Origin of the sequence: Curtobacterium sp. NPDC089991 (assembly GCF_044748425.1) — a bacterium.
GTDB lineage: Bacteria > Actinomycetota > Actinomycetes > Actinomycetales > Microbacteriaceae > Curtobacterium.
Window position 1 is genome coordinate 1 of record NZ_JBIVGB010000007.1, and the last position, 55,059, is coordinate 55,059.

At 71.6% G+C, this 55,059-nt stretch carries 56 protein-coding genes and 1 pseudogene (1 of these 57 only partly in view); 28 read left to right on the forward strand and 29 right to left on the reverse strand.

Annotation, left to right across the window (positions count from 1 at the left end):
* Positions 1-133: 133 nt before the first annotated feature.
* On the reverse strand, positions 134-2,344 hold the full coding sequence (locus ACIPV1_RS17035) for an NADP-dependent isocitrate dehydrogenase (protein WP_123937051.1): 2,211 nt from the start codon (positions 2,342-2,344) through the stop codon (positions 134-136).
* 193 nt (positions 2,345-2,537) lie between these two features.
* Here ACIPV1_RS17035 and ACIPV1_RS17040 point away from each other — a divergent pair, with 193 nt between their 5' ends.
* Entirely contained in the window at positions 2,538-2,903 is a 366-nt protein-coding gene (locus ACIPV1_RS17040; RefSeq protein ID WP_123937052.1) for a hypothetical protein, read from the forward strand.
* 318 nt (positions 2,904-3,221) lie between these two features.
* On the forward strand, positions 3,222-4,913 hold the full coding sequence (locus tag ACIPV1_RS17045; RefSeq protein WP_402726885.1) for a cation:proton antiporter: 1,692 nt from the start codon (positions 3,222-3,224) through the stop codon (positions 4,911-4,913).
* Positions 4,914-4,928: 15 nt separating this feature from the next.
* On the opposite strand, the gene ACIPV1_RS17050 is transcribed toward ACIPV1_RS17045, so the two are convergent.
* Positions 4,929-5,423, reverse strand: coding sequence for a hypothetical protein (locus ACIPV1_RS17050; RefSeq protein WP_111083592.1), 495 nt, complete (start codon positions 5,421-5,423; stop codon positions 4,929-4,931).
* 161 nt (positions 5,424-5,584) lie between these two features.
* Here ACIPV1_RS17050 and ACIPV1_RS17055 point away from each other — a divergent pair, with 161 nt between their 5' ends.
* The 7 genes from ACIPV1_RS17055 to pucL all read left to right on the forward strand — a co-directional run bounded on the left by ACIPV1_RS17055 (position 5,585) and on the right by pucL (position 12,412).
* Positions 5,585-6,592, forward strand: a complete 1,008-nt coding sequence (locus ACIPV1_RS17055; protein WP_402726886.1) for a M23 family metallopeptidase — start codon at positions 5,585-5,587, stop codon at positions 6,590-6,592.
* A 142-nt stretch (positions 6,593-6,734) separates the two neighbouring features.
* Positions 6,735-7,994 carry a hemolysin family protein gene (locus ACIPV1_RS17060; protein WP_123339379.1) on the forward strand — a complete coding sequence of 420 codons (1,260 nt, stop codon included), beginning with the start codon at positions 6,735-6,737 and terminating at the stop codon, positions 7,992-7,994.
* Between the two features lie 114 nt (positions 7,995-8,108).
* On the forward strand, positions 8,109-9,020 hold the full coding sequence (locus tag ACIPV1_RS17065; protein WP_111083595.1) for a helix-turn-helix transcriptional regulator: 912 nt from the start codon (positions 8,109-8,111) through the stop codon (positions 9,018-9,020).
* Positions 9,021-9,060: 40 nt separating this feature from the next.
* Positions 9,061-9,855 (forward strand): class I SAM-dependent methyltransferase, encoded by a 795-nt coding sequence (locus ACIPV1_RS17070; RefSeq protein ID WP_123937055.1) that lies wholly within the window; start codon positions 9,061-9,063, stop codon positions 9,853-9,855.
* Between the two features lie 169 nt (positions 9,856-10,024).
* Positions 10,025-10,507: an FBP domain-containing protein gene (locus tag ACIPV1_RS17075; RefSeq protein WP_402726887.1), complete on the forward strand. Its 483-nt coding sequence runs from the start codon at positions 10,025-10,027 to the stop codon at positions 10,505-10,507.
* A gap of 184 nt (positions 10,508-10,691) precedes the next feature.
* Complete coding sequence (gene uraD, locus ACIPV1_RS17080) at positions 10,692-11,489, forward strand: 2-oxo-4-hydroxy-4-carboxy-5-ureidoimidazoline decarboxylase (RefSeq protein WP_402726888.1); 798 nt, start codon at positions 10,692-10,694, stop codon at positions 11,487-11,489.
* 5 nt (positions 11,490-11,494) lie between these two features.
* On the forward strand, positions 11,495-12,412 hold the full coding sequence (gene pucL, locus ACIPV1_RS17085) for a factor-independent urate hydroxylase (RefSeq protein WP_134194472.1): 918 nt from the start codon (positions 11,495-11,497) through the stop codon (positions 12,410-12,412).
* Here pucL and ACIPV1_RS17090 read toward each other — a convergent pair.
* Together ACIPV1_RS17090 and ACIPV1_RS17095 are read right to left on the reverse strand one after the other, a co-directional pair.
* Positions 12,409-13,839: a nucleobase:cation symporter-2 family protein gene (locus tag ACIPV1_RS17090; RefSeq protein WP_402726889.1), complete on the reverse strand. Its 1,431-nt coding sequence runs from the start codon at positions 13,837-13,839 to the stop codon at positions 12,409-12,411. The genes pucL and ACIPV1_RS17090 overlap by 4 nt on opposite strands.
* A gap of 178 nt (positions 13,840-14,017) precedes the next feature.
* Complete coding sequence (locus ACIPV1_RS17095) at positions 14,018-15,004, reverse strand: aldo/keto reductase (RefSeq protein WP_132099189.1); 987 nt, start codon at positions 15,002-15,004, stop codon at positions 14,018-14,020.
* 128 nt (positions 15,005-15,132) lie between these two features.
* Between ACIPV1_RS17095 and ACIPV1_RS17100 the strand changes: the two genes are divergently transcribed.
* From ACIPV1_RS17100 to ACIPV1_RS17135, 8 genes are all read left to right on the forward strand, one after another.
* Entirely contained in the window at positions 15,133-15,672 is a 540-nt protein-coding gene (locus ACIPV1_RS17100; protein WP_131920901.1) for an acyl-CoA thioesterase, read from the forward strand.
* A 103-nt stretch (positions 15,673-15,775) separates the two neighbouring features.
* Positions 15,776-16,012 carry a hypothetical protein gene (locus ACIPV1_RS17105; protein ID WP_402726890.1) on the forward strand — a complete coding sequence of 79 codons (237 nt, stop codon included), beginning with the start codon at positions 15,776-15,778 and terminating at the stop codon, positions 16,010-16,012.
* Positions 16,009-17,559 (forward strand): FAD-binding oxidoreductase, encoded by a 1,551-nt coding sequence (locus ACIPV1_RS17110; RefSeq protein ID WP_402726891.1) that lies wholly within the window; start codon positions 16,009-16,011, stop codon positions 17,557-17,559. The genes ACIPV1_RS17105 and ACIPV1_RS17110 overlap by 4 nt, the downstream gene beginning before the upstream one ends.
* Positions 17,560-17,703: 144 nt before the next feature.
* Entirely contained in the window at positions 17,704-18,336 is a 633-nt protein-coding gene (locus ACIPV1_RS17115) for a YdeI family protein (RefSeq protein WP_402726892.1), read from the forward strand.
* Positions 18,337-18,345: 9 nt separating this feature from the next.
* Entirely contained in the window at positions 18,346-19,227 is an 882-nt protein-coding gene (locus tag ACIPV1_RS17120) for an aldo/keto reductase (protein WP_402726893.1), read from the forward strand.
* 165 nt (positions 19,228-19,392) lie between these two features.
* Positions 19,393-19,977, forward strand: coding sequence for a PadR family transcriptional regulator (locus tag ACIPV1_RS17125; protein ID WP_402726894.1), 585 nt, complete (start codon positions 19,393-19,395; stop codon positions 19,975-19,977).
* The gene (locus tag ACIPV1_RS17130) at positions 19,974-20,702 is read left to right on the forward strand and encodes an ABC transporter ATP-binding protein (RefSeq protein ID WP_402726895.1); all 729 of its coding nucleotides are present in this window, start codon (positions 19,974-19,976) and stop codon (positions 20,700-20,702) included. Before ACIPV1_RS17125 ends, ACIPV1_RS17130 begins: the two co-directional genes overlap by 4 nt.
* Complete coding sequence (locus ACIPV1_RS17135; RefSeq protein ID WP_402726896.1) at positions 20,699-23,518, forward strand: FtsX-like permease family protein; 2,820 nt, start codon at positions 20,699-20,701, stop codon at positions 23,516-23,518. Before ACIPV1_RS17130 ends, ACIPV1_RS17135 begins: the two co-directional genes overlap by 4 nt.
* A 45-nt stretch (positions 23,519-23,563) precedes the next feature.
* Here ACIPV1_RS17135 and ACIPV1_RS17140 read toward each other — a convergent pair whose 3' ends face one another.
* Complete coding sequence (locus tag ACIPV1_RS17140) at positions 23,564-24,001, reverse strand: hypothetical protein (protein ID WP_402726897.1); 438 nt, start codon at positions 23,999-24,001, stop codon at positions 23,564-23,566.
* 86 nt (positions 24,002-24,087) lie between these two features.
* Positions 24,088-24,411: a hypothetical protein gene (locus ACIPV1_RS17145; RefSeq protein WP_402726898.1), complete on the reverse strand. Its 324-nt coding sequence runs from the start codon at positions 24,409-24,411 to the stop codon at positions 24,088-24,090.
* A gap of 53 nt (positions 24,412-24,464) precedes the next feature.
* On the opposite strand from ACIPV1_RS17145, the gene ACIPV1_RS17150 reads away from it, so the two are divergent.
* Entirely contained in the window at positions 24,465-25,007 is a 543-nt protein-coding gene (locus tag ACIPV1_RS17150; RefSeq protein ID WP_402726899.1) for a TetR/AcrR family transcriptional regulator, read from the forward strand.
* 200 nt (positions 25,008-25,207) lie between these two features.
* Here the strand turns inward: ACIPV1_RS17150 and ACIPV1_RS17155 are convergent, their stop codons facing one another.
* Positions 25,208-25,879 carry an SDR family NAD(P)-dependent oxidoreductase gene (locus tag ACIPV1_RS17155; protein ID WP_402726900.1) on the reverse strand — a complete coding sequence of 224 codons (672 nt, stop codon included), beginning with the start codon at positions 25,877-25,879 and terminating at the stop codon, positions 25,208-25,210.
* Positions 25,876-26,274, reverse strand: coding sequence for a cupin domain-containing protein (locus tag ACIPV1_RS17160; protein ID WP_123292986.1), 399 nt, complete (start codon positions 26,272-26,274; stop codon positions 25,876-25,878). Before ACIPV1_RS17160 ends, ACIPV1_RS17155 begins: the two co-directional genes overlap by 4 nt.
* A 109-nt stretch (positions 26,275-26,383) precedes the next feature.
* Between ACIPV1_RS17160 and ACIPV1_RS17165 the strand changes: the two genes are divergently transcribed.
* Complete coding sequence (locus ACIPV1_RS17165; protein ID WP_402726901.1) at positions 26,384-27,547, forward strand: PQQ-dependent sugar dehydrogenase; 1,164 nt, start codon at positions 26,384-26,386, stop codon at positions 27,545-27,547.
* 63 nt (positions 27,548-27,610) lie between these two features.
* On the forward strand, positions 27,611-28,498 hold the full coding sequence (locus ACIPV1_RS17170) for a helix-turn-helix transcriptional regulator (RefSeq protein ID WP_133938155.1): 888 nt from the start codon (positions 27,611-27,613) through the stop codon (positions 28,496-28,498).
* An 18-nt stretch (positions 28,499-28,516) separates the two neighbouring features.
* Here the strand turns inward: ACIPV1_RS17170 and ACIPV1_RS17175 are convergent, their stop codons facing one another.
* Genes ACIPV1_RS17175 through ACIPV1_RS17190 form a run of 4 tightly spaced genes read right to left on the reverse strand, consistent with a single transcriptional unit; the run spans position 28,517 to position 32,511 of the window.
* Positions 28,517-29,491, reverse strand: a complete 975-nt coding sequence (locus tag ACIPV1_RS17175; RefSeq protein ID WP_402726902.1) for a S1C family serine protease — start codon at positions 29,489-29,491, stop codon at positions 28,517-28,519.
* 16 nt (positions 29,492-29,507) lie between these two features.
* Complete coding sequence (locus ACIPV1_RS17180) at positions 29,508-30,503, reverse strand: VWA domain-containing protein (RefSeq protein ID WP_402726903.1); 996 nt, start codon at positions 30,501-30,503, stop codon at positions 29,508-29,510.
* Entirely contained in the window at positions 30,500-31,414 is a 915-nt protein-coding gene (locus ACIPV1_RS17185; RefSeq protein ID WP_248704150.1) for a DUF58 domain-containing protein, read from the reverse strand. Before ACIPV1_RS17185 ends, ACIPV1_RS17180 begins: the two co-directional genes overlap by 4 nt.
* On the reverse strand, positions 31,411-32,511 hold the full coding sequence (locus tag ACIPV1_RS17190; protein ID WP_132099202.1) for a MoxR family ATPase: 1,101 nt from the start codon (positions 32,509-32,511) through the stop codon (positions 31,411-31,413). The genes ACIPV1_RS17185 and ACIPV1_RS17190 overlap by 4 nt, the downstream gene beginning before the upstream one ends.
* Before the next feature lie 138 nt (positions 32,512-32,649).
* Between ACIPV1_RS17190 and ACIPV1_RS17195 the strand changes: the two are divergent.
* Positions 32,650-33,330 (forward strand): annotated as a pseudogene (locus tag ACIPV1_RS17195) (response regulator transcription factor); the annotation flags it as partial.
* A 101-nt stretch (positions 33,331-33,431) separates the two neighbouring features.
* Positions 33,432-34,697 carry a sensor histidine kinase gene (locus tag ACIPV1_RS17200; RefSeq protein ID WP_402726904.1) on the forward strand — a complete coding sequence of 422 codons (1,266 nt, stop codon included), beginning with the start codon at positions 33,432-33,434 and terminating at the stop codon, positions 34,695-34,697.
* A 72-nt stretch (positions 34,698-34,769) separates the two neighbouring features.
* Here the strand turns inward: ACIPV1_RS17200 and ACIPV1_RS17205 are convergent, their stop codons facing one another.
* Positions 34,770-35,654 (reverse strand): aldo/keto reductase, encoded by an 885-nt coding sequence (locus tag ACIPV1_RS17205; protein ID WP_131920877.1) that lies wholly within the window; start codon positions 35,652-35,654, stop codon positions 34,770-34,772.
* A gap of 86 nt (positions 35,655-35,740) precedes the next feature.
* Between ACIPV1_RS17205 and ACIPV1_RS17210 the strand changes: the two genes are divergently transcribed.
* Together ACIPV1_RS17210 and ACIPV1_RS17215 are read left to right on the forward strand one after the other, a co-directional pair.
* Positions 35,741-36,613 (forward strand): helix-turn-helix domain-containing protein, encoded by an 873-nt coding sequence (locus ACIPV1_RS17210; protein ID WP_402726905.1) that lies wholly within the window; start codon positions 35,741-35,743, stop codon positions 36,611-36,613.
* Complete coding sequence (locus tag ACIPV1_RS17215; RefSeq protein WP_123671333.1) at positions 36,610-36,813, forward strand: hypothetical protein; 204 nt, start codon at positions 36,610-36,612, stop codon at positions 36,811-36,813. Before ACIPV1_RS17210 ends, ACIPV1_RS17215 begins: the two co-directional genes overlap by 4 nt.
* 80 nt (positions 36,814-36,893) lie before the next feature.
* Here the strand turns inward: ACIPV1_RS17215 and ACIPV1_RS17220 are convergent, their stop codons facing one another.
* On the reverse strand, positions 36,894-37,910 hold the full coding sequence (locus ACIPV1_RS17220) for an aldo/keto reductase (protein WP_132099730.1): 1,017 nt from the start codon (positions 37,908-37,910) through the stop codon (positions 36,894-36,896).
* A 123-nt stretch (positions 37,911-38,033) separates the two neighbouring features.
* On the opposite strand from ACIPV1_RS17220, the gene ACIPV1_RS17225 reads away from it, so the two are divergent.
* On the forward strand, positions 38,034-38,732 hold the full coding sequence (locus tag ACIPV1_RS17225; RefSeq protein ID WP_402726906.1) for a carboxymuconolactone decarboxylase family protein: 699 nt from the start codon (positions 38,034-38,036) through the stop codon (positions 38,730-38,732).
* 16 nt (positions 38,733-38,748) lie between these two features.
* Here the strand turns inward: ACIPV1_RS17225 and ACIPV1_RS17230 are convergent, their stop codons facing one another.
* Complete coding sequence (locus ACIPV1_RS17230; protein ID WP_402726907.1) at positions 38,749-39,720, reverse strand: NAD-dependent epimerase/dehydratase family protein; 972 nt, start codon at positions 39,718-39,720, stop codon at positions 38,749-38,751.
* On the reverse strand, positions 39,720-40,208 hold the full coding sequence (locus ACIPV1_RS17235) for a DUF4126 family protein (protein WP_402726908.1): 489 nt from the start codon (positions 40,206-40,208) through the stop codon (positions 39,720-39,722). The genes ACIPV1_RS17230 and ACIPV1_RS17235 overlap by 1 nt, the downstream gene beginning before the upstream one ends.
* A 107-nt stretch (positions 40,209-40,315) precedes the next feature.
* Between ACIPV1_RS17235 and ACIPV1_RS17240 the strand changes: the two genes are divergently transcribed.
* Positions 40,316-40,966: an SDR family oxidoreductase gene (locus ACIPV1_RS17240; RefSeq protein ID WP_402726909.1), complete on the forward strand. Its 651-nt coding sequence runs from the start codon at positions 40,316-40,318 to the stop codon at positions 40,964-40,966.
* Positions 40,967-41,011: 45 nt separating this feature from the next.
* On the opposite strand, the gene ACIPV1_RS17245 is transcribed toward ACIPV1_RS17240, so the two are convergent.
* The 6 genes from ACIPV1_RS17245 to ACIPV1_RS17270 form a co-directional block, all read right to left on the reverse strand.
* Positions 41,012-42,025 carry a matrixin family metalloprotease gene (locus tag ACIPV1_RS17245; protein WP_402726910.1) on the reverse strand — a complete coding sequence of 338 codons (1,014 nt, stop codon included), beginning with the start codon at positions 42,023-42,025 and terminating at the stop codon, positions 41,012-41,014.
* A gap of 124 nt (positions 42,026-42,149) precedes the next feature.
* Positions 42,150-43,241 carry an acyl-CoA desaturase gene (locus ACIPV1_RS17250; protein ID WP_123937079.1) on the reverse strand — a complete coding sequence of 364 codons (1,092 nt, stop codon included), beginning with the start codon at positions 43,239-43,241 and terminating at the stop codon, positions 42,150-42,152.
* A 96-nt stretch (positions 43,242-43,337) separates the two neighbouring features.
* Positions 43,338-44,054, reverse strand: coding sequence for an ANTAR domain-containing protein (locus ACIPV1_RS17255; RefSeq protein WP_402726911.1), 717 nt, complete (start codon positions 44,052-44,054; stop codon positions 43,338-43,340).
* A 12-nt stretch (positions 44,055-44,066) separates the two neighbouring features.
* Positions 44,067-44,765, reverse strand: a complete 699-nt coding sequence (locus tag ACIPV1_RS17260; RefSeq protein WP_131845127.1) for a GAF and ANTAR domain-containing protein — start codon at positions 44,763-44,765, stop codon at positions 44,067-44,069.
* 118 nt (positions 44,766-44,883) lie between these two features.
* Positions 44,884-45,342, reverse strand: coding sequence for a hypothetical protein (locus ACIPV1_RS17265; protein WP_123339352.1), 459 nt, complete (start codon positions 45,340-45,342; stop codon positions 44,884-44,886).
* 150 nt (positions 45,343-45,492) lie between these two features.
* Positions 45,493-46,194: an SDR family oxidoreductase gene (locus tag ACIPV1_RS17270; RefSeq protein ID WP_123292971.1), complete on the reverse strand. Its 702-nt coding sequence runs from the start codon at positions 46,192-46,194 to the stop codon at positions 45,493-45,495.
* A gap of 96 nt (positions 46,195-46,290) precedes the next feature.
* Between ACIPV1_RS17270 and ACIPV1_RS17275 the strand changes: the two genes are divergently transcribed.
* Positions 46,291-46,686, forward strand: coding sequence for a MerR family transcriptional regulator (locus tag ACIPV1_RS17275; RefSeq protein WP_131877865.1), 396 nt, complete (start codon positions 46,291-46,293; stop codon positions 46,684-46,686).
* Positions 46,687-46,744: 58 nt separating this feature from the next.
* Here the strand turns inward: ACIPV1_RS17275 and ACIPV1_RS17280 are convergent, their stop codons facing one another.
* From ACIPV1_RS17280 to ACIPV1_RS17305, 6 genes are all read right to left on the reverse strand, one after another.
* A complete protein-coding gene (locus ACIPV1_RS17280) occupies positions 46,745-48,022 on the reverse strand; it encodes a family 1 glycosylhydrolase (protein WP_402726912.1) in 1,278 nt (425 codons plus the stop codon).
* 53 nt (positions 48,023-48,075) lie between these two features.
* Positions 48,076-48,948 carry a carbohydrate ABC transporter permease gene (locus ACIPV1_RS17285; protein WP_123937084.1) on the reverse strand — a complete coding sequence of 291 codons (873 nt, stop codon included), beginning with the start codon at positions 48,946-48,948 and terminating at the stop codon, positions 48,076-48,078.
* On the reverse strand, positions 48,945-49,898 hold the full coding sequence (locus tag ACIPV1_RS17290) for a carbohydrate ABC transporter permease (RefSeq protein ID WP_111083634.1): 954 nt from the start codon (positions 49,896-49,898) through the stop codon (positions 48,945-48,947). Before ACIPV1_RS17290 ends, ACIPV1_RS17285 begins: the two co-directional genes overlap by 4 nt.
* Positions 49,899-49,907: 9 nt before the next feature.
* Positions 49,908-51,170 carry an ABC transporter substrate-binding protein gene (locus ACIPV1_RS17295; RefSeq protein WP_123937085.1) on the reverse strand — a complete coding sequence of 421 codons (1,263 nt, stop codon included), beginning with the start codon at positions 51,168-51,170 and terminating at the stop codon, positions 49,908-49,910.
* A gap of 110 nt (positions 51,171-51,280) precedes the next feature.
* Positions 51,281-52,300 (reverse strand): LacI family DNA-binding transcriptional regulator, encoded by a 1,020-nt coding sequence (locus ACIPV1_RS17300; RefSeq protein ID WP_185094119.1) that lies wholly within the window; start codon positions 52,298-52,300, stop codon positions 51,281-51,283.
* A gap of 113 nt (positions 52,301-52,413) precedes the next feature.
* On the reverse strand, positions 52,414-52,914 hold the full coding sequence (locus ACIPV1_RS17305) for a MarR family transcriptional regulator (protein ID WP_333924900.1): 501 nt from the start codon (positions 52,912-52,914) through the stop codon (positions 52,414-52,416).
* 107 nt (positions 52,915-53,021) lie between these two features.
* On the opposite strand from ACIPV1_RS17305, the gene ACIPV1_RS17310 reads away from it, so the two are divergent.
* Positions 53,022-53,813: an SDR family NAD(P)-dependent oxidoreductase gene (locus tag ACIPV1_RS17310; protein WP_131845123.1), complete on the forward strand. Its 792-nt coding sequence runs from the start codon at positions 53,022-53,024 to the stop codon at positions 53,811-53,813.
* Between the two features lie 8 nt (positions 53,814-53,821).
* Here ACIPV1_RS17310 and ACIPV1_RS17315 read toward each other — a convergent pair whose 3' ends face one another.
* A protein-coding gene (locus tag ACIPV1_RS17315) for an FAD-dependent monooxygenase (RefSeq protein ID WP_402726913.1) crosses the window boundary here: on the reverse strand, positions 53,822-55,059 show its 3' portion. 1 nt of this gene lie beyond the right edge of the window; 1,238 of the gene's 1,239 nt are visible here — the last part of the coding sequence; the start codon is cut by the window's right edge — 2 of its three bases fall inside, at positions 55,058-55,059; its stop codon occupies positions 53,822-53,824.

The window sequence follows — 55,059 nt, forward strand, 5'->3', positions numbered from 1 at the left end:
GGCACGACTCGAGGGCATGAGCCCGGTTCAATACCGAGCTCACGCCCTCGCGGCCTAATCTGACTTCACGGTCCAATAAACCGGGACCAGTTCACAGCTGGCACCGGGCCTCCCGTCCGTCAGGTGCGTGCGTCTAGAGCGCGGCGAGCGTCGCGTTCAACGTGGCGGACGGGCGCATGACCGCGCTCGTCTTGGCGTCATCCGGGCGGTAGTAGCCGCCGATGTCGGCCGGGTGGCCCTGCACGCCGTTCAGCTCCTCGACGATCTGCTGCTCCTGCGCGTCGAGCTTGCCCGCGATCTCGGCGAACGACGCTGCGAGCTCGGTGTCCGTCGTCTGCGCTGCGAGCTCTTCCGCCCAGTACTTGGCCAGGTAGAAGTGGCTGCCGCGGTTGTCGATCGAGCCGAGCTTGCGGCCCGGGGACTTGTCCTGCTCGAGGAAGGTCCCGGTGGCACGGTCGAGCGTCTCACCGAGGATCTTCGCCCGCTCGTTGCCCGTCACACCGGCGAGGTGCTCGAGGCTGACCGCCAGGGCGAGGAACTCGCCGAGGCTGTCCCAGCGCAGGTAGTTCTGCTGCACGAGCTGCTGGACGTGCTTCGGGGCGGAGCCGCCGGCACCGGTCTCGAACAGGCCGCCGCCACCGAGCAGCGGGACGACGGAGAGCATCTTCGCCGAGGTGCCGAGCTCCATGATCGGGAACAGGTCGGTCAGGTAGTCGCGCAGGACGTTGCCCGTGACGGAGATGGTGTCCTCGCCGCGGCGGATGCGCTCGAGCGAGAAACGCATGGCGTCCTCCGGCGAGAGGATCTCGATCTGCAGGCCCTCGGTGTCGAGCTCGCCCAGGTACTGGCGGACCAGACCGATCAGGTTCGCGTCGTGCGCCCGGGTCTCGTCGAGCCAGAACACGGCCGGGGTCTCCGAGGCGCGGGCACGGGTGACGGCGAGCTTGACCCAGTCGCGGATGGCGATGTCCTTGGTCTGGCAGGCGCGCCAGATGTCACCGGGCTCGACGTCGTGCTCGATGACGACGTCACCGGCGGCGTTCGTCACGCGGACGGCGCCGGCGCCCGGGACCTCGAAGGTCTTGTCGTGCGAGCCGTACTCCTCGGCCTTCAGCGCCATGAGCCCGACGTTGGGCACGGAGCCCATCGTCGCCGGGTCGAAGGCACCGTTGACGCGGCAGTCGTCGATCACGGTCTGGTAGATGCCGGCGTAGCTCGAGTCCGGGATCACGGCGAGGGTGTCGTGCTCGTCGCCGTCCGGACCCCACATGTGGCCGGAGGTGCGGATCATCGCGGGCATCGAGGCGTCCACGATGACGTCGCTCGGGACGTGCAGGTTCGTGATCCCCTTGTCCGAGTCGACCATCGCCAGCTCGGGGCCCGCGGCGATGCCGTCGGTGAAGGCCTGCTTGATCTCCGCGCCGTTCGGCAGGGCGTCGAGCCCCGCGAGGATCGAACCGAGGCCGTCGTTCGGGGTGAGTCCGGCGGCGGCCAGGTCGGCACCGAAGCGCTCGAACACCGACGGGAAGAACGCCTTGATGACGTGGCCGAAGATGATCGGGTCGGAGACCTTCATCATCGTCGCCTTGAGGTGCACGGAGAACAGGATGTCCTCGGCGGCGGCGCGCTGGATCTGGTCCTGCAGGAACGCCTCGAGCGCGGCGACGTGCAGCACGGTGCCGTCGACGACCTCGCCCTGCACGACGGGGATCGACTGCTTGAGGACCTGGGTCTCGCCGCCCTCGGCGACGAACGTGATCGTCAGGACGTCGTCGGCGGGGGCGATCCAGGACTTCTCGTTCGAGCGGAAGTCGTCGACGCCCATCGTGACGACGTTCGTCTTCGAGTCGCCGCTCCACGCACCCATGCGGTGCGGGTGCTTCCGGGCGTAGTTCTTGACGGACAGGGGAGCGCGGCGGTCGGAGTTGCCCTCGCGCAGCACGGGGTTGACGGCGCTGCCCTGGACGCGGCCGTAGCGGGCGCGGGCGTCGCGCTGCTCGTCCGTCGTGGGCTCGTCCGGGTAGTCCGGCAGGTCGTATCCCTGCGACTGCAGTTCCTTGATCGCGACCTTGAGCTGCGGGATCGACGCCGAGATGTTCGGCAGCTTGATGATGTTCGCTTCGGGGGTCTTCGCGAGCTCGCCGAGCTCGGCCAGGGCATCGTCCACGCGCTGCTCGTCGGTGAGCCGCTCCGGGAACTGGGCGATGATCCGGCCGGCGAGCGAGATGTCGCGGGTCTCGACGTCGACACCAGCGGTGCCGGCGAAGGCCTGGATGACCGGGAGGAAGGAGTGGGTGGCGAGGAACGGCGCCTCGTCCGTGAGGGTGTAGATGATCTTGGCCATGCTGGCGGGTACTCCCTTGTTCGACCGTCGGTACGTCCACGCTACTCGTGGTGCGGGATGTCTCGACATCAAGATACATGGTCCGGCCTGCGTCCGGCAGGTACTCGGCAGACGTCCTGGAGGCGCACTGTCGGCTCATAGGAACGCTCGGTGGACTGGTCTTCCGCAGTTCCAGAGCCGCAGGAGGGCGATCATGGCGACGACACGAGCGACACCGGAGGACTTCGGGTGGACCGCGGAGGACCTCCGCTCGGCCTACGCCTCGGACGGCAGCGGCCCGTACCGGTACGCGCCGGACGGCAGCGGGCCGTTCTCGTACGACGTCGACGGTTCCGGACCGTGGCTCGTCGGGCCGGAGCCCCGCCGCGGACTGGCCCGTTTCGCCCCGCGTGACCGCGGTGGACGCTCCCGACTCCGCCGCATCGGCACAGCGGTGAGCGCCGGGGCGCTGGCGCTCGTGCTCGCCGTCGGCAGCGTCGCGGTCGTCGCCCACACGGTCCCGCCACACCCGTCCGTGCAGGCGGGCGTCCTCCACAGCCCGGACACCGACGGGACCTGATCGCCCGGACGGCCCCCACCGCACCGCACCGTGCCGGTTCCTTCGTTCGGTGCGAGGATGACCGCCGCGTGCGCGCCTACTGCGCCGCACCGCGCGGCCAACCGCGCACGGGATGACGACGCACGCACCGTGCGGACAGGAGGCACGCGGCCACGCCGCCACGAGCCTCCCGTCCGTCCGGCGGTCGCGCCCACCGCACCGTGCCGGTTCCGCCGTTCGGTGCGAGGATGACCGCCGCGTGCGCGCCTACTGCGCCGCACCGCGCGGCCAACCGCGCACGGGATGACGACGCACGCACGGTGGTGCCACGCTGGACCGGTGACCGAACTCCTCGTCGTGGGCGTCATCGCCCTGATCGCCATCGCCGGTGCCGCCGTGCTCGGGCCCCGCATCGGGGTCGCGGCACCGCTCGTGCTCGTCGTCGTCGGGATCATCGCGAGCCTGCTGCCGTTCATCCCGGACGCGGAGATCGAGCCCGAGTGGATCCTCGCCGGAGTCCTGCCGCCGCTGTTGTACTCGTCGGCGGTGTCGATGCCGTCGATGAACTTCCGGCGCGAGTTCGGTGCCATCAGTGGGCTGTCGGTGCTGCTCGTCGTCGCGAGCAGCCTCGTGCTCGGGCTCTTCTTCGCCTGGGTGGTCCCGGGCCTCGGCTTCTGGTGGGGGATCGCCCTCGGTGCGATCGTGAGTCCCACCGACGCCGTCGCGACGTCGATCGTCAAGCAGACCTCGGTGTCGCGCCGGGCGATCTCGATCCTCGACGGTGAATCGCTCCTCAACGACGCCACCGCACTGGTGCTCCTGCGGACGGCCATCGTGGCCGCTGCCGCGTCGTTCTCGTTCTGGGGAGCGCTCGGCGACTTCGCGGGCGCCGTGGCCATCGCGGTGGTCATCGGCTGGTTCGTCGGCTGGCTGAACGTGTTCGTGCGCTCCCGGGTGCCGAGCGCAGCGGTGAACACGGCGCTGTCCTTCGCGGTGCCGTTCGTCGCCGCGGTACCGACCGAGCACTTCGGCGGGTCAGGACTCGTCGCCGCTGTCGTCGCGGGGCTGTTCACCGGCATCGTCGGACCGCGCAAGCTCCCGCCGGGGCACCGACTGTCCGACGCGCAGAACTGGCAGACCATCGAGCTCGTGCTCGAGGGCGCGGTGTTCCTGACGATGGGGCTCGAACTCGCGACGATCCTCCGCGACGTGCAGGAGGACCACTCCGGCATCGGCCCGGCGCTGCTCATCGCCGTCGGCGCCCTCGTGCTCACCGTGCTCGTCCGGACCGCGTACGTCGTGCCGCTCCTGTTCGCGCTGTCGGCGGCCGCCAAGCGCGGTGAGCGGATGCAGGACCGCTTCGCCGAGATGCACGCCGGCGACCGCGACGCGATGAGCGAGGTGATCCGCGAGCACCGACCGGGCAACCGGGCGCCGTCGGAGCGCGAACTCGACCGGTTCACGACACGCGTCCGGCGAACCCTGGCGGACATCGCGTACTACACGACGGCACCGCTGGGCTGGCGCGAGGGCACGGCGGTGGTCTGGGCGGGCATGCGCGGCGCGGTGACCGTCGCGGCGGCGCAGACCCTGCCGACGGACACTCCGGAACGGTCGCTCCTGGTGTTCGTCGCGTTCGCGGTGGCCCTGCTCTCGCTCGTCGTGCAGGGCAGCACGATCGGCCCGCTGCTCCGTCGGATCGCCGCACCGGTGCCGGACACCGCCGCGAAGGACACCGAGGAACGCGGGCGGTTGCTGGAACTCATGCGGACCGCGGCGGAGCAGGTCCCCGGTACCAGCGAAGCCGGCCCCCGGACGCGCGAGGAACTGGAGGCAGCCGATCCGGCGGAACTCCGCGCGTGGATGGGCCGCGAGAAGGCGCGGCGGCTCGCCGTGCTCGAGGCACAACGCGCCGCGATCCTCGACGCCCGCGACGACGGCACCTTCGACGCCGAGGTGCTCGAGTCGATGCTGCAGAACCTCGACGCCGAGCAGATCGCCCTCGAACTCCGCGGGGCGCCTGCCCGCTGACGACGGCCAGGCCGGTCAGGTGCCGATCGAGACGCGGAACACCCGGACGCCGGCCGCCCGGAGTGCTGCGAGCCCGAGCCGCATCCGCATGCTGCGGAACGGCCGCTCGAACCCCGACGGCGCCGATGCGGCGTCGATCTGGTGGAGCACCTCGGACGTCAGGGTGCGCTCGACCTTGGGCGCGAGCCGTGTCAGTCCCGAGACCGTCACCACGATCCGGACGGCGTGCGGCACGAGCAGCGGGTCGATGAGCTCAGCGGCCGCCTGCGCACGGTGGAACGCGGGGTCGTCACCGGGGCGCCGGATCGCGATGACCGCGAGTTCGGCGTCCCAGGTCTCCTCGGGGTCCGGCAGGTCGTCGACCCCGATGACCCGCATGCGTGCGGCGTCGATGCCCGCGCGCACCGCGGCAGCGCGGAGCACGGGCAGGAGTTCCTGAGTGCCGGCGAGCACGACGTCGGCGGTGCCGAGGTCGACCTGCGCGGGCCGCTCTCGCGGCGATCGGGCCATGGTGCGGGTCCTTCCGTCGCTTTCCCACGACGCTACCGATGTCGGACGGTCGGGGGACGTCGGGGCCCCCGGTGATCAGGTGCCTCCCAGCCCCGCGGTAACGAAAAGATCACGGTGGGGCCTGTACAAAGCGACAGAGTCGTGCAGAATGGTGGGCGGCCATGACGACTGCACCCGAACTCGACCAGCACCCGGAGACCCCGGTGGTGCACCTGTCCCGTCGCGCTGCCCTCGAGGCGGAGCGCGCCGCAGCCCGGAAGCCCCAGCGCCGAGCGGACAAGCCGGAGAAGCCCGCCAAGGTCGCGAAGCCCGCCAAGGTCGCGAAGCCCGTCGGCCGCCGCGCCACCGCAGCCCGCGCGACGACCGAGCACGTCGACACCCGCATCACGCGCGTGGTCCGCCGCCCCGCTGCCACCGTGACGAGCGTCGCGAAGGCCCCACGGGCCTCCCGGTCCGGTCGTGCCGGACGGATCACCCTGACCAGCGCGGCTGCGGCGATCGCGATGTTCGCCGCCTCGGCGATGCCCGCCCACGCCAGCGCCGGCACCTCGATGGCGACCTCGACCATCGCGCCGATCGTGCGCACTCAGGACTACGCGGTCACCCAGGCGGTCACCGCGACCGGGCTCGACCGCGACGGGTTCACCGTCGGCGGCGGTACGACGCGCCGGATCGTCACCACCGGCGGCACGGCCGACACGAGTGGCATCGCGGGCGAAGCCGTCTCGTACGGCGGCGCGGTCCGCTCCCCGTTCCCCGGCCCGGTGCAGATGAGCTCGGGCTTCGGCTACCGCTCGGCACCGTGCGGCGCGTGCTCCTCGCTGCACCAGGGCCTCGACTTCACGCCCGGCATGGGCACGGCCATCGGTGCCGTCGCCGCGGGCACCGTCCGGATCTCGGGCACGTACTTCTCGTACGGCAACGCCGTGATCATCGACCACGAGATCGACGGCCGCCAGGTGTCGACGCTCTACGGGCACATGATCCCGGGGTCGTCGCCGCTCAAGGTCGGCGACCAGGTCGAGGCCGGCGAGTTCATCGGACTCGTCGGGTCCTCCGGCGTCTCGACCGGTGCGCACCTGCACCTCGAGGTCCTGATGGACGGCGTGACCCCGATCGACCCCGAAGCGTGGCTCGAAGCCCGCATCGGCCGCTCGCTGACGACGTAGCCCTCGACACCACCCACCCCGGACGCACAGCAGACGTCGAGCGCTGGTGGGGTGACGTCCCAGCTGCCCTGTGCAGACTCACAGGCATGGACGATCACCACAGACCGCCCGCCCGTCGTCGATCCGAGGAAGCTGCCCGCTGATGGGCGCCGACACCTGGATCGCCTTCGGGCTCGTCATCCTCTTCGTGCTCGTCGGCGGGGTCTTCGCCGCCGCCGAGATCGCACTCGTCTCGCTCCGTGAGTCGCAGCTGCAGCAACTCGAGCGCCGGGGCTCCCGTGGCCTGCGGGTCGCCGAACTCGGGCGTGACCCGAACCGGTTCCTCGCGGCCGTGCAGATCGGTGTGACCGTCGCCGGGTTCTTCTCCGCCGCGTACGGCGCCTCGTCGATCGCGCCCGACGTCGCACCCGTGTTCACCGGGCTCGGACTCGGCCAGGGAGCCGCCGAGACGGTCGCCCTCGTGCTGATGACCCTCGTCATCGCCTACCTGTCGCTCGTGTTCGGCGAGCTCGTGCCGAAGCGACTCGCCCTGCAGCGGGCCGAGGGCTTCTCGATGCTCGTCGCACCGACCCTCGACCGCTTCGCGACCCTGATGCGCCCGGTGATCTGGGTGCTGTCGGCCTCGACGAACCTGGTCGTCCGCGCACTCGGTGGCGACCCGAACGCCCGCAGTGAGTCGATGAGCACCGAGGAGCTCCGCGGCCTCGTCGACGAGCACACCGGCGTCGACGAGCAGGGCCGCCGGATCGCCCGGAGCGCGCTGGACGCCGGTGACCGGATCCTGCGCGAGTCGATGCGCCCCTGGTACGACGTGTCCACGATCGACGCCGCGCTGACCATCGCCGAGGCCACCGACCACGCGATCGAGGTCGGGCACACCCGGTACCTCGTGACCTCCGGCGGACGCGACGAGGTCGACGGCTTCGTGCACCTCCGCGACCTGCTCCGTCCGAGCGACCCGTCCGCACCGGTGTCGACCCTGGTACGCCCGGTGCTCGCGCTGCCGGAGACGAAGTCGCTGTCGAGCGCGATCGCGGACATGCGGACCGACGGGCACCAGATCGCCCTGGTCGTGGACGAGTACGGCGGCAGCGCGGGCATGGTCACGCTCGAGGCGCTGCTCGAAGACCTCGTCGGCCGTATCCGCGACGAGTACGACGAACCCACGGCCGAGCACGACGGCGTGGACGGGTCCACGGTGCTCGAGGACCTCGTCGCCGACGGCGGTCCGGCGCTGCCCGACGGTGACTACGAGACCGTCGGCGGCCTCGTCCAGGTCCACCTGGACCGCGTGCCGGAGGTCGGCGACGTCGTCGCCGCCGGCGGACACCGCCTCGAGGTGACCGCCATGGACGGTCACCGCGTGGCGCGCGTCCGGATCACGGCCGACGTCACGCTCTGAACTCCGCACAGCTGACCTGGAGGCCCGTGGCGGCGCCGCCACGGGCCTCCCGTCCGCCCGGCGGGTACCGCCAGTGCCTGCCGGACGGACAGCGCCGCCACGTACGCTCTCCCCATGGGTATCGACGTGCGCAACGAGATCCGCGACTTCCTGTCCTCCCGGCGAGCGCGGCTCACCCCCGAGCAGGTCGGCATGCCGTCGTTCGGCGGCGGGGTCCGACGCGTCCCCGGGCTGCGGCGGCACGAGGTCGCGATGCTCGCCGGCGTGAGCGTCGACTACTACACGCGGCTCGAGCGCGGATCGCTCAAGGGGGTCTCGGACAGCGTGCTCGAGGGCCTCGCGAGCGCCCTGCAGCTCGACGAGGACGAGCGCGTCCACCTGTGGGACCTCACCCGACTGGCGAACTCCGGCGTCAAGACGATGCACCGCACCGTCCCCACGCGGGTCCGCCCCGGCGTCCAGCGCCTGCTCGACGCCATCACCGGCGCGCCTGCCTGGGTGCGGAACGAACGCGGTGACGTCGTCGCGACGAACGAGCTCGGTCGCGCGCTGTACTCGCCCATGTTCGCCGGCCCGGGGCGCCCCGTGAACACCGCACGCTTCACGTTCCTCGACCCCGCGGCCCGTGACTTCTTCCCGGACTGGGCGCAGACCGCGAAGGACGCCGTCGCCGTGCTCCGGGCAGCCGCGGTGTCGAACCCGTGCGAGCCCGGACTCATCACCCTGGTCGGGGAGCTCTCCACGCGCAGCGAGGAGTTCCGCGGCTGGTGGGCCGCGCACGACGTCCGGCTGCAGCGCGCCGGCGGGAAGCGCATCGACCACCCGATCGTCGGCGAGCTGCGCCTGGCGTACGAGGCGCTCGACCTGGTCGCCGACCCCGGCCTGACCCTGTTCACGTACTCGGCCGAGCCGGGCAGCGAGTCCGAGCGGTCGCTGGCCCTGCTCGGCACCTGGGCCGCGACGGAACGGGCCGAGCAGTACGCGGCCCTGCGCGCGGCGGAGTCGGAGTCCGAGTCGGTCGACTGAACCGCTGGTCGGCCCGGCGCACGGTTCGTAGGCTGGGGCCGTGACGAGGACGACGGACGGATCAGCGGGGGACGCCGACTACGCCCGCATCGGCCAGGACTACCGGCAGTACCGGCGCCCCGAACCGACGTTCGCCCGGGCGATCGCGAAGGCCCTCGGCGACGCCCGCACCGTCCTCAACGTGGGTGCCGGTGCCGGATCCTACGAGCCGACCGATCGCGACGTCACGGCTGTCGAACCCTCGGCGTCGATGCGTGCCCAACGACCGGACACCCTGTCGATGGCGATCGACGCCACCGCCGAGGACCTGCCCTTCGACGACGACACGTTCGACGCCGCGATGACGACGTTCTCGGTGCACCAGTGGGGCGACCTCGAGCGCGGGCTGGCCGAGCTGCGCCGGGTGACCCGGGGTCCGGTCGTGATCCTGACGTGCGACCCGGCCCGCGTCGAGGACTTCTGGCTCGCCGAGTACGCACCAGAGGTGATGGCGACCGAGGCCCGGCGCTACCCGGCGCTCGACCGCATCGCCGCCGCGCTGGGCGACGACACCGTCACGAACACCCCGCTGCCGATCCCGTTCACGTGCGTCGACGGCTTCTCCGAGGCGTACTACGCCCGCCCGGAGCGCCTGCTCGACCCCGGCGCCCGGAAGGCGAACTCGGCGTGGAGCTTCGTCGACGAGCTCACCGCCCGGCGATCGGTGGCCGCCCTCCGTACCGCGCTCGACTCCGGCGAGTGGGACCGGCGGCACGGGGCGCTGCGGATCCAGCCGACCTACGAGGGCGCCCTCGTCCTGGTGACGGCCGTCCCCGCGCTTGACACGTCGACGTAGGCTGGTCGCGTGAGCTTCCAGGAGGTGGTCGGCGCCCGTAACGCCGGCATCAGGGCGTGAGGCCCCCGGTCGTGCCCGCAGGCACGGCCGCCCTCGTCGAACCCTGACCTCCTTCCGCCCGGTGCGGTGTGCGTCCGCACGCCCCGGGCCCGCTCGAAAGCGATGCACCATGCTCCCCATCACGGAGAAGACCCTCCGCACGTCCTTCGTCAACGCCTCCCGCAAGGAGACGACCGACATCACGCTGCCCGCCGACTTCGAGACGATCGACTGGGACGCCCTCGACTTCCTGGGCTGGCGTGACCCGAAGATCGGTCGGCGTGCGTACGCCGTCGTGCCGACGCTCGAGGGAACGCTCGTCGGCATCGTGTTCCGGCAGGCCGAGGCCTCGTCGCGCTCGCGCGCCCAGTGCTCGTGGTGCCAGGACGTCAAGCTGCCGAACGACGTCGTGTTCTACAGCGCGAAGCGGTCCGGCAAGGCGGGGCGGAACGGCGACACCGTCGGCACGCTCGTCTGCCAGGACTTCCAGTGCTCGCGGAACGTCCGGAAGCTGCCGCCGCCCGCGTACGAGGGCTACGACGTCGAGGCCGCGCGCCTGCGGCGCATCGAGGACCTGCAGCTGCGCGCAGCGTCCTTCGCCACCGACGTCTGAGACGCCGAGGTCTGAGCCACTGGCGTCTCGCGTCCGCAACGCGACGGACGGCGGACGGGAGGCGCGGTGCGGGCCGCCACGGGCCTCCCGTCCGACACAGGCGACCGTTTCAGGGCCGCGGGTCGCGTTGCGGGGGAAACCGCCCGGTAACGCGGGTGAAACGGTCGTTCCGTAGCCTCGGCACATGCACCTCGGCGACCTCGACGACGCGACCGCCCCCGACGCTGCCGCGGTGATCCGGGGATGGGCCGACGTGCCCGCGTGGGTCGACGCCCTGGTGGCCGCGCGCCCCTTCGGGTCGGTACCGGCGCTGCTCGACCGGGCACGCGCCGAGTCGGCGTCGTGGGGTGGGCCGGAGCTCGACCACGCCCTCGCGCAGCACCCGCGGATCGGGGAGCGGACGACCGATGCCTCATCGGCCCGCGAACAGTCGTCGATGCGCACCGCCGGCGACGAGGTGGCCGGCCGGATCGCCGACGGCAACGCCGCGTACGAGCAACGGTTCGGGCGGGTGTTCCTGGTGCGGGCCGCCGGTCGGACCCCCGAGGAGCTGCTGGCCGAGCTCGACCGGCGCCTCGCTGGCGACCCGGCGGTCGAGACGCGCGAGGCCGCCGCTGCCCTGGCCGACATCGCCCTGCACCGCATCCGTGCGACCTTCGGCGTGCCGCACCTGACCACGCACGTGCTCGACGCCACCACCGGCACCCCGGCGGTCGGCGTCGGCCTGACGCTCAGCACCGTCGACGGTGACGTCGTCGCGACCGGCTCGACCGATGCCGACGGCCGTGCGGCACTCGGCCCCGACGTGCTCGCGCGCACCGACCACGTACTGCGCTTCGACACCGGCCCGTACTTCGCCGCTGCCGGGGTGCCGACCTTCCACCCGTTCGTGACCGTGGCGTTCCGCGTCACGGGAACCGAGCACCTGCACGTCCCGCTGCTGCTGAGCCCCTTCGCCTACAGCACCTACCGAGGGAGTTGACCGCCATGTCGGAGACCACCGTCCACCTGGGACCGAACAAGTACGGCAAGGCCGAGAACCGCTTGGTGCGGGTGACCCGGCACGGCGACCGGCACGAGATCGCCGACCTGACCGTGACGTCGCAGCTCATCGGCGAGGCGTTCGCCGGGTCGTTCACCAGCGGCGACAACTCCCGGATCGTCGCGACGGACACCCAGAAGAACACCGTGTTCGCCCTGGCGAAGGAGCACGGCGTCGGAGCCCCGGAGGACTTCCTCGCACTGCTCGCCGACCAGTTCACGAGCGAGTTCGACTGGGTCGAGGGCGGACTCTGGCAGGCGGAGGTGCACCCGTGGGAACGCATCACGGTCGACGGACAGCCGCACGACCACTCGTTCCGACGCACCGGCACCGGGACCCGTCTGGCGACGGTGCACGTCGAGGGCGGCGAGCGCCACGTCACCGGCGGCGTCAAGGACCTGGTCGTCTTGAAGTCGACCGGGTCCGAGTTCCACGGGTTCCCGCGGTCGCGGTTCACGACCCTGCCGGAGACGACGGACCGCATCATGGCGACCGAGGTCACGGCGCGGTGGCGGTACCTGCCGTCCGCCGTCGCAGCGGGGATCGACTACGACGCCCTGTACGAGGAGGTCGTCGCCGTGATGCTCGAGCAGTTCGCCACGGTGCACTCGCTCGCCCTGCAGCAGACGCTGTGGGAGATGGGCCGGGCGGCGATCGAACTGCGGCCCGAGCTCGCCGAGGTGCGGTTCGCGATGCCGAACAAGCACCACTTCGTCGTGGACCTGTCGCCGTTCGACCTGACGAACGAGAACGAGGTGTTCATCGCGGCCGACCGTCCCTACGGGCTGATCGAGGGGACGGTCGTCCGCGACGGCGTGGCCGAGGCGCCCCGCGCGTGGGAGCACCTGCCCGCCTTCGTCTAGGCCGAGGGCTCGCTGCTCGGCTCGCGCGGTCCGCGCGAGTCGGGCAGCGCGATCGGCGCCGTCGACCGCACCCCGTCGTACGAACCGACCGCCGGGTCCTCGCCGTACCGCTCGGCCACGGAACGCGACCCGAGCAGCAGGTTGAGCAGGATCGCCGCGACGGCGCCGGCCGAGATCCCCGAGTCGAACACCAGCGTGAACCAGGTCGGGAACTGCCCGTAGATCTCCGGGGCGACGGTCGGCAGCAGCGCGATGCCGAGCGGCAGCGCCACCACGAGGACGTTCCGGTTGTCGAACCGCACCTTCGACAGCGTCCTGATGCCCGAAGCCGCCACCATGCCGAACAGGGCGACACCGGCACCCCCGAGCACCGCGTGCGGGATCGCCTCGACCACCGCGGCGACCTTCGGCACCAGGCCCAGCACCACGAGGATGCCGCCTGCCGCCGTCGCCACGTACCGGGAGCGCACGCCGGTCAGTGCGACGAGCCCGACGTTCTGCGCGAACGCCGTGTACGGGAACGTGTTGAACACCCCGCCGACGACGGTGCCGAGTCCGTCCGCGCGCAGACCGTCGGCGAGCGTGCGCTTCGACACCGGGCGGCCGGTGACCTCGCCGACCGCGATCATGTCGCCGGTGGTCTCGGTCATGATCACGAGCCCGACGACGAGCATCGACACGATCGAGGCGAGGTCGAACGTCGGCAGCCCGAAGCGGAACGGCGTGACGAAGGCGAACCAGCCCGCGTCGCCGATGCCCGACCCGTCGACCATGCCGGGGACGAACAGCGCCACGACCGTGCCGAGCAGCAGTCCGAACAGCACCGAGACCCGGGCGAGACCGCGCGGGGCGAACCGTTCGACCAGGACGATCGCGAGCAGGACCCCGGCGGCGAACGCGACGTCGAGCGGGTCGGCAGCACCGTCCTTGCCGCCGTCGGTGACCCAGCCGGCGGCGACGCTCATGAGCGACAGACCGATGATGAGGATGACCGTGCCGGTGACGATCGGTGGGAACAAGCGGACGAGCTGCGCGAACCATGGTGCGACGACCACCATGAAGACGCCGCACGCGATCGTCGCCCCGTAGACGGCGGTGATGCCGTGCTCGGTGCCGATCGCGATCATCGGGCCGACCGCGGCGAACGTGACGCCCTGCACGAGCGGCAGCCGGACTCCGAACCGCCAGAAGCCGACGGACTGCACGATCGTGGCGAGGCCCGCGACGAACAGGTCGGCGCTGATGAGGAAGGCGAGGTCGGCGCTGTCGAAGCCGAGGGCCCCACCGACGATGAGCGGGACGGCGATCGCGCCCGCGTACATCGCGAGCACGTGCTGCAGGCCGAGCGGCAGGAGCCTGGCGAGCGGTGGGACGGAGTCGACGCCGTCCTCGGTCGGTGTCGCGCGCGGTGTCTTCGTGGTCGTCATGGCGTCCCCTTCGAGCGGTGGTTTCCCTGTGCTCCGGACGCTATGCACCCCGTGTTTCCCCGCGATGACGGGCGTGGGTCGCGTCGGTCACCGGACCAGCGCCCGAAACGCACGCCGAGACGGCCTGGAGGCCCGTGGCGGATCCGCCACGGGCCTCCAGGCCGACAACCGGTCGCGTCTACCGACCGATGGTCGACATGTCGGGGTAGCGGTCGCCGGTCGGGACCGGGAGCGCCGACAGGCGCGTGACCTGGTCCGCGGTGAGGGTCAGGTCGGCGGCACCGACGTTCTCCTCGAGGCGCGACACGCGCTTCGTGCCCGGGATCGGCACGACGTCGTCGCCCTGGGCGAGCAGCCAGGCGAGGGAGACCTGGGCCGGGGTCGCGTCGGCCTCGGCGGCGATCGCCTTGACGGCGTCGACGATGCGCATGTTCTGCGCGAACGCCTCTTCCTGGAAGCGCGGGTTCGCCAGGCGGAAGTCGTCGGAGTCCAGGTCGGACGGCTTCGTGATCGCACCGGTCAGGAACCCGCGGCCGAGCGGCGAGTACGGCACCAGTCCGATGCCGAGCTCGCGCAGAGTGTCGAGCACCGCACCCTCGGGGTCGCGCGTCCACAGCGAGTACTCGCTCTGCAGGGCGGTGATCGGGTGGACCGCGTGGGCCTTCCGGATGGTCTCGGGTCCGGCCTCGGACAGGCCGATGTGCCGGATCTTGCCCTCCTGCACGAAGCCGGCGAGCTGCCCGATGACGTCCTCGATCGGGACGGCCGGGTCGACGCGGTGCTGGTAGTACAGGTCGATGTGGTCGGTGCCGAGGCGCCGCAGGGACCCCTCGAGGGCCTCGCGCACGGACTCCGGTGCGGAGCTGATGCCGCGGCCGGTGGCGGGCGTCTCCTCACCGGCGGTGTGGGTGATGAGGCCGAACTTCGTCGCGATCACGACGTCGTCGCGGCGGTCGGCGAGGGCCCGGCGGAGCAGGTCCTCGTTCGTGTAGGGGCCGTACGCCTCGGCCGTGTCGAACAGGGTGACGCCGAGGTCGATCGCGCGGTGGATGGTGCGGATCGACTCCGCGTCGTCGGTGCCGGCGCCCGTGTAGAAGGCGCTCATGCCCATGGTGCCGAGGCCGACGGGTCCGACCTCGAGGTCTGCGAGCTTGCGTGTCTGCATGGTGCAGGTCTACTCCGGGAGCACCGCTCGGAGGAAGGCACTGCCTGTGCCGGTCAGACACGGGCACCGTTCGTGTGGATCCTCCAAGGTCCACGCGGGGCAGCGCGGCCTTCTGGTGTGATCGGGGCGTGAACCTGTACTTCCGGCTGTTCCTGTTGCGCCTGCGTGTCCGGCTCCGCCCGACGACGGGTGGACGGCGGCCGTCGCTCTGGGACGAGGCACGCACACCGTTCCGCGTGACCCTGACCGACCTGGACCCGCTGCGGCACGTCAACAACGGGAAGTACCTGTCGATGCTCGACCTCGGGCGGCTCGACCTGATGCTGCGGTCGGGGTTCTGGGGCGCGATCGCGGAGCGCGGCTGGTACCCGGTCGTCTCGGCGCAGACCATCACGTACAAGCGGTCCCTGACGCTCGGGCAGCGGTTCGAGCTCGTGACCCGGGTGCTCGGCGTCGACGACCGGGCCGTGTACCTGGAGCAGACCTTCGTCCGTCGCGGAGCCGTCGTCGCCCGTGCCGTCGTGCAGGCGCGGTTCCTGCGCCGCGCCGGCGGGACGGTCCCGATGGCGGACCTGCTCGACGCCGTCGGCGGAGCACCGGCCGACCGTGAACTGCCCGCGTGGGTGCACGGGTGGGCTGGTGCCGTCCGGATCAGCAGCACCGCCTGACGGTCACGGAACGGCGACAGATCCCGGCTCCGTTGGATGGCATCGCACCGCCGGCGCTACGCTGCGAGCACGGGGTGGATGCCCCGGACGGAAGGGGAACGTCGTGGTCGTCGTGTGGATCGTCATCGGAGTGGTCGTGGTCATCGCCGCGCTGCTCACCGTGCTCGAGGTGCAGAACCGCCGTCGTGCGAAGCTCCTCGCCACCCTCGAACCCGTCGACCCGACCGTCGGAGCCCGTTCGCTCGCCGACGCCGAGGCGCAGCGGGCGATGACCCAGGGACTCGCGACGGCCGCACACCCGGGGACGACCGGCGTCGCGGGCGGACTCGCCGGGTCGTGACGCACCGCCCGACCAGGCGGATCCTGCTCGCCGGGGGCGTCGGACTCGGGCTCGCCGGGGTCCTGGCAGCGTGCACCCGGCCGAGCCCCACTCCGTCGGGTTCGCCGCGACCGACCGCCAGCGGCTCCGCACAGCCGACGAGGACGCCTTCGAGCACGCCGACGCCCGGCGGCCCCGACTCGTGGGACGCCCTCGCCGCCGCGGTCTCCGGCACGGTGCTCCGGTCCGGGTCGAACGGGTGGGACAGCGCCCGCGTGCTCGAGAACCCGCGGTACGACGACGCCGACCCGCAGGGCATCCTGCGCGTCGCCGGGGTCGCGGACGTGCAGGCCGGTCTCGCCTTCGCGCGGAACACCCGCACCCCCGTCGCACTGCGCGCGGGTGGGCACTCGTACACGGGCTGGTCGGCCGGCGGCGCACCCGGGACCGACGTCCCGCGGTCGCTCGTGATCAGCACGCAGGACCTCGACGACATCGAACTGCACGACGACGACACCGTCACGATCGGCCCGGGCGCGCAGCTCGGGGACGTCTACGCCGCGCTCGCGAAGGCCGGACGGGCGATCGGCGCCGGCTCCTGTCCGACCGTCGGCATCGGCGGGCTCACCCTCGGCGGTGGGGTCGGCGTGCTCGTCCGCTCGTTCGGGCTGACCTGCGACCAGCTCACCGGCGTCACGCTCGTCACTCCGGACGGCGCCGTGCACGAGGTCTCGACGTCCAGCGAACCGGACCTGTTCTGGGCCTGCCGCGGTGGGGGCGGTGGAACCGTCGGCGTCGTGACCGCACTGACGTACCGGACGCAGGCCGCGCCTCCCGTCCTGCTCTTCGGCATCACGTTCGCGTGGTCGGCCGCCGCTGCCGTGGTGCGCGCCTGGCAGGACTGGGCGCCCACCGCCGACCCGAAGCTGTGGTCGACGCTCAAGCTGCTGAACGGCAGCCGGCACACCGCCCCGACGGTCACCGTGACCGGCGTGTGGACCGGATCGAAGACCGGCGCCGACACCTCCGTCGACGGTTTCATCGCCGCCACCGGTGCGAAGCCCCTCGCCCACACCGGGCAGGTGCTCACCTACGGTGCCGCGATGTCGGCGCTGGCGGGGAAGCCGCAGCGGGTGTCCGAGGCAGCGACGTCGTCGATCGGATCGGCGAAGCTCACCGACGCGCAGATCGACGTGCTCGTCGCCCGGGCGGCCGCGGCGGGCGACGTCGACGGCAACCTCGAGGGCGGGGTCGCGCTCGACGCCCTCGGCGGCGTCGTGGCGGACGTCGGCCGGACCGACTCGGCGTTCCCGTGGCGATCCGCGCTCATGACCGTGCAGTACACCGCGGTCTTCGCCGACGGCGCGGACCCCGCACCGTTCGACGCGTACGTGCGGGGGTTCCGACGGGCCATGCGGCCGGCGTGGGGCGACGCGGCGTACGCGAACTACTGCGACGCGGCGATCACGGACCCGTCGGCGTACTTCGGGGACAACACCTCGCGCCTGCACCGCATCGCCGAACAGGCGGACCCGACGGGCGTGCTCGACCAGCCGAACTGGGTCTGACGCCGCACGAGTCTCGGCCCGACGCACGCGAGTCTCGGTGTGGGCGACAGTTCTCGTGGCGCGCACCGCGCGGACTGTCGCCCACGCCGAGACTCGGGCAGGAGCCGGGGCCGGCCGGCCGGCGGGCAGTCCTACGATGACCGCATGGACATCGTCGACCTGGTGCTGCCGGACGTCGCCGCGTGGCGCGCCTGGCTCGACGCGCACGAGGGCGACGCCGACGGGGTGTGGCTCGTGCTCGCGAAGAAGGGCGTCACCGAGCCGACGACCCTGACCTACGACACCGCCCTCGACGAGGCACTGTGCTCCGGGTGGATCGACGGGCAGAAGCGCGGCCGCGACGAGGCGACCTTCCGCCAGCGCTTCACCCCGCGGCGGAAGGCGTCGCTCTGGTCGCAGCGGAACATCGGACTCGTCGCGACGCTCATCGCCGACGGCCGGATGCGCGACCGCGGTCAGGCCGAGATCGACCGGGCCAAGGGCGACGGCCGGTGGGACCGCGCGTACGCCGGCGCCGCGACCGCCACCGTCCCCGACGACCTGCAGGCGGCACTCGACGCCTCGCCCGCGGCCGCCGCCCTGTTCGCCGAGCTCGACGGCACGAACCGGTACGCCGTGCTGCACCGGATCACGACCGCGCCGAGCGCCACGACCCGGACGAACCGGCTGACGAAGCTCGTCTCCGGGTTGGCGCGTGGCGAGACGCCGTACCCGCGTCCGGACCGGTCGGAGCGCCGGGGGACACCGACTCAGGGACCGGCAACGCCTCCGGCGTAGACCGGGGACATGACCACTGACACCGACACCACGAACCGCCCGGCCGCGGCCTCCGGCACCTTCCGCATCGGTGGCGACCTCGAGGTCCACCGCCTCGGCTACGGCACCATGCAGCTCACCGGCCCCGGCGTCTGGGGACCCCCGAAGGACCACGACGAGGCCGTCCGCGTGCTGCAGCGCGCCGTCGAGCTCGGCGTGGACTTCTTCGACACCGCCGACTCGTACGGCCCCTACGTCGCCGAGGAGCTCCTGCACGAGGCGCTCCACCCCTACGGCGACGACGTCGTCATCGCGACGAAGGCCGGACTCACCCGGACCGGCCCGAACGAGTGGCCGCCGGTCGGCCGCCCGGAGTACCTGCGTCAGGAGGCCGAGATGAGCCTCCGCCGTCTGGGCCTCGAGCGCATCGACCTGTTCCAGCTGCACCGCATCGACCCGAAGGTCCCGCTCGAGGACCAGGTCGGCGAGCTGAAGAAGCTGCAGGACGAGGGCAAGATCCGGCACATCGGCCTGTCCGAGGTGTCGGTCGACGACGTCAAGGCGGCCCAGGAGATCGCGACGATCGTCTCCGTGCAGAACCTGTACAACCTGCAGAAGCGCGACGCCGAGGAGCTCCTCGACTGGTCGACCGAGCAGGGCATCGCGTTCATCCCGTGGTTCCCGCTCGCGACCGGCGGGCTGACCGGTGAGGACTCTCCGCTCACCGAGATCGCGTCGCGCAAGGGTGCTTCCCCGGCGCAGCTCGCCCTCGCCTGGCTGCTCAAGCGCTCGCCCGTCGTGCTCCCGATCCCCGGCACCTCGAGCGTCTCGCACCTGGAGGACAACCTGCAGGGCGCGACCATCGAGCTGACCGACGACGAGTTCGAGGAGTTGTCGAAGCTGGGTTCCTGACCCTTCGGTCGCGGACGCGACCGAACGGCGGACGGGAGGCACGGTGCCAGCTGGCACCGTGCCTCCCGTCCGTCTCCCGCGCTCTCCACCACCGCGCTTGCGCATGCATACTTGGTATGGGCATACTCGGTATGTCCATGGTGGACGAGAGACGGGGGAAGTGTCATGAGCGTACGGATGGGCGTACTCGCGCTGCTGGTGGGGGGACCCGGGTACGGGTACCAGCTCAGGGGGGAGTTCGAGCACCGCACCGGCGGGAGCTGGCCGCTGAACATCGGCCAGGTCTACACGACCCTCGACCGCCTGGAACGCGACGGCCTCGTGGCCCGCGGCGACACCGACGACGACGGCCACGTCGTCTACACGGTGACCGACGCGGGTCGCGGGGAAGTGGCGCGCTGGTTCAGTGAGCCGGTGCCCGCCAAGCGCGGACGCGACGAACTGGCGATCAAGCTGGCCCTCGCCGTCACCGTGCCGGGTGTGGACGTCACCCGCCTGGTGCAGGTGCAGCGGGCCGCAGCGATCCGGAACCTGCAGGACCTGACCCGGCTCAAGCGCACGACCGATCCCGCGACGGACCTGGCGTGGTCGCTCGTGCTCGAGTCGATGGTGTTCCAGGCCGAGGCCGAGGTGCGCTGGCTCGACCACGTGGAGTCGACCGTGGCGCGGTACCGGCCGGACGAGCACCCGGCGGCTGACGCCGACTCCTCGTCCCCGACCGCTGCCGACGTCGCGCGGAGTGCACGGTGAGCGCCGCACCGCTCCTGCAGCTCGACGCCGTCAGCGTGCACTACGGCTCCGGTGTCAAGGCCGTCACGGCCCTGGCCGGCATCGACCTGGCCGTCCAGCGCGGCGAGATGGTCGCCGTGATGGGGACCTCGGGCTCCGGCAAGTCGACGCTGCTCGCCTGCGCCGGCACCCTGCTGCCGCCGACGAGCGGCGAGGTCCTGATCGACGGCGCGTTCGTGTCCGATCGGCCCGCCAAGGAACTCGCGGCCCTGCGCCGTCGCCTCATCGGGTTCGTGTTCCAGGACTTCAACCTGATCCCCTCGCTCACCGCCGTCGAGAACGTGTCGCTGCCGCTCGAACTCGACGGTTGGAAGGCCTCGCAGGCCCGGCGCGCCGCGGAACTGGCGCTCGACAACGTCGAACTCGCACACCGCGCCGACGCCTACCCGGACGACCTGTCCGGCGGGCAGCAGCAGCGCGTCGCGATCGCCCGGGGCGTGGTCGGCGAACGTCGGCTCGTGCTGGCCGACGAGCCGACCGGCGCACTCGACTCGCAGACCGGCGAGGTCGTGCTCCGCATGCTCCGACGACACGTGGACGCCGGAGCCGGCGCGCTCCTCGTCACCCACGACGCCCGGCACGCGGCCTGGGCGGACCGGATCGTCTTCCTGCGCGACGGTCGCGTGGTCGACGAGACCGTGTACTCGGGCGTCGAGCTCGCCCTGTCGGACCGGACCGCGTCGTGAGCCGGCGTCGGCGTCCCGGTACCGGCCGGACGCCGTTCGCCCTCCGACCGGCGCTCCGTCTGGGGCGTCGACTGGCCTTCGCGAAGGCCGGTCGTGCGGCACTGATCATCGCGCTCATCGGCATCCCGACCGCCGGGTTCGCCGCAGTGGCGGTCGTCGTGCAGTCGACACAGCCCACGGTCGAGGAGTCACTGGACTACGACCTCGGCAACGCGGCGGCGCAGATGCGGGTGTCCGGACCGGACCTGCCCGGCATGCGGCAGGACCCGGTGCAGTGGCAGTTCACCGACTCGAAGCGGAACAGCCCGGTCACGAAGGCCGACGAGGACGCCCCGTTCGCGAACGTCCTCGCCCACGTGCCGGACGGTGCGCTGTCGATCCCGGTCGGCAGCACCCCCGTCGTGGTGCAGGGTCCGCGGGGCCCGGTGGGTCTGGCCGCGGTGGAGGGCAGCGTCTGGGACCCGTCCCTCGAGGGGCACTGGCGCGTCCTCGACGGCTCGGCACCGACCGCACGCAACCAGCTCATGGTCACGCCCGCGACCCTCGACCGGCTCGGTGCGCACATCGGTGACACCGTCGACCTCACCGACCCCGTCACGAAGCGGTTCACGATCACCGGGACGATGCGCGACCTCGGCTCGGCACCGAGCGAGCAGGGGGTGTTCCTGCCGTGGGGGACGACGCTGTCGACGACCGACACCACCGACGACGTCGGCCTGACGGACGTCACCGTCTACCTGCCGTCGGACGCCCCGACCTGGTCGGAGATCCGGCAGCTCAACGCGCACGGTATCGTCGTGCAGTCACGCCCCGTGGTCCTCGACCCGCCGGACGCCCGCCTGCCCGGCGGCCAGATGAGCTCCTCGCTCCTGTGGTACCTCGGTGCGATGGCGCTGCTCGGTGTCTTCGCGATGTTCGAGGTCGCGCTGCTCGCCGGGGCCGCGTTCCTGGTCGGGACCCGGGCGGACACCCGTTCGTACGCGATCGTGACGAGCGTCGGCGGGGACAAGCGGTTCGTCCGGACGATCGTCGCCGGCTCCGGCCTCGTGCTCGGGTCGATCGGCGCCGTCCTCGGCGTCGCGGCGGGCACCGGGCTCGGCGTCGTGGTGTTCCGCCTGATCGACAACGGCGACGTCGTGTCGTTCCCGGGCCTGCACGTGCCCCCGCTCCTGCTGCTCGTGGTCGCGGCCGCCGGCATCCTGGCCGGGCTGGTCTCCGCCCTCGTCGCCGCTCGGGCCGCCACGCGCATCAACGTGCTCGCAGCGCTGCGGGGTTCGCTCCGTCCCACGCCCGTCGACCGTCCGGCCCGCCGTCGGCGCCGCGTCTGGGGGCCGGCGCTCGTCGTCGCCGGCGCCGTGATGACGCTGGCCTGCGGCGTCGGGGTGCTCATGCTCAACGACCGCCCGGTGCAGGACGACCACTGGGCCTGGGTGGCCGGTGCCGGGGTCGCGCTCGGTCCGTGCCTGATGCAGCTCGGCATCGCGATCTGCTCGCCGTGGCTCCTGGCCCTGGTGTCCCGGATGTCCGCACGCCTGGGCCTGTCGGCTCGGTTGGCCGCCCGCGATGCCCGGCGCAACCCGGTCCGGACGGTGCCGGTGCTCGCCAGTGTGATGAGCGTCGTGTTCGTCGCGTCGGTCGTGATCACGTGGAGCGCATCGAGCCACGCGCAGTACGTCCGCGGGTACGAGTACACGACGGCGGTCGGGGTCGCGACGTCCGAGGTGCAGCTGTCCAGCAAGGACGGTGCCGCCAGCGGGCACGACGCGGCGTTGACGGCCCACGCGGCGAAGGTCGTCGCGCGGGTGCTCGACCACGACCGGATCCGGGTGCTCGGCGTGGCCGAGGGCTGGGCGGGCGACACCCCGTCGTCCGTGACGATGCCGCACCGGTGGACGGACTTCGACTGCGACGGCTACGACTCCACGTCGTGCTCGTACTACCTCGACACCGCTGACGCGACCGTCCCGCACATCTGGACGGGCACCGTCGACGACTACGCGGTGCTCACCGGACACCGACCGTCTGCTGCCGTGCGGGATGCACTCGAGGGCGGCAAGGCGGTGTCACTGTGGCCGGAGTACGCCCACGACGGTGCGGTCCGCATCGACACGTTCCACGACCGCACGTGGGAGAGCCCGACGATCACGACGAGGACGAAGCCGGACGCCAGCGTGTCGATCCCGGCCGTGCTCGACGTGCAGTCGCCGCGGATCCAGGTCGGCGTCTTCATGACGAAGGCGACCGCTGCGCACTACGGGGTGCGCGCCGTCGACGGCATGCTCGTCACGACGCTGCCCGGGGACATCGCGCCCGAGCAGTGGGACGAGCTGAGTTCCGCCTGGCAGAGCTTCGGTGGCGCGGACCGCGCTCGGTGGGACGGCCCGCAGTTCGCCTACGAGGCCGGCCCGGTGGACAACGGCGCGCTGATCCGGGCGATCGTGCTCGCGCTCGCTGCGGCGGTGACGATCGGTGCGACGGCGGTGGCCATCGGGCTCGCGCGGTCCGACGGGCGCCGAGACGACGAGGTGCTCGACGCGATCGGTGCCGCACCACGACTGCGACGGCGGGTGTCGACCTGGCAGGCGGCGATCCTGGCCTCGGTGGGCGCGGTGATCGGCACCCTGCTGGGGCTGCTGCCGATGCGAGCACTCACCCTGCGGTTCACGGAACCAGCGGTCGGGTCGAACCACATGCCGTTCGTGCCGGACTGGTCGATGCTGGCCGTGCTCGGGATCGGGTTGCCGCTCCTGGTGACGGCCGGGGCATGGCTCACCGCGCACGGCCGACGCCGGGTGGCGGTGCGGCGGGCGCACTGAGGTGTGGGGCGGCGCTGCACGTGGCGCCGCCCCGGTGCAGCCCGGTCAGGCGCCGGGCTGCACCACCATGAGCACGGCGACGACGACCCACACCAGGTTGAACAGGCCGACCAGGGCAGCGAGCTTCCGCGGCGAGCGCTCGGTCCCGTTCCCGCGCAGGACCTCGCGCTGCTCCGGCAGGACCCCGAGCGCGAGGATCCCCGCAGCCAGCGCGGTCAGACCGATCGAGACGAGCAGCCACGCCTCGTCGAGTGCCCCGACCTCGAACGCCAGGGCCATGCCGAACGTCGGGACGGCGAGCGAGATGATCGAGTACACGTGGCAGATCCGGTGCAGGACCCTGGCGACCGCTCGGGCCACCTGGTCGCCCGGATCGGCGACGAGCGCGCGAGCCGGCTTCGGGAACATGCTCCCGGCGACCGCGACGGGTCCGAGGGTGAGCAGCGCCGCCACGACGTGCACGGTGAGGAGGACGCTGGACATCGCTTCCAGCCTAGGGCGCGGTACTTCGTGAGCAGAAATGGTCGGGTGGCCGTCGGCGGACTCGACCATTTCTGCTCACGAAGTGGTCACACGTTCGGGATGGACACCTCGGCCAGCACGACCTCGTCGTCCATCGGGATCGGACCGCGCACCCGAGGGACCCCGTCGACCCATTCGACCGGCACTCCCGCAGCGGCGAGCCCCTCGACGCTCAGGTCGATCCGGAGCAACGGCAGCGCGAGGTCGCCGTACCGCTCGGCCACGACGTCGGACACCTGGTCGGGCGTGGTGGCACGGACGTACCCGCCCGGCTCGAGTGGCACGCCACGGGTGGACACCTCGTACTCGCCGAACCCGCGGCTCATCTCCCAGTCGTCGGCGATCGCCACGTGACAGACCACATCGGTCATGGACCCTCCTCAGTAATGAAACGGGAGCGTATCATTACGACTAGGATGGGTCCGTGAACAAGCGAGGACGTCCGACCGCCGACGAGCGGACCGCCCGTGACGAGCGGATCCTCGACGTCGCGACCGCACTGTTCCTCGAGCACGGGTTCGCGGGGGTCGCGCTCGACCGCATCGCCGCCGAGGCCGGGGTCACCAAGCGCACGCTCTACACGGCGTTCGGCGACAAGCCCGCGATCCTCCTCGCGGTCGTGCGCCAGCAGCACCAGTACGCCGCGCAGCCCGCCGCGGACCTCGTGTCCACGGCCACGGCGATCGGCAGCGCGTTGCTCTCGGACCGCGCCGTCGCCCTGCACCGGCTCGTCATCGCCGAGTCGGCGCGATCACCCGAGCTCGCCCGTGAGTTCCACGAGGCCGGCCCGCTCGCCGCCCAGCAGGCCCTGGTCCGCGCCGGAGCGACTCCGGAGACCGCCTCCGAGCTCTTCACCCTGCTGCTCGGGGAGCTCCACCGCGAGCGCCTGCTCGGCCTGGCTCCGGCCCCGACGGCGGCCGCGGTCGCCGCACGCGCCGCGCGTGCCGTCGCGGTGCTCTCGACGTGACCCCAGGGCGGACGGGAGGCCCGTGGCGGCGTCACCACCCTCCCTCGCAAGCTCGGTCGGCGCGGGCCGCGCAACGCTTCGCGTCGCCGTTGAACGGTCCGCGCCCGTCCGCCACATGGTGAGCAGAAATGGTCGGGTGGCCGTCGCGGACCCGACCATTCCTGCTCACGAAGCGGCGAGCGACGCGGCGCGAACCGCGCTCAGGCGGGGTCGGGCAGCGCCTCCGCGTACGTGCGGAACTCGCCGCGCTCCGAGTGGATCGCCCACAGACGATCCGCGATGGACTCGCCGGAGTGCTCCGGCTGCCCGTCGTCGATGCCGAACGGGATGATGAGCTGACCGACGTGGACCTGCTCGTCGCGCACGGCGTCGTGCAGGAGCTGGGCGTAGGCGCTCTCGGCAGCGAAGGCGACCGAGGTGCCGGTGACCCGGCCGCCGGGACGCACCGCACTGCCGCCGTTCACGAACAGGATCGTGCCGTGGCCGATCGCGCGCATGCCGGGCAGCACCTGGCGGACCGCGTTGACCGAGCCGTAGACCGAGAACTCGATCGGGCCGACCAGGTCCTCCGCGGTGGTCTCGAGCACCGGACGCATGTACTCCTTGGCGGGGAGCGGACTGTACTGCAGCACCTCGATGGGGCCGAGCTGCTCGGTCGCACGCTCGAGGGCGCTGCGGAGCGAATCGCCGTCACGGACGTTCGCGGCGAACCCGGCCGCCGTGATGCCCTGCTCGCGCAGCGACGCGGCGAGGCCGTCCAGGCGGTCCTGGTTGCGGGAGACGAGGGCGATCGAGAAGCCCTCGCGGCCGAAGCGCTCGGCGACGGCGAGACCGAGGCCCTTGCCGGCCCCGATGATGGCGATGGTGGTCATGCGGAGTACTCCTCGTCGGTGACGTGCTCGAGCCAGGTGGTGGTGGTCGCCGGGTCGTCGGCGAGGTCGAGCATCGCGAGGTGCTCCATGTAATCCGTCGGGGTCGCACCGTGCCAGTGCTCCTCACCCGCAGGCGTGTAGACGGTCTGGCCCGGCTGGACCTCGATCACGCCGCCGTCACGGGTACCCATGCGCGCGACGCCCTCGGTGACGTGCAGGGTCTGGCCGTTGGCGTGCGAGTGCCAGGCGGTGCGGGCGCCGGGCAGGAACCGGACCTTCGCGACGGTCATCGACTGGCCGGCTTCCTTCGGGCTGGCGATGGCGTCGAGGTACACGTCGCCGGTGAACTGCGCGGCCGGGTTCTTGACGGTCGGCTGCTTCGGTTGGATCTCCATGGCCCCGACGGTAGGCCGATGTGCGCACCGGAGGGAGGTGCCGGCCGTACCCCTCAGCCGTTTCCCGAACGCGACGTGTGTGATCGACGGACGATCCGGGAGGACCACCGTGGACAGCAGCGAACACCCGACCCAGCAGCCGAGCCCGACCCGCACCCGACGCGCCTGGTCCGCAGCGGGCATCGCCGCGGTGGCAGCACTCGCCCTGGGCGGCTGCGCCGATGCCGCGCCGGACGACGACCGCGGCTCGTCGGCGAGCGCCCGCGCCACCGCCCCCGCCGACCTGCCCACCGGGCAGGTCGCGCTCGACGGCGACACCAGCGACGTGGTCACCGGACTCGAAGCACCGTGGTCGGTCGTCCGCACCGGCGACGACGGCGACGCCCTGGTCAGCGAACGCGACTCCGCGAAGGTCCTCGAGCTGCAGGACGACGGCACGACGCGCGAGGTGGGCACCGTCGACGGCGTCAGCCACGGCGGCGAGGGCGGGCTGCTCGGGCTGGCCCTGCACGACGACGACCTGTTCGTGTACTCGACGGCCGACGACGGCAACCGGATCCAGCGGTTCGAACTGACGGGCAGCGCCGGGTCGTGGGCGCTCGGTGACGCCACGACGATCATCGACGGGCTGCCGTCGAACACGTTCCACGACGGCGGCCGCATCGCGTTCGGCCCCGACGACATGCTCTACGCCAGCGTCGGGGACGCCGGCACGAGCAGTGACGCGCAGGACGAGGACTCGCTCGCGGGCAAGATCCTGCGGCTCACCCCGGACGGCGACGTACCGGACGACAACCCGTTCGACGGGTCACCCGTCTGGAGCCTCGGGCACCGCAACGTGCAGGGGTTGGGATGGTCATCGGACGGCACGATGTTCGCGTCGGAGTTCGGCGAGAACACCCTCGACGAGCTGAACGTGATCGAGGCGGGCGAGAACTACGGCTGGCCCGAGGTCGAGGGCGAGGGCGGCGAGGACCAGGGCTTCGTCGACCCGGTGCAGCAGTGGTCGACGGACGAGGCGTCCCCGAGCGGCCTGACGGTCGTCGACGACACCGTGTTCGTGGCCAACCTGCGCGGCGAGGTGCTCCGGGCGATCCCGGCGGACGACCCGGGGACGTCGACCGAGTACTTCCCGGGCGACTTCGGCCGGATCCGGGCCGTGCTCGAGGGGCCGGCGGACACCCTCTGGTTCGTCACGAACAACACCGACGGCCGTGGTGACCCCGCAGCGGGGGACGATCGCATCGTCTCGGTCCCGCTCACGCGGTCGTGACGACCCCACAGGGGTTCCGGCAGCCCCTCGCTCGCACGCTGTCCAGCCGGTTACCGTGACGGCATGAACCACCGCGACGAAGCCCGCGACTTCCTGTCCAGCCGTCGCGCCCGCATCACCCCCGAGCAAGCCGGGGTCGAGACGTTCGGAACCCGCCGTCGGGTCACGGGGCTCCGGCGCGAAGAGGTCGCACGGCTGGCAGGCGTCAGCATCGACTACTACACGCGGCTGGAGCGGGGGAACCTGCAGGGCGTCTCGGACAGCGTGCTCGAGGCCGTCGCCGGCGCACTGCAGCTCGACGCCGCCGAGCTCGAGCACCTGCGCGACCTGTCCCGGCACCAGAACGCGACACCGCGGCGCGCGGGCAAGGTGGTGCCGGTGGCCGCCGTCCGCCCGGAGCTGCAGTACCTGCTCGACGTCATCACCGATGCGCCGGCGATGATCATCAACAACCGGCAGGACATCGTCGCCGCCAACGCGCTCGGCTACGCGATGCACTCGGACCTGGTCTCGGCACCGGCCCGGCCGATGAACTTCTCGCGCTTCATCTTCCTCGACCCGCAGGCCCGGAACTTCTACCAGGACTGGCAGCGGGCGGCGCACACGAACGTCGCGATCCTGCGGCGCGAGGCCGGGCGTACACCGAACGACCGCGACCTCGCAGCCCTCATCGGCGAGCTGTCGATGCGGAGCGACGACTTCCGCGCGCTCTGGGCCGCGCACGACGTCCGTCGCCACTACGCCGGCGTGAAGTCCTTCCGGCACGCCGTCGTCGGTCCGCTCGAGCTGCACTTCCAGACGCTCGAACTCGCCGAGGACCCCGGGCTCGCGCTCACGATCTACCCAGCGACCCCGGGTAGCCCGACCGCCGACGCACTCCGCCTGCTCGCCTCGTGGGCGGCGACGGAGCAGATCGCGGAACGTGCGCGCAGCGCGGTCAGCCCCGGATGAGCGGTGCCCCGCGGAGCGTCAGCCCCGGATGATGTCGTCCGCGATCCGTGCGGCATCGTCGATGGGCACCGCGAAGCCGATGCCGATGTTGCCGGAGGAGTAGCCGAGCGTCGCGATCGACGTGTTCACCCCCACGACGCGGCCGTCGAGCCCGACGAGCGGCCCGCCGGAGTTGCCGGGGTTGATCGACGCGTCGGTCTGCACGAGCGGCTGCGCCGATCGCTGCGAGGTCCGTTCGAGGGCGCTGATGATGCCCGAGGTGACGGTGCCGTTCAGGCCGAGCGGAGACCCGACCGCGATGACGGACTCGCCGATCCGCAGGTCGGCGCTGCGTCCGAGGTCGGCTGCGGGCACGGTCAGGCCGGTCGCCTCGATGACCGCGATGTCGCTGTCCTCGTCGCTGCCGACGACCCGGCCATCGGTGCTGGTGCCGTCGGGCAGTACGAGCCGGACGGCCGACGAACCGTCGACGACGTGGTGGTTCGTCATGACGTGTCCGGCATCGTCGATGACGAAGCCGGAGCCGCTCCCGCCGGTCGTGCGGACCTGCACGACGCTCTGCAGCATCCGCTGGGCGGCGTCCTCGGCGTCGGTCGCAGTACCGCCGGACGAGCCGGACGTCCCCGACGAGCCGGACGTGCCGGACTGCTGCCGCCCGGCCACCGGGGCGCTGACCGGGGAGTCCGGGGTGACGAGCAGGGCGCCGGTGACCCCCGCGGTGCCGCCGAGGACGAGCGCGGCGACGAGGACGGTCGCGGTCCGGCCACCGCCCCGCCGCTCGCGGCGCGGTGCCGGCTCGTCGAACTCGGACCGGCGGGTGGCCGGGTCCGGTGGGGGGCCCTGGACGGGCGTGGGGACGGACGGGAGGCACGTTGCGAGCTGGTCCCGGGCCTCCCGTCCGCCGTCTGGTCGCGCAGATCGCTCGGGCGGTGCGCCGGTGGACCAGTGCTGTGGACCTGCGGGCCGGCCGATGCCGGGAGGGATGTCACTCATGGTCGTGTCCTCGTGTTCAGACGATGCGGGCGAACCAGCGGAGGGAGAGCGCGCCGGCGGTGAGGGCGAGGAGCATGCCGAGCAGGGCGAGCCACGGCGTGATCTCGACGGGTTCCTCGTGCCAACCGATCGACGAGCCGATGTCCTGGTAGACCTCGCGGAGTTCGTCGGTGCTGGACGCCCGGTAGAACCGTCCGTCGGTCTCGTCCGCGAGCTGGCGGAGGGAGGTCTCGTCGACGGGGACGGCCTGCTGCGTCCCCCACAGGTTCGCGACCCCGGAATCGGTGCCGTAGGCGATGGTGGAGACGGGCATGCCGGCTTCGCGAGCTGCTTCGGCGGCCGCGGCGGGTTCGCGCCCGGTGGTGTTCGCGCCGTCGGAGAGCAGCACGAGTCGCGCCGGGATGCGCTCCGGTTCCCCGGACCCGCCGGGGGTCGGGGACGGCGACGCCGAGCCGGTGGCACCCTCGTCACTGAGGCGGTCGACCTCGCCGACCGCCTCGAAGACGGCCTCGCCGATCGCCGTCCCACCGCCGCCGTCGTCCATCCCGGCGATGGCCTCCCGGACCGCTTCGTGGTCGCGGGTGGCCGGAGCCAGGACGTCCGCGCCGCCGGCGAAGGCGATCGCCCCGACGTTGAACGTCTCCGGCATCTCGGCGACGAAGGACTCGGCGGCGGACTTGGCGGCCTCGAGCCGGTTCGGGTCGACGTCGTCGGCCTGCATCGAGCCGGACGTGTCGATCGCGACGATCACCGTGGCACGCTCGTAGGGCACCCGGACGTCGATCTCGGGGCGCGCACCGGCGAAGCCGAGGGCGGTCAGGCCGACCAGGACGAGCGCCGCGGGCAGGTGCCGACGCCACCGGGGCCGCTTCGGGACGAGCTTGTCGAGCATCGGCAGGGTCGCGAAGCGCACGGCGTACCGCCGGCGTCGGCGCTGGACGAGCAGGTACGCCACGGCGAGTGCGGCCACCGGCACGAGGGCGAGCAGGAACCAGGGTGTGAGGAAGGTCATCGGGTCCTCCGTGCCGATCGGGCGGGCGTGCGGTGCCGGCGGTGGATGAAGCGGGTGAGTTCGCGGCCGAGGTCATCGTCGGTGCGCAGGACCAGGTGGTCGGCCCCGGCGGCGCGGACGGCGGTGGCGGTGGCCGCGCGGTGGGCGGCTGCTCCGGCGGCGTACGCGGTGCGGAGTGCCCGGTCCGAGGTGGCGACGACGCGTTGGGCGCCGGACTCCGGGTCGACGAAGACGACGTCGCCGACGTCGGGCAGGTCGAGCTCGCGGGGGTCGAGCACCTCGACGACGATGACCTCGTGGCGTGCCGACAGCCGACGCAGGGCGGGTTCCCACGGCAGCCGCGCGCTGTCGGTCGCCGGCTGGTCGAGCAGGTCACTGATGACGACCCGCAGACCGCGGCGGGGCGCCTGGGCGGCGAACACGCGGAGCGCTGCGGCCAGGTCGGTCGTCGGGACGCCGTCGCGGGGGCCCGGATCGGCACGGAGCACGCGGCGGGCGGTGGTGCGACCGGCGCCCGGAGGGGTCCAGCGGATCCCCTCGGTGCCGACGACGCCGAGTCCCACCCGGTCACCCGCGCCGGTGGTGAGCAGGCCGATCGCCGCCGCCGTCCAGGTGGCGACGTCGGCCTTCTCACGGTCGGTGGTGCCGAAGGCCATGCTCGGCGAACGGTCGACCAGCACCCACGTCTCGAGCGCGTGCTCAGCGCGGGTGAGCCAGACGTACGGTTCGCCGGCGCGAGCCGTGGCGTTCCAGTCGATCCGGCGGACGTCGTGCCCGGGCTGGTAGCGCACGAGTTCCTCGGGGTCGCTGCCCGTGCCGAGGGACAGGCCCTGGTGGTCGCCGTGCACCGTGCCGTCGACACGGCGCCGGACGGTGAGCTCGAGGCGGCGGAGCCGTGCGTCGTCGCTCACGGCGTCGCCTCGTACGGGGTGGAAGCGGCCGCGGCGGGGGTCGGTGCGGCTGGGGGGTACCGCACGTCACCGCCCGCCGCGACCGCGCTCGGGTCCTCGGACGCCGCGATCCGAGGCTGCGGGACGGCCGCGAGCACGGCCTCCACAGCGGTCCTGGGGTCGACCCCGTCGGCGACGGCGTCGAAGGTGAGCACGAGGCGGTGCGCGAGCACGTCGGAGGCGACGTCCGCGATGTCACCGGGCAGCACGTAGTCGCGGCCCCGGAGGAGCGCGAGCGCACGGGCCGCGGCGACCAGGCCGAGCGACCCGCGAGCACTGACGCCGTACTCGAGCACTCCGTCGAGGGTGTGCACGCCGTAGCGGTGTGGGTTGCGGGTCGCCATCACGAGTTGCACGGCGTACATCGCGACGGCGTGATGCACGAAGACCTGCTCGGCTTCGGCCTGCAGCCGGACGATGTCCGGCACCGTCAGGATCTGCTGCGCGCGTGGCCGGTCGGCGCTCATCCGCTGCACGATGGTCAGCTCCCCGAGCTCGTCGGCATGGTCGACGTCGACCTTGAGCAGGAAGCGGTCGCGCTGCGCTTCGGGGAGCGCGTACACGCCGTCGTTCTCGATCGGGTTCTGGGTGGCGAGCACGATGAAGGGGTCGGGGAGCCGGTGGGTCTGCCCACCGATCGAGACCTGCTGCTCGGCCATCGCCTCGAGCAGCGCCGACTGCACCTTGGCGGGAGCGCGGTTGATCTCGTCCGCGAGCACGAGGTTGGCGAACACCGGTCCGGGTTCGACGTCGAAGGTCTCGGTGGACGGCCGCCAGACCCGCGTCCCGACGATGTCGGACGGCATCAGGTCGGGGGTGAACTGCAGGCGGACGAAGTCCCCGCCGACGACGGTGGCCAGGGTGCGCACCGCGAGGGTCTTCGCGACGCCGGGGACGCCCTCGAGCAGCACGTGGCCCCGGGCGAGCAGCCCGATCATCATCCGTTCGACCATGGCGTCCTGGCCGACGACCACGTGCTTGACCTCGAACAGTGCGCGTTCGAGGACGGCTGACGCGGACGGCGTCGTGTACGGGTCGGCGTGGGCGGCTTCGGTCATGGTGTCCTCCTGTCGTTCGGGTGCGTCCCACTCCAGTCGCCAGGGGCGAAAACGACGGGAAGCCGGATCGAAACCGGACCGAAAAGGGGGAACGGACAGTACCTGTCAGTCGCCCAGCCGCCCTGGTTACCGTGAGGCATGCGCGTGCTGATGGTGGAGGACGAAGCCGGTCTGGTGACCGCGTTGCGCGTCGCCCTGCAGCGTGAGGGGTACGCGGTCGACGCCGCCGGCACGCTCGGGGACGCCCGCGGGAAGCTCGCCGTCACGGACTACGACATCGTCCTGCTCGACGTGAACCTGCCGGACGGGGACGGCTTCGAGCTCGCCGGCGAACTCCGGTCGACCGGCGAACCCGGTGGGTCCGGTGGCCCCGGCCCACGGATCCTCATGCTCACCGCCCGCGGCCAGCTGCGCGATCGGGTCCGCGGGCTCGACCTCGGTGCCGACGACTACCTGGTGAAACCGTTCGCGCTCGTCGAGCTCACCGCCCGGATGCGCGCACTCACCCGGCGCTCGGGCGAGGCCGCGTCCTCCGTGCTCGTCGACGGCCCGATCGTCGTCGACACCGCGCGGCAGCTCGCGCGCCGTGGCGACCGCGAACTCGCGCTGACCCTGAAGGAGTTCGGGGTGCTCCGGTACCTGCTCGGCCGTGTCGGCTACGTGGTGTCGGCAGAGGAACTGCTCGAGCACGTGTGGGACGAGAACGCCGACCCGTTCACGCAGACCGTCCGGGTCACGGTGGGCACGCTCCGCCGGAAGCTCAGCGTCGCGGACGAAGAGCCGGCGATCGAGACCGTCGTCGGCCGCGGGTACCGGCTCCGGGAACTCACCGAGGACGGCACCGGGGACCCGTCGACGCTCGGAGCGCCAGCCGCGCCGGTACGGGCGGTCGGCGCGGCCGGCGCTGCCGGCGCTGCGTCGTGAGCGCGCTCGACCGCGCCAGGCGCGAGGTCGGCCACCGCCGGTTCCTGCGCCTGCCGGCCTGGGCGCGCACGATCCGGATGCGCCTGACCCTGACGTACAGCGCCGTCCTGTTCGGGATCACCGCACTCGCTCTCGCCGCCGTCTACGTCGCCCTGTCGAGCACGGTCAGCGCCGAGCCCCTCAACCCCGTCACGGTGAAGAAGTTCTACAAGGCCGCCGACGGCACGATCGTCTACAAGCCCGGCGAGCAGTTCCAGGTCGCCGACCTCGAGACGGTGCAGCGCGCCGTCAACTACACGTCCCTGCAGTCGCTGCAGCAGTACTCGATCATCGCCCTCGTCGTGATGTTCGTCCTGAGCCTGGCGATCGGCTGGTGGGTCGCCGGCCGCGCGCTCCGCCCCGTCGGTGCGATCACCCGGGCGACGCAGGAGATCACCGCGACCGACCTGTCACGCCGCATCGACGCGTCAGGACCTCCCGACGAGCTGCACACCCTCGCCGACACCATCGACGGGATGCTCGACCGGCTCGACCGCGCGTTCCGGGCCGAACGGATGCTCGTCGAGGACGTCTCCCACGAACTGCGGAACCCCGTCGCCGTCGTGCAGTCGAACGTCGAGGCCGTCCTCGCCGACGACGCCGCCACCCCGGTCGAACGGCAGGCGTCAGCCGACGTCGTGCTGCAGTCCACCCGGCGGATGAGCCGCCTGCTCGAGGACCTGCTCGCGACCGCCCGCACCCGGTCCGAGGCCTTCACCGACCGCGACGTCGACGTCGCGCGGCTGGCCGCGTCCGCTGCTGCGGAGTACGGGATCCTGGCGAGCCGCCGCGACCTCACGATCCGCGAGCGGATCCACGGTGGCCCGGTGGTGTTCGCCGATCCCGACGCCCTGTCGCGCGCACTCGGCAACCTGCTCTCGAACGCCGTCCGGCTCGCACCCGTCGGCTCCACCGTGACGATCGGCGTCGGGAGCGTCCGTGGGTGGGCGTGGCTCGCGGTGCGTGACGAGGGCCCCGGCATCGCCGACGATGCCCGGCCACGGGTGTTCGACCGCTTCTACCGGGAGTCCTCGGACGCCTCCACCGGCAGCGGCCTCGGGCTGTCGATCGCGCGCCAGATCGTGGAGAGCCACGAGGGCCGCCTCCGACTCGAGAGTCGCGGCTCCGACGGGTCGACCTTCGTCATCTGGTTGCCGGAGCGCGCCGTGCCGGGCGCCCCGACGAGGACGGACGAGCCACCGGACGGCGACCCGCTCGCCTGAGAGCCGACCCCGTGACGGCCAGGAGGCCCGTGGCGGCGCCGCCACGGGCCTCCTGGCCGTCTCCTGGTCGCGTCAGGCCTCCGGGATCACCCGCTCGAAGCGGCTCGTGTCCGCACCGTCGGGGTCCGGGCCGTTCCGGCGGCCCGTGTCGAGCGCGTCCAGGGCCCTGAGGTCGTCGTCGGACAGCACGAAGTCGAAGACGTCGAAGTTCTCCGCGATCCGTCCGGGGTTCGTCGACTTCGGGATCGCGTTCCGCCCCTGCTGCACGTGCCAGCGGAGCATCACCTGAGCCGGCGTCTTGCCGTGCGTCTGGGCGATGGTCCGGATCGTCGGGTCGTCCATCACGCTGACCCGCTCGTCACCCCAGCCCGGGTAGAAGGTGATCCCGCCGATGGGGGACCACGCCTGGTCGAGGACCCCGTGCTCCGCGTCGGCGCGCTGCACGTCCGGCTGCGTGAAGTACGGGTGCAGCTCGACCTGGTTGAGCGCCGGGATGACGTCGGTCGCGTCGAGCAGCGACTGCAGGTGGTGCGGCATGAAGTTGCTCACGCCGATCGCTCCGACCCGACCGTCGGCGTACAGCGTCTCGAGCGCCTTGTACGCCTGCACCGTCCGTTCGAAGCGGTCCGGCGCGGGCTGGTGCAGGATCAGCACGTCGACGCGGTCGAACCCGAGCTTGCCGGTGGCCTTCTCGAACGCGTGCAGGGTCTCGTCGTAGCCGTAGTCGGAGACCCAGATCTTCGTCTCGACCACGATCTCGTCGCGGTCGACGCCGGAGGCGCGGATGCCCTCGCCGACCTCGCGTTCGTTGCCGTACGCGGCGGCGGTGTCGATGTGGCGGTACCCGGTCTCCAGTGCCGTGCGGACCGCGTCCACGGTCTCGTCGGGTGCGCTCTGGAACACGCCGAAGCCGATCGCGGGGATCTCGAGTCCGTTGTTGAGGGTGAGTGTGTCCATGCCCACGACGCTAGGCCGGTGCCCCTGACCCTGACCGGTACCAGCAACCCCTTCTTCCCCGCCCGGCACCGTCCTACCGTGGACGCATGGACACCAGAAGCGAAGTGCGCGACTTCCTCCGCACCCGCCGCGAGCGCGTCACGCCGCAGCAGGTCGGCCTGCCCGACTTCGGTGGCGCCCGACGGGTCAAGGGTCTCCGCCGCGAGGAGCTCGCGCTCATCGCCGGCATGAGTGTCGACTACTACATCCGCCTCGAGCGCGGGAACCTCACCGGCGTCTCGGAGAGCGTGCTCGAGTCGCTGTCGCGCGCGTTGCGCCTCGACGACGCCGAGCACGCGCACCTGTTCGACCTGGCCCGCGTGCAGAACGCCTCGGCGACCACGCGGCGGAAGACCCCGACGTCGAAGGTCCGACCGAACGTGCAGCGCATGCTGGATGGCATGACGATGCCCGCGTGGGTGCGCAACGGCCGCTCGGACTTCCTGGCCGGCAACGCCCTGGCACGTGCGCTCTACTCGCCGCTGTTCCTCGACCCCGCCGGCACCCCGAACACCGCCCGCTTCGCGTTCCTCGACCCACGCGGTCAGGAGTTCTGGCGCGACTGGGACGTCGTCGCGAGCGACATGGTGGCCGTGCTCCGTGCCGAGGCAGCCCGGTCGCCGTACGACAAGGGACTGACCGACCTGATCGGCGAGCTCTCCACCCGCAGCGAGGAGTTCCGGCAGCGCTGGGCCGCGCACGGCGTCATGCGACACCTGAACGGCTCGAAGCGGGTGCACCACCCCGAGGTCGGCGACCTCGACCTGACGTACGAGACGATGGAGCTCGCGACCGACACCGGTCTGACGCTCATCGCCTACGGCACCGAGCCGGGCTCACCGTCCGAGGAACGCCTGCAGCTGCTCGCGAACCTCGTCGCCACGACGGCCGCAGCCGTCCCGGAACCGGAGGACGCATGAGCGAGACCGAGTCCGTCCCGACGACCGCAGCCGCCGCACCGCTCGGGTTCCTCGGCCGGTTGCGGTTCCGCTGGCGCGCGGAGCAGGAGATCCACGACCTGACCCGCGACCGTGCGCTCGAGGAGCGCGTGCGTGCCGAGGCCGCTGTGCGGCTCGCGCCCGGCCCGTGGCACCTCGGCGAGCTGTTCCGACGCCGCTGACGTTGCGCGCGTGCCCAGATGGCGGACGGGAGGCCCGTGGCCAGCTGGCCGCGGGCCTCCCGTCCGTCAGTCGGTCGCGTTCACCGGCGACGTGCGGCGGGCACCAGGGTGTGCTGCCCGTAGCTGTTGTCGTCGGGGTTGATCGTGACGCCCGGTGCGACGAGCTCGTCGATGCGGTCCAGGACCTCGTCGCTGAGCACGCGGTCGGCGGCAGGGAGCTGCGACTCGAGCTGCTCCATGGTGCGCGGGCCGATGATCGCGCTCGTGACGCCGGGGTGCCGGATCGCCCACGCCAGCGACATCTCGATGAGGGACATGTCCTGCGACTCGGCCAGGAGTGCGAGTTCCTCGACGATGTCGAGCTTCCGCTGGTTCGCGGGCGTCGACATGTCGAACCGGGCCGCGGGGCGGTGCTTCGCCGTCGGGGTGCCGGGAGCGTCCTTGCGCCAGCGGCCACTGAGCCAGCCGCCGCCGAGCGGGCTGTAGACGAGGGTGCCCATGCCGTAGCGCTGCGTGGTCGGCAGGACGTCCTCCTCGATGCCACGCACCAGGATCGAGTACGGCGGCTGCTCGGTGCGGAAGCGCTCCAGGCCACGGCGCTCCGAGGTCCACTGGGCCTCGACGATCTCGGCGCCCGAGTACGACGACGATCCGATGTTCCGGACCTTGCCCTGGCGGACCAGGTCGGTCAGGGCGCCCAGGGTCTCCTCGACGTCCGTCGTCGGGGACGGACGGTGCACCTGGTACAGGTCGATGTGGTCCGTGCCGAGGCGGCGCAGGGAGTTCTCGACCTCCTGCATGATCCAGCGGCGCGAGCCCCCGGAGCGGTTCGGGCCCTCACCCATCGGCATGAAGAACTTGGTGGCGAGCACGACGTCGTCACGGCGGTCCTTGATGGCCTTGCCGACGATCTCCTCGGAGACGCCGTCCGAGTAGGCGTCGGCGGTGTCGACGAAGTTGATGCCCGCGTCGAGGGCGCGGTGGATGATCCGGATCGAGTCGTCGACGTCTGCGTTCGCCCACGGGCCGAACATCATGGTGCCCAGAGCGAGCGGGCTCACCTCGACGCCGGTGCGTCCGAGCTGGCGGTACTCCATGGTTTCCTCTCCGTGCCCGCGGGTCTCGCCGGGCACGGCTGCCACGCTAGGCCGGTCACCCACGGTGAAAGGGGGGAGGCCCTTACCTCCCTCGGTCGGCGGGGCGGTCGTAGCGTCGGGGGCATGACGTTCGCCGAGACCGACCCCGAGTTCGCCCAGTACCACGCCGACTTCGTGGACGAGACGCTGCAGCACGCGTCGCTCAGCAGCCACGACCGCGCGGTCGTGCAGCTCGGCGCGATGATCGCCGCCGGCGCGCAGACCGCCTTCCGACAGCTGCTCGACACCGCGCTCGACGAGTCACTGACCCCGGTCGAGGCGAAGGAGATCGGCTACCAGGCCGTCGCCTACGTCGGGTCCGCGCGCGCCTCGGACTTCCTCACGATCACCAACGACGTCCTGACCGCGCGCGGTGTCGAGCTGCCGCTCCCGTGCCGGTCGACGACCACCCCCGACGACCGACTCGAACGGGGCCGTGCGGTCCAGAGCGCCGTCGTCGGCGCCGGACGTGTCGACGCGATGTACGAGAACGCCGCCGGCGACACCGTGCACTTCCAGCGGTTCCTGTCCGGCAACTGCTTCGGTGACACCGTCGGACGGGACGGGCTCGACCTGCCGACGCGTGAGCTGCTGACGTTCGCGGTCCTCGTCGCGCTCGGCGGCGCGGACGCGCAGGTCACGGGACACGTCGCGGGTAACCTGCACGTCGGGAACACCCGGCAGCAGCTGCTCGACGTGCTCACCGTCCTGGTGCCCGTGACCGGCTACCCGCGGACGCTCAACGGGCTCGCCGCCGTGAACGAGGGTGCGCCCGCCGCTTGAGGTCGCGGCCGGTCCCTCAGACGACAAGGGGGCCGGCGACCTCGATCTGGTCGTGGTCGACCTGCCAGCGGACGGCGTCGAGCACCGTCTGTTCGGCGGTGAAGCCCGGCGTGTAGCCGAGCAGACGGCGGGCCTTCTCGACGCTGAACACCTGGCTGCGTGACAGGTGCTCCCAGCTGGCGCCAGCGTGCTCGGGAGTCGTGGTCTCGCGGAACCGGTCCCAGCTGACGGACTCGAGCCGGGCCTCCTGGCCGAACCACGACGCTGCCAGGTGGGCGTACCCACGCGCGGTGAGCGCCGTCGGCGCCGTGATGAAGAAGTCCTCGCCGACCGCCGCCTCGCGGCGTTCGACGGCGAGCTGGAAGGCCTGCGCGACGTCGTCCGCGTGCACGTGGGCCATGGTCTCGGCGCCGAGCCCGGGGAACTCGATCGCCTCACCGGCGGACAGCCTCGTCAGCACCGACGGGTCGAGGTTGCCGAGCGGACCGATCGGCATCCAGCCCGGACCGCTGATGTGACCCGGGTGCAGCGTCGTCGTCGCCAAACCCCCTGACGCGGTTTCTTCCTTGAGCATCCGGGCGATCGCGTCCTTCTGCACGCCGTAGTCGCCGAAGGGCGGCGTGAAGTCGTCCTCGGTGATCGGCAGCACACGGGATGCACCCGCGCGCCAGATCGAGCCGCAGTGCACGAGGTGCGTGCCCGTGCCGCGGAGCGCTTCGACGAGGGCGGCGGCGGACGGCTCGGTGAAGCAGACCAGGTCGACGACGGCATCGGCGTCGAGCGCAGCGATCCGCGTTCCGAACGTGCCGTCGCGGTCCTCCTGCTCACGGTCCGCGGTGACGCGTTCGACCCGCTGCCACTCGGGGGAGTCGGCGTAGGGGGTGCTGGTGCCGCGACTGATGGCGACGACCTCGTGACCGGCGCGGACGAGGCGGGGGACGAGGAACGTGCCGATGTGGCCGGTGGCTCCGATGACGACGATGCGCATCAGTCGGCGGTGATGACCTTCACGGAGCCGGCGATGGTCGCGGCGTCCTCGGCGAGCGCCACGACCGGGTCGGGCAGGCGGGTGGTGGCACCGACGAGCTTGCGGGCACCCCACCCGACGAACGACCCGACGATCGCACCGACGCCGCCGAGGATCGCGCCCTCGATGCGCAGGTCGCGCTTGCCGGTCGTGCCGAGTGCTGCGCCGACGAGCGCACCGGACCCGATGCGGCCGATCAGGCCGGCGGGGGAGATGCGGTTCGGGGTCATCGTCAGCTTGTCGCCGATGAGTTCACCGACGGCCGAGGCGACGAGGAGTCCGCGGCCGAGCGGGGTGCTGAAGACCTTCCAGTCCTGCCACGACCCCTTCAGCGAGGACCGGTCGTGGTTCAGCGCCAGCACCGCGAGCGGGGTGGCGCTGCGGCCGCCGCTCAGGATGCCGAGCACCAGGGTGCGGACCAGGGTGTGCTGCTCGTGCTGCGTGCTCATCGTGTCTCCAGTCGTGATCAGGTCCGACCGTACGCACGCGGGCCGCGAGCGCTCCGAGGGTCCTCACGGACTGCGGGTACTGAGCCGGCCCGAGTAGCGTCCGCCGCATGAGCAACGTCATCGTCTTCGGCGGCCACGGCAAGGTCGCACTCCTCACCACCCGCATCCTCAGCGACCGCGGCCACTCGGTCACCTCGGTCATCCGCGACGCGGACCAGTCCGACGAGATCCGCGCCCACGGCGGCGAACCCCGTGTCGCGGACATCCAGCAGCAGTCCTTGACCGACTTCGCGGAGCTCGTCCACGGGCACGACGCCGTCGTGTGGTCGGCCGGTGCCGGCGGCGGGTCCGTCGACCGCACCTGGGCGATCGACCGCGACGCCGCGATCCTGTCGGTGCAGGGTGCGAAGCAGGCTGGCGTCGACCGCTACGTCATGGTGTCGTGGTCCGGGTCGCAGCTCGACCACGGGGTACCGCAGGACAACGACTTCTTCGCCTACGCGCAGTCGAAGGCGATCGCCGACGCCGTGGTGCGCGACTCCGGTCTGCAGTGGACCATCGTGGCGCCGAGCACCCTGACGGACGTCGACGCCACCGGTTCGGTCGACTGGGCGGGCTCGTCGAGCGACGTGCCGCGCGGCGACGTCGCACACGTGATCGCGGACGTGCTCGAGACCCCCGGCACGGCGGGCAACACCATCCGGTTCAACTCGGGATCGACCCCGATCGCAGACTTCCTGCGCGCCGACGCCGTCTGACGACGGGGCGCGGTCTGACGACGGGGCGCGGCCCGCGGCCGCGCTTCAGTAGATCGCTGCGATGCCGGTCATGTCGCCGAGCCCGAGCGTGCGTGAGCCGGTGTCGCAGTACCCGCCGGACGGCTCCATGACCTGACCGGTCCCGGTCTTCACGTGGCCGAGTCCGTACAGGTGTCCCCACTCGTGGGTGGCGACGGCCTGGGTGTCGAACCGTGCGCCCGAGCAGGTGGTCGTCGAGCTCCACTTGTAGCTGGTGGCGTACCGCTGGTCGGACTCCTTCGCGACGCCGTTGCCGTCGTACCAGACGCACGTCACGCCGAGGGTGCCGGAGGGCAGCTTGCCCCATCCGACGACGCTGTAGCCGTTGCTCTTCGAGCAGCCGCCCTTGTCGGTGAGCCCGGGCACCTGGGTCGCCAGGCGCACGTAGGAGTTCCGGGCCGACGAGGTCACGGTGCGGTCGCACGACGCGATCGTGCCGGTCCACGCGTTCGCCGCCTTGCGCAGGGCGTCCTTGGCGTACGACGACTTCTGGCCGGACTCGTTGTAGTACCACTGCACCGTGCTCGACCAGCGGTACGGGTTCCGTGCGTTGGCCGTACTGGTGCACTTGGTGGTGGCCGCGGCCGTGGCGGCCGGTGCTGCGGGTGCGCCGGCGGCGGCGCTGGCTGCCGCGCTCCTCGCTTGCTCGCGGCGCACGGCGGGCGCCGAACCGCTCCACGCCTCGTCGATGCGGACCGCGACACCGCCGGTGCCGGTGTTCGCGATGACGACCTCCGCCAGCTCCGGAGCACCCGGCGCCGCCGAGCTGCTGGCCATGACGCTCTCACCGGGCGCCGGCACGGCGAAGGTGCGGCCGTCGGGCAGCACGACCGTGCCCGACGAGACCGTGCACCCCGACCGGAGCGTCTGCACCGAGAGCGTCCCCGTGGCGCAGCGGGTTCCGGCGGCCGGCGTCGATGCCCCCGGCGTCGCCGCCTGCGCGGGTGCCGCCGTCGCGGTGAGGCCGACGACGAGTGCGATGACCGCCCCGGTGGTGAGCGTGTTCCTGACAGGACGCATGGTTGCCCTTCCCGCGGTGGGCCCCTGTGCCCGCCGTCCCTGATCGGGTCCATGCTCGCCGATGAGCCCCGTCAGGTCCAGGGCTGCGCCAACAGGACAGGAAGCGCCCAGCCGTCGCGGTCGGTCAGCGCAGCCGCTCGACCATCGGACACGCGAACGGATCGCGAGCCGCCAGACCGACCTCGTTGAGGTAACGGACCACGATGACGTAGGAGTGCACCAGCGTCGTCTCGGTGTACGGCACGTCCTGGTCCGCGCAGTACTTCCGGACCATGTCCCGGGCGGCCCGCAGGTTCGGCCGGGCCATGCTCGGGAACAGGTGGTGCTCGACCTGGTGGTTCAGGCCGCCCATGAAGTACTCGACCCAGGCGCCACCACCGATGTCGCGCGAGGTCAGGACCTGGCGCGAGAAGAAGTCCACGCGGCGACCGGGTTCGATGACGGGCATGCCCTTGTGGTTCGGCGCGAACGCGATCCCCATGAGGAACCCGAACACGGCGAGCTGCACACCGAGGAACGCGAAGGCCAGGCCGACCGGCAGGAACCAGAACACGACTCCCAGGTAGAGCACGAACCGGCCGACGAAGACCGATCCCTCGGCCCACCGTCGCTTCACCGGCCCACGGCTCGTGTACGTGCGGATCGACTGCCAGTGCAGGTTCACACCCTCGACCAGGAGCATCGGGAAGAACGCGTACCCCTGCACGCGGACGAGCACACGCAGGAACCCGGTCCGGCTGGCAGCGTCCTCGGGTCGGAACGAGATCGCGTCGAACGAGATGTCGGGGTCCTTGCCGACGGTGTTCGGGTTGGCGTGGTGCCGGGTGTGCTTGTTCATCCACCACGCGTAGCTGATGCCGGTCAGGAACGTGCCGGCGTACCGGGCCGCCCGGTCGTTCCAGTGGTGCGACGCGAACACCTGTCGGTGGGCAGCCTCGTGCGACAGGAACGCGAACTGCGTGAACAGTGCGCCCAGCACCCCGGCGACGATCAACTGGTACCAGGAGCCGCCGAGCACGGCGAACGCCCCGCCGGTGATGCCGAGCAGCGCGGCGAGCACTGCGATGAGGCCCCAGTACCAGCCCGTGCGGCGACCGAGGAGCCCAGCGGTGCGGACCTGCGCGAGCAGCGCGGTGTACGTGGAGGTGGTGTCGGTCCGAGGCGACCGTCGTTCGGTCTTCCGGTAGCCCGTCGGTACGACCAGTTCGTCGCCCATGCTTTCCTCCTGGATCCAGTGCTGCGCCTGCAACCGGGGTCCGGGGCTACGACTTGCTCGTGATCGTACGCCGGCCCGGACCGGGGACACACGGGATCAGGCGGGGAGGACCAGGCGGCGTTCGACGATGGCTCGGGCGACGTCGGCGAGGCGCTCCTGGTTCGACCGCGCGTACTGCCGCAGCAGTTCGAACGCCGCCTCGGTGTCGACCGAGTGCGTGTACGCGACGAAGCCCTTCGCCTGCTCGATCACGACCCGGCTGTCGAGGGCTCGCTGCAACTGCGCCTGCGTCAGCGCCGCGTGTTGCAGGGTCCGCTGCTGCAGGATGCTGATGGTCGCGACGTCGGTCAGGGCCTGTGCAGCCACGGCGTCGTCGCGGTTCAGCGCCCCCTCGGTCTCGCGGAACAGGTTCAGCGACCCGAGCGTGGTGTCCCGCAACCGCATCGGGATCGCGTGCACCGACGCGTACCCCGACTCGGCGGACGCGGCCGCGAACGTCGGCCACCGGCGTTGCATCTCCGCCTGGTCACTGACGGACACCGGACGACCGGTCGCGAAGCACTCCACGCACGGCCCCTCGCCGGCGTCGAGCTGCAGGAGTCCGACGAAGCTGGAACGCTCACTGGTCGACGCCACGACCTCGAGTTCCTGGTGCTGGTTGGCCAGCAGGATGCCGGCCGCCGAGGCGTCGAAGATGTCGACGACGCTGTCGACCAGGTTCTGCAGCAGGTCGACGACGTCGTACTCGTCGACGAGGGTGTCGGTCAGCGTGACGAAGGTGTCGATGAGCCGGCGCTCGCGGGTCGGTGCCATGGTGCGTGCTCCTCAGTTCTCGGAACCGTACGGCCGGGCGAGGTCGATGCGGCGAGCGATGACGTCGGTGGCGACGTCGCGGACGGTGCGTTCGGTGGCGAAGGCGTGCGCCTGCAGCACGAGGAGGGCGTCGGTGACGTCCACCCCGAGCTGTGCTGCGACCATGCCGGTCGCCTGGTGCACCTCTCGTCGGGAGTAGCGGCTGGTGCCCATGTCGGCACGGCCGTCGGCGGCCGCGGCGAGCAACGCACCACGGAGCACCCGACGGGCTGCGACCTCGGTGAGCTCCACGGCGCCGCGGATCTGCCCCACGGTCAGGGTGCGCTCGCTGTCCACGGACAGGTCGACGGCGCCGACGGGGATCGTCCCGATGCGCATCGGGAACGAGAACACCGCCCCGACCCCGGCGCGCAGGAGTTCCTCGAGCGCGAGGGGCCAGTCGGTGTTCGTCGTGCCGGACAGGTCGGACTCCAGGACCGGGCGGCGGGTCGTCAACGCCTGCCAGCACGGGCCCTCGCCGAGGTCGAACTGGATCTCGTCGATCCGCGCGGCGCGCGCGTCGCTCGCGCACACCGTCGCCGACCCGAGTGGGTTGCCGAGGGTGGAGATGCCGACCCCGGTCACGGGCAGCGTCGTCAGGAACGGCGGGCACATGTCGGTGCCGTCGGGTGCGGCCTGCAGTGCGGAGACTGCCGTCGTGAAGTCGTTCATCGCGAGGAAACCATCCGGGTCCGTGAACACGGGGCTGATCCGGTCCCCGCGTGCTGCAACGCTAGCGCAGTGCCCCGCTGGCGTCGCCCGCCGGGCACGTCGACCCGCGCGGACACGGTCAGCCCGCGCTGACGCGCGACGGCTCCGGCACGAAGTGGATCCGCTCCGCCGCTCGCGTGACCTCGCGGGCCCGGGCCGTGCGGTCGTCGAACTCGATGCGCGCTGCGTCACGGACCTGCTCCTTGTCGAACAACGACGCCCGGCTCACGACGTCGACGATCGTCGCCACCACCGTGGCGAGACCGCGTTCGAGCTGTCCGAGGTTCGTGTTGCCGATGACGAGACGACGGTCCTGCACGTCGAGCGTGACGTCGGGGTAGCCGGCCGTCACGAGCTGCGCGTGTCCGTCGGCACCGCGGAGGCCGGCCATCTCGGCTGCGTCGGGTCGGCGGTTGAACACCGCCGGGACGTCGTAGTACTTCGCCGCCGTGGGCTTGCCGAGCTCGGTGGGCAGGCCGGAGGCCACCACACTCGTGAGCGCGAGCGGCGTCGAGGCCGCCTCGGACTGGTCCGTCATGATGACTCCCTTGGCGGATCCCCGCGGGAGCTCGAGAGGATCTCGGACTCGGTACGGCGACACCGTGGCGTCAGTGTGGGACCCGCGGATGTGAGCACTCCCAGCCGCGGCCCGACGCCGGGGCTCCACCACGCCCCGGCGTCACCCTGCTCAGGCGAACTGCGCGTAGAACGCCGACGGGTCCTGCGACAGCGACGCCTTCACCGCGCTGCTCCACTCGTCGACGACGACCTCGGCCGCACCCCGCTCGACGCCGTCCAGCGCGGCCCGCGCCACGTCGGCCGGGTCGACCTTCGGCCCCTCGTAGCCGTCCATCATGTCCGTGTCCGCCGCCCCGAGGTGCAGCCCCTGCACGCTGATCCCCTTGCCGGCGAGCTCCAACCGGACGGCGTTCGTCAGGTTCCACTCGGCGGCCTTCGCCGCCGCGTACGCGCCGGATCCCGGGTAGACGAACCAGGACAGTGCGGACAGGACGTTCACGATGCCGCCGCCGCCGTTCCGCTCGATCACCGGTGCGAACGCCCGGATCATCGCGAGGTTCCCCCAGTAGTGCGTGTCCATCTCGCGGCGCGCGTCCGTGAGGTCGTCGGTGAGCAGCGAGCCCGTCGTCGAGATGCCCGCGTTGTTCACGAGCAGGGTGACGTCGCCGGCGGCTGCCGCCGCCGCCTCGACCGACGCCGGGTCGGTGATGTCGAGCGGCAGCGCCACGACGCCCTCGATGTCCACGAGCTCGGGTCGGCGTGCGGTCGCGTAGACCTTGGTGGCGCCGCGCTCCAGCAGCTGCAGGGCGAAGCGGCGTCCGATGCCCCGGTTCGAGCCGGTGACGAGTGCGACCGATCCAGCGATGTCCATGGTGTCTCCTCCTGCCGCGCGGGTGTCTCCCGCAGCGGCTCGGTTACGCTAAGACCTCACATCCATGTCAGGGGCAAGCCCCGGATCGGAGACCGCATGCGGATCGGCGACCTCGCCGCGGAGACGGGCGCCAGCGTGCGCTCGCTGCGGTACTACGAAGAGCAGGGACTGCTCACCGCGTCGCGGACCACCAGCGGGCAGCGCGTCTACGACACCCCGGCGGTCGAGCGCGTCCAGCTCGTGCAGCAGCTGTTCGCCGCCGGTCTGCCGAGCCGCACCATCGTGCAGCTGTTGCCGTGCGTGGACAGCGGGCACGCGACGCCGGAGTCGTTCGCGCTGCTCGTCGCCGAGCGCGACCGGATCACGGCGCAGATGGCGGAGCTCGAGGCCGCGCGTGGCCGGCTCGACGAGGTCATCGCCATCAGCGAGCACCCGACTGCCGAGCACTGCCCGGCCCTGCGCGAGCCGGCAGACGGAGCGGTCGCGGCCTGAGACGTGGTGCGGGGCGGACGGGAGGCACGGGACCGACCCGACCCGCGCCTCCCGTCTGTCAGGTGGTCGCCGCAAGGGCCGCTGCCACGGCCCGTTCCTGCCGCGCATGCGCGGCGAAGGCGTCGGCGACCGGGTTGCGACGGCGGTCGAGCCCGCCGTCGCCGTCTTCGACGAGGTCGAAGAGGCCCATCGTGAGCAGGTGCTCCTGGCGGGGTGCGTCCGTGTGCCGCCAGGTCCACTCGTACATGTCGAACAGCGGCCACCAGGTGTACCCGACCACCGGGACGCCCTCGGCACGGAGCTCGTGCACGGCGGCCACGGAATCGTCGAGCCAGCCGATGCGTTCGTCGACGGACCCGGTGACGCACGTCTCGGTCAGCATGACCGGGGCGCCGTACCGCTCGGCGTACGTCGTCAGCACGTCGCGGAGCCCCTCGGCCCCCGTGTCCCGGTACGGACGCGGGTCCGCGAAGCCGCCGCCGTGGTGGACGCCGGCCTCGAAGACCTCGGTGGAGTGCAGGGGGTAGTAGTTGACGCCCATCACGTCCGGCCGGACAGCGTGCTGGCGGAACCAGTCCAGGTCCGCGTCGGTGACCCCGCCGGAGCGCAGCCGTCCGACGAGCGGGTGGTGGTCGTCGACGCCGCCGGTCACGAGGTCCTCGACCAGGAACGTCTGGGCTCGGAGCCGCGCCACGGTGTCGCGGTGCTCGGGGGCATCGACGTCGCCGACGTACCGGATGCCGGCGTCGACGTGCACGAAGGTGGCGGCGTCACCGAGTTCACGGGCGATCGCGTGCTGGGTGGAGACGAACCCCTTGGCCAGCGCCGAGGCGATCCGGGCAGAACCCTCGGCACCGGTCAGGTACGGGGGCCAGTACCCGTACTCGCCGGAGAACAGGGCGTGGATGACGGGCTCGTTGACGGGCGTGTAGTCGGTCGCGACGTCGCCGTACCGGGCGGCGAACCGGGCGGCGTACTCCGTGACGTGCGCCGGGTAGTCGGGGTTCGCGAACTGACCGTCGAGCCAGAGCGGTGTGCCGTAGTGCAGCAGGTCGATGACGGGCCGCAGGCCGGTCTCACGGAAGCGCTGCATGACATCGTCGACCCACGACCAGTCCCACACACCGTGCTCGGGGGCGACCCGGTACCAGGGCACGCCCCAGCGGAGCAGCTCGGCGCCGACGTCGACGGCCAGGCCGAGATCGGCGGCGTACTGCCGGTAGTGGTCGGTGAGTTCGTACTCGTCGATGGGGCGCTCGCCCGGGCGGGCCTGCGGGACGAAGGTGTCCTCGATGCCCAGGGCGAAGTGCAGCCGTCCGTCGTCGGACCAGTGCATGGTGTCTCGTTTCGTGGTGGGCGCGCCCCCGAGGGGACCGCGCGAGGTCGTCGTCACTTGAGCCCGGTGCTGGCGACGCTCTCGATGAAGCGGCGTTGCACGAGCAGGAACATGACGGCGAGGGGCAGCACGGCGATCAGGGCGCCGGCCATCATCACGCCCTGCGGGATGATGCCGCCGGGTCCGGTCAGCAGGGTCAGCCCCGAGGTGATGGTCCCCATGTCCTGGTCGGTGGTGAACACCAGCGGCCAGAGCAGGTCGTTCCAGTTGTTGACGAAGGTGAAGATGCCGAGGGTGAGCAGTGCCGGTACGGCGTTCGGCAGGATGATGCTCCGGAAGATCCGCCACTCGGACGCACCGTCGATGCGCGCCGCGTTGTCGAGGTCGCGGGGGAGCGACACGAAGAACTGCCGGAGGAAGAAGATGCCGAAGGCGTCCGCCGCCCGTGGTGCGATGAGGCCGGCGAAGGTGTTCACCCACCCGAGGTCGGACACGAGCTGGTAGATCGGGATCAGGGTGGCCTGGAACGGGATCATCAGGCTGGCGATGATCACGATGAGCAGGACCTTGCTGCCCCGGAAGTCGAGCCGGGCCAGCGCGTAGGCGGCGAGCGCGTCGAACGCCAGCGCGAAGACCGTCACCCCGCCGGCGAAGGCGAAGCTGTTCAGGATGAGCCGGCCGAACGGCAACTGCGTGAAGATCGCCCGGAAGTTGTCGAGCGTCCACGTGTGCGGGAACAGCGTCGGCGGGTAGGCGTTCACCTCGCTCGCCGGCTTGAACGCCGTGAACACGATGACGAGCACGGGGAGCAGCACCGCGAGGGTGACGATGAGCACCGCGGCGAAGCCGAGCCAGCGCATCGACGGTGGGCGCCGGGCCACGGTCCTGCGCCGGACCGCGGTGGCCGGACGGGGGAGTGCGGTCATGATGCGGTGTCCTCTCCGCGCTTGCCGAAGAACAGGAACTGCACGAGGCTCAGCAGCAGGGTCGCGATGAGCAGCACGTACGCCAGTGCGGACGCGAAGCCGAGGTCGAGGTCCTTGAACCCGGACTGGTAGATCTGCATGACGATCGTCTCGGTCGACCGGTACGGCCCGCCGCCGGTCAGGACGTAGATCTGGTCGAACGCCTGCAGTGCGGCGATGAGCGCGACGATGACGACGAACGCCATGGTGTTGCTGAGCATCGGGAACGTCACGTTCGCGAACCGCTGGCGGCCGTTCGCGCCGTCCAGCTGCGCCGCCTCGTACAGGCTGGTCGGGATCTCCTGCAGCCCCGCCAGGAAGATGACCATGTAGAAGCCGAAGTTCTTCCAGACCGCGACGAGCACCACGGTCGGCATGGCGAGCGTCGGGTCCTGCAGGACGTTGCCGAGCCGGATGCCGCCCACCTGGAGCCAGTGGTTCAGCAGGCCGATCTGCGGGTCGAGCAGGTACGACCACGCGAACGCGGCGACCGCCAGGGACACGATGAACGGCAGGAACAGCGCCGAGCGGAAGAAGCCGCGGAACGGCAACGCCGGGTGGTTGAGCGCCAGGGCCAGCACCAGCGCCACGGCGATCGCGACCGGGGTGAACAGCACCGAGTACAGCGCCGTGTTGCCGATCGAGCGGACCACGTCCGGGTCGGTGAAGACCCGGACGTAGTTCGCGAAGCCGACCCAGCTCGGGTCACCGAAGCCGCTGGCGTCCGTGAAGGACAGCCGCAGTGCCGAGAGCATCGGCCACAGGACGAACGCCCCGAGGATGACGATCGCGGGTGCGAGGAAGCCGACGACGGTCGCACGGCGGCGGAAGGTCCCGTTCAGGGGCGTCCGGCCGCCGAGCTGTCCCGGGGGTCGGTACCGACGGCGTCGGCCGAGTTGCTGCGTGGTCATCGTGGTCCTCTACTTCAGGGCTGACTGCACGTCGGTGTCTGCGGTGCCGAGGAGCGACTCCGGGTCGCCGCCCGCGATCGACTTCTGCGTCGCGGTGTCGAGCGCGGTGAGCACGTCACCGCTGTTCACGACGCCCGGGAGGAGCGGGATCGTCGTGCCGGGCAGACCGGTCAGCGCCGCGACGGTGGGGTTCGCGTCGACGTCGGCGGCGGTCACGTCGGTGCGCAGGGACGGCCAACCCGACCCGAGCGCCCACTTGGTCGCGACGTTCTTCTCGTTGAAGTACCGCAGGAAGTCCTCGGCAGCGGCCTGCTTCGGGTCGTCGGTCTGTGCGGTCACGCCGAGCGAGATGCCGATGGCGGAGGCCACCTGCGCCTTCGGCCCGGCCGGGATCGCGGCGATCCCGTAGTCGATGTCGGACGCCTTCGCGACGCCGGCCATCCACGGGCCGCCGATCTCCATGGCGGTCTTGCCGGCGGTGAAGAGCTTGTCGGCCGCGATGCCGTCGACACCGGTCGGCGAGATCTTGTCCTGCCGGATCGCCTTCGCCCAGTACTCGAGCGTCTCGACGTTCGCAGCGGAGTCGATGGTCGACTTCGTGCCGGCGTCGTTCGTGATCGAGCCGCCGTTGCCGGCGAACAGGCTCGGCCAGATGCCGTTGCCGACCGTCTGGTGGTCCGGCAGCACGAGCCCGTACTGCTCCGGGGTGCCGTCGCCGTTCTCGTCCTTCGTCAGCTTCTTCGCGTCGGCGACCCACTCGTCCCACGTCGTCGGGAACGCGTCGATGCCGGCCTCGGCGAAGAGCTTCTTGTTGTAGATCACGGACAGGGGCACGAAGCCACTCGGGACGCCGTACTCCTTGCCGTCGACCTGCTCCATCGCGACGGCCTGCTCCTTGAGCTCGCCGGTGTTGCTGGTGTCGTCGTCGTAGAAGTCGCTCAGGTCGACGAGGGCCTTCTTCTCGGCGTAGACGGGCAGTCGGTCCGAGGTCATCGCGACGATGTCCGGGCCCTTCTTCGCCGTCAGCGCGGGGAGCATCGTGTCGTCGATGACCGCCCACGTCTTCGTCTGGGTCGTGATCGTGACCTTGTCCTGCGACTCGTTGAAGTCCTTGACGATGCCGTCCAGGACCTTGCCGTCGGCCTCGGTGTACCCGTGCCAGAACGTCAGGTCGACGTGGGCGTTCGCGGACGATCCGGGGGAGCCGGCGCATCCGGCCAGGGAGATCGCCGCCGCTGTTGCGAGCGCGACGACCGCGATGTGCTTCTTCATCGAAAACCTGCCATCCGTCCCGCACTTCGGTGTGCGGAACCTCGTCCATGCCGGATTTACACCGGTGTAAATCTGGACAGTAGTCCGTGCTCGACGGGCAGGTCAAGACCTCAGGCGGAGACCGTGCGTTCCACGACGACGGGCGCCGACGACGCCCGCACGACCAGGGCATGCGGCGAGCGCAGCACGCCCGGACCGACGGCCGCGTCCTCCTCGAGCTGCTCGACGAGGACCCCGACCGCCGTCGCCGCGACCCGGTCCAGGTCGGCCGACACCGTGGTCAGCGCGGGCGTCGCGTACGCCGACTCCTCGATGTCGTCGAAGCCGACGACCGCGACGTCGTCCGGCACGGTCCGACCGGCGAGCTGCAACGCGCTCATCGCCCCGAGCGCCAGGGCGTCGTTGCAGCAGACGATCCCGTCGACCTCGACGCCGGAGTCGAGCAGCGCCCGCGCCGCCGCTGCCCCCTCGGCCCGGTGCCAGAGCGCCGTGGGGACGACGAGTTCGGGTCGGAACGCCACGCCGTGCTCGGCGAGCGCCTCGCGGTACCCGCGGAGCCGCTCCTGCGCCGTCCGTACCGGCCCCGACGGTTCGGAACCGATGAAGGCGATCGAACGACGGCCCGCGTCGAGCAGGTGCGCGGTCGCGTCGTGCAGCGCGTCCGCGTTCGACATCGTGATGAACGTGACCGGGCTGTCCGGGATCGGCTCGCCGAGCACCACGAGGGGGAACTTCACCTCGAGCGCAGGAGCATCGCTCGACCGCACCGTCAGCGGGCTGTAGATGATGCCGTCGATCGAGTGTTCGCGCATCCGGGTGATCGCGTCCGCCTCGCGCACACCGCTCGCGGTCTGCTCGATGAGCACCGTGTAGCCCACGGCACCGGCGGCGCGGATGACGGCGTCGGCGAGTTCGGCGAAGTACGCCTGCCGTAGCTCCGGCACCGCCAGGCCGATGACCTTCGACCGGCCGGCGCGGAAGTTCCGGGCCGAGACGTTGAGCTCGTAGCCGAGTTCGTCCACCGCAGCCATCACCCGGTCGTGGGTGCGGGCCGAGACGTGTTCGTAGCCGGAGAGGACGTTCGAGACGGTCTTCTTCGAGACGCCCGCGACGGCTGCGACGTCGCTCATCGTGGGGGGCGAGCGGTGTCCCTGGGCCATCCGCGTCCCCTCTCTCGCGTCCGGAATGCGTTGGGCAGGAACCTACCGCACCAGCGTGGTGCGGCCCGGACGTGTCGGTCCGGTCACGGCTGGCGAGCCCTGGGCGGCGTCCACGCCGGAGCTGCGTCCACTGCGTCGCCGATGCTCCGCGCGATGACCCCGAGCTGCCGCGTCTGGGTTTCGGTGAGCGTGTCGAACACCAGGCGCTCGACCAGGGCATGGTGCGCGGGCGTCGACTCGAGGACCCTGCCGTGCCCGTCATCCGTCAAGACCGCGAGGGTGAAGCGGCCGTCCGTCGGGTCGACCACACGGCGCACCCACCCCTTCGCCTCGAGCCGAGTCACCGCGCGGGACAGTCGCGAGAGCGTCGAGCTCGCGTACCCGGCGAGCGTGCTCATCCGCAGGGTCCTGTCCGGCGCGGCGTCGAGGGCGGTGAGGACCCCGAGTTCGAAGTGCGTGAGGCCACTGTCTCGTTGGAGTTGGGCGTCCAGGGCGACCGGGAGCCGTTCGAGCATCGTCGCCACGGCTGCCCAGATCTCGAGTCGTTCGCCGCGCAGGCCGTGTGGTTCATCGGGCGGTGCCATCACGGCATCGTACGACCGGTGACTTGCCTGAGCAAGTAAACGGCCGTACGGTGACTTGCTCAAGCAAGTCACCGGGTCGAGTGACGCGGGACGACGAAGGAGGATCCATGGACCTGCAACTCCGAGGCAGAACGGCGTTCATCAGCGGATCGACGCAGGGCATCGGGTACGCGATCGCCTCCGCACTCGCGGCCGAGGGCATGCGCGTGATCGTCAACGGCCGGGAGGACGCCCGGGTCGAAGCAGCCGTCGATCGCCTGCGGCGTGACCAGCCGGGAACCACGGTGTCCGGCATCGCGGCCGACTTCGGAGACCCGGGCGACGTCACCCGACTGCTCGGGTCCCTCGATGACGTCGACGTCCTCGTCAACAACGTCGGACTCTTCGGCCTCGCCGCCTTCGAGTCGATCGCCGACGAGGACTGGTCCCGGTACTTCGAGGTCAACGTGATGAGCGGGGTCCGCCTGTCGCGGCACCTGCTCGGCGGGATGCTCGAACGCGGGTGGGGTCGCATCGTGTTCATCGGCAGCGAGTCCGGCGTGAACGTCCCCGCGGACATGGTGCACTACGGCGTGACCAAGGCCGCGGTGATCGCGCTCGCGAACGGACTCGCGAAGCAGACACGTGGGACCTCGGTCACGATCAACACCGTCCTCGGCGGTCCCACGTACTCCGACGGTGTCGCGACGACGGTCGAGGCGATCGCCGAGGCGCAGGCTCTTCCGGTCGAGGCGATGCAGGCCGCGATCATCGGTCAGAACCGGACCAGCCTGCTCGAGCGCTTCATCGACCCGGCCGAGATCGCGGCGCTCGTCACCTACCTCGCGAGCCCGCTGTCCTCCGCGACGAACGGCGCCGCGATCCGGGCTGACGGCGGCGTCCTGACCGGGCTCCTGTAGGTGGCACGTCAGCCGAGGTGTGCGTAGTCCGGCAGGTCGATCGCGTCCGCCGGCGGCGTGAAGAAGCGGTCGCCGAGCCGACCGATGAACGGGGTGGAGGCGACCCGAACCGCAGCACCGAACGCGGCGATCCCGAGCCGGCTCTTCGGGTTCGCGACCCGCGGCACCCCCGGCGGCAGCTGCTGCGCCTGGGTGACGTACGGCCGCATGATGCGCTCGTAGCCCCGGAGTGCATCGCGGTGGTCGACGTGTGCGGCGAGTTCACCGGCCAGCACGTACGCCCCGGTGAGCGACAGGCTCGTGCCCATGCCACTGACCGGTGAGGCGCAGTACGCGGCGTCGCCGACGAGCGCGACCCGACCCTCGGACCACCGCGGCGCACGGACCTGCCCGATCGACTCGGAGTACAGGTCGTCGGCGGCGTCGATGCCTGCGAGCACACGACGTGCTTCCCAGCCGGCATCGGCGAAGACCTCGTGCAGTCGGCGGCGCTGCTCCTCGATCGACCGTCGCTCGGAGCCGGCGCGCTCCCGTGTCCGATCGGTCACGAACGACAGCGTCGCCCGGATCGTGCCGTGCGGGTCCGGGCGCAGCGTCACCGATCGCCCACCCGGTGCGTTGTACCAGCGCCACCAGTCGTCGTCGGCGTCGGTGCGGGGGATCGTTGCGTAGGAGGTCTCGAGGCCGAGGGACCGGATCTCGGGCTCGTCGCCGAAGACCAGTCGCCGGGTGCTCGACCCGATGCCGTCCGCCGCCACCACCAGGTCGAACCGCTCGTCGGCGGCGTGCTCGAACTGCACGGTCACGCCGTCGCCGGCGCCGTCGCCGGCGCCGCCGTCGTTGTCCGCGATGCCGGTGATGCGGTCGCCGAACCGGTACTCGGTGGTGTCGGTGGTCCGGCTGACGAGCAGCTGCGCGAGGTCACCGCGCAGGATCTCGAGCTCCGCCGTGGCGCCGCCCGAGTCCGTGGTTCCGGCCGGGAACTCCGCGATGACCGAACCGGAGCGGCCGATGAACCGCGTGCCGACCTCACCGGTCGTGGCGGCACGGATGTCGTCCTCGATCCCCATCCGCCGCGAGACCTCGCGCCCGGCGCCCCGCACGTCGACGTTCTGGCCGCCGGTCCGGAGCTCCGGCGCGCGCTCGACGATCGTCGTGTCGTAGCCGTACCGGTGCAGCCAGTAGGCCAGGGCGGGTCCGGCGATGCTCGCACCGGAGATGAGGACGCGCTTGCGGTCGGTCGACA

Coding starts and splice junctions, on each gene's coding strand:
- pucL (WP_134194472.1), top strand. CDS start 11,495: ATGTCGGAGACCACCGTCCACCTGGGACCGAACAAGTACGGCAAGGCC.
- ACIPV1_RS17125 (WP_402726894.1), top strand. CDS start 19,393: ATGAGCGTACGGATGGGCGTACTCGCGCTGCTGGTGGGGGGACCCGGG.
- ACIPV1_RS17075 (WP_402726887.1), top strand. CDS start 10,025: ATGCTCCCCATCACGGAGAAGACCCTCCGCACGTCCTTCGTCAACGCC.
- ACIPV1_RS17060 (WP_123339379.1), top strand. CDS start 6,735: ATGGGCGCCGACACCTGGATCGCCTTCGGGCTCGTCATCCTCTTCGTG.
- ACIPV1_RS17255 (WP_402726911.1), bottom strand. CDS start 44,054: ATGGCACCGACCCGCGAGCGCCGGCTCATCGACACCTTCGTCACGCTG.
- ACIPV1_RS17260 (WP_131845127.1), bottom strand. CDS start 44,765: ATGAACGACTTCACGACGGCAGTCTCCGCACTGCAGGCCGCACCCGAC.
- ACIPV1_RS17310 (WP_131845123.1), top strand. CDS start 53,022: ATGGACCTGCAACTCCGAGGCAGAACGGCGTTCATCAGCGGATCGACG.
- ACIPV1_RS17175 (WP_402726902.1), bottom strand. CDS start 29,491: ATGAGTGACATCCCTCCCGGCATCGGCCGGCCCGCAGGTCCACAGCAC.
- ACIPV1_RS17155 (WP_402726900.1), bottom strand. CDS start 25,879: ATGACCACCATCGCCATCATCGGGGCCGGCAAGGGCCTCGGTCTCGCC.
- ACIPV1_RS17240 (WP_402726909.1), top strand. CDS start 40,316: ATGAGCAACGTCATCGTCTTCGGCGGCCACGGCAAGGTCGCACTCCTC.
- ACIPV1_RS17065 (WP_111083595.1), top strand. CDS start 8,109: ATGGGTATCGACGTGCGCAACGAGATCCGCGACTTCCTGTCCTCCCGG.
- uraD (WP_402726888.1), top strand. CDS start 10,692: ATGCACCTCGGCGACCTCGACGACGCGACCGCCCCCGACGCTGCCGCG.
- ACIPV1_RS17090 (WP_402726889.1), bottom strand. CDS start 13,839: ATGACGACCACGAAGACACCGCGCGCGACACCGACCGAGGACGGCGTC.
- ACIPV1_RS17050 (WP_111083592.1), bottom strand. CDS start 5,423: ATGGCCCGATCGCCGCGAGAGCGGCCCGCGCAGGTCGACCTCGGCACC.
- ACIPV1_RS17300 (WP_185094119.1), bottom strand. CDS start 52,300: ATGAGCGACGTCGCAGCCGTCGCGGGCGTCTCGAAGAAGACCGTCTCG.
- ACIPV1_RS17235 (WP_402726908.1), bottom strand. CDS start 40,208: ATGAGCACGCAGCACGAGCAGCACACCCTGGTCCGCACCCTGGTGCTC.
- ACIPV1_RS17140 (WP_402726897.1), bottom strand. CDS start 24,001: ATGTCCAGCGTCCTCCTCACCGTGCACGTCGTGGCGGCGCTGCTCACC.
- ACIPV1_RS17225 (WP_402726906.1), top strand. CDS start 38,034: ATGACGTTCGCCGAGACCGACCCCGAGTTCGCCCAGTACCACGCCGAC.
- ACIPV1_RS17190 (WP_132099202.1), bottom strand. CDS start 32,511: ATGACCGAAGCCGCCCACGCCGACCCGTACACGACGCCGTCCGCGTCA.
- ACIPV1_RS17275 (WP_131877865.1), top strand. CDS start 46,291: ATGCGGATCGGCGACCTCGCCGCGGAGACGGGCGCCAGCGTGCGCTCG.
- ACIPV1_RS17305 (WP_333924900.1), bottom strand. CDS start 52,914: ATGGCACCGCCCGATGAACCACACGGCCTGCGCGGCGAACGACTCGAG.
- ACIPV1_RS17055 (WP_402726886.1), top strand. CDS start 5,585: ATGACGACTGCACCCGAACTCGACCAGCACCCGGAGACCCCGGTGGTG.
- ACIPV1_RS17205 (WP_131920877.1), bottom strand. CDS start 35,654: ATGGACACACTCACCCTCAACAACGGACTCGAGATCCCCGCGATCGGC.
- ACIPV1_RS17160 (WP_123292986.1), bottom strand. CDS start 26,274: ATGGAGATCCAACCGAAGCAGCCGACCGTCAAGAACCCGGCCGCGCAG.
- ACIPV1_RS17180 (WP_402726903.1), bottom strand. CDS start 30,503: ATGACCTTCCTCACACCCTGGTTCCTGCTCGCCCTCGTGCCGGTGGCC.
- ACIPV1_RS17145 (WP_402726898.1), bottom strand. CDS start 24,411: ATGACCGATGTGGTCTGTCACGTGGCGATCGCCGACGACTGGGAGATG.
- ACIPV1_RS17035 (WP_123937051.1), bottom strand. CDS start 2,344: ATGGCCAAGATCATCTACACCCTCACGGACGAGGCGCCGTTCCTCGCC.
- ACIPV1_RS17265 (WP_123339352.1), bottom strand. CDS start 45,342: ATGACGGACCAGTCCGAGGCGGCCTCGACGCCGCTCGCGCTCACGAGT.
- ACIPV1_RS17215 (WP_123671333.1), top strand. CDS start 36,610: ATGAGCGAGACCGAGTCCGTCCCGACGACCGCAGCCGCCGCACCGCTC.
- ACIPV1_RS17290 (WP_111083634.1), bottom strand. CDS start 49,898: ATGACCACGCAGCAACTCGGCCGACGCCGTCGGTACCGACCCCCGGGA.
- ACIPV1_RS17115 (WP_402726892.1), top strand. CDS start 17,704: ATGGACATCGTCGACCTGGTGCTGCCGGACGTCGCCGCGTGGCGCGCC.
- ACIPV1_RS17040 (WP_123937052.1), top strand. CDS start 2,538: ATGGCGACGACACGAGCGACACCGGAGGACTTCGGGTGGACCGCGGAG.
- ACIPV1_RS17285 (WP_123937084.1), bottom strand. CDS start 48,948: ATGACCGCACTCCCCCGTCCGGCCACCGCGGTCCGGCGCAGGACCGTG.
- ACIPV1_RS17295 (WP_123937085.1), bottom strand. CDS start 51,170: ATGAAGAAGCACATCGCGGTCGTCGCGCTCGCAACAGCGGCGGCGATC.
- ACIPV1_RS17220 (WP_132099730.1), bottom strand. CDS start 37,910: ATGGAGTACCGCCAGCTCGGACGCACCGGCGTCGAGGTGAGCCCGCTC.
- ACIPV1_RS17280 (WP_402726912.1), bottom strand. CDS start 48,022: ATGCACTGGTCCGACGACGGACGGCTGCACTTCGCCCTGGGCATCGAG.
- ACIPV1_RS17120 (WP_402726893.1), top strand. CDS start 18,346: ATGACCACTGACACCGACACCACGAACCGCCCGGCCGCGGCCTCCGGC.
- ACIPV1_RS17245 (WP_402726910.1), bottom strand. CDS start 42,025: ATGCGTCCTGTCAGGAACACGCTCACCACCGGGGCGGTCATCGCACTC.
- ACIPV1_RS17095 (WP_132099189.1), bottom strand. CDS start 15,004: ATGCAGACACGCAAGCTCGCAGACCTCGAGGTCGGACCCGTCGGCCTC.
- ACIPV1_RS17250 (WP_123937079.1), bottom strand. CDS start 43,241: ATGGGCGACGAACTGGTCGTACCGACGGGCTACCGGAAGACCGAACGA.
- ACIPV1_RS17270 (WP_123292971.1), bottom strand. CDS start 46,194: ATGGACATCGCTGGATCGGTCGCACTCGTCACCGGCTCGAACCGGGGC.
- ACIPV1_RS17210 (WP_402726905.1), top strand. CDS start 35,741: ATGGACACCAGAAGCGAAGTGCGCGACTTCCTCCGCACCCGCCGCGAG.
- ACIPV1_RS17230 (WP_402726907.1), bottom strand. CDS start 39,720: ATGCGCATCGTCGTCATCGGAGCCACCGGCCACATCGGCACGTTCCTC.
- ACIPV1_RS17170 (WP_133938155.1), top strand. CDS start 27,611: ATGAACCACCGCGACGAAGCCCGCGACTTCCTGTCCAGCCGTCGCGCC.